Below are 57,180 nucleotides of genomic sequence, written 5' to 3' on the forward strand. Positions count from 1 at the left end.
GCGGGCGAATGCGTGTTTCATCGATATGCTCCAGTGGTTGGCTGTTGTTCTGCTTCGAAGGGCGCGCCGGCTCTGCTATACCTTCCTGACCTCACTGGAACCAAGGAGTGAAAGACATGAAAGTCAGCGCGCGCAATGTGTTCCGCGGCAAGGTCAAGCAACTGCGCAACGGCGCGGTGAATGCCGAGGTGGTGGTGCAACTGCCCGGCGGCAACGACCTGGTGGCCATCGTCACCGAGGAAAGCGTGAAGAGCCTCGGCCTGGCCCAGGGCAAGGACGTGGTGGCGCTGGTCAAGGCGCCCTGGGTGATGCTGATGACCGACGCCGAGGGCATCCGCCTGTCGGCGCGCAACTGCCTGGCCGGCACGGTGAAGTCGGTGGCCGATGGCGCGGTGAACGCCGAGGTGGTGCTGGACCTGGGCGGCGGCAGCGAAGTGGTGGCGGTGGTCACCCGCGACGCCGTCGCCGAGCTGGGGCTGGCGGCCGGCGTCAAGGCCACGGCGGTGATCAAGGCTTCCCATGTGATTCTCGGTGTTCCTTCCTGATGGATGCCACGGCACGTCGCTGGCGGGCCCCGGTCGAGGCCGGGGCCCGCTGCTGGAGATTCGTTATATCAAAAATTACATAACGGCACCCGCGGCACTGCAATACCCATTAAGGGCAACGCCATCAGCGTGGCCGGGGGCGTCCGTGCCGGGGAGCACGCCAGCATTCTGCACTTATTGACTTCAAGGTCAACTTTTACGTGGTGCTACAACGCCAGGTACAGCGTCAGCAGCAGGCCCAGGCCGGCCACCGCCAGGTTGAGCCAGGGCCCGGCGTTGACCCGGTAGCCCTCGGGAATCTCCACCGGCTTGAGCCCGCGCACCACCTGGCGGTACTGCAGCGCCGAGCTGCAGGCGGCCACGCAGCCGAGCGCGATGAACCCCAGCCCCACCCAGAACGACATGCGCTGCGCCGCCGCGGTCTCGAGGCCGGCGTGCATCAGGCGTAGCAGCAGGCCGGTGCGCTCCACCACGAAGCCGAAGGCGATCAGCGCCAGGGCGGTACGGTTCCAGGCCAGCAGGGTGCGCTCGGCGGCGAAGAAGACGCGGGGGTCGTTCAGGTCGGACATGGAGCCTCGGTTTGCCGGGGAATTCCCGGGTAGCGTAGGCGGCGGGCCGCCGCGCGTCCAAGAAGCCGCGGCCTCATGCCCCGCCACCCTCGCGCCGCTGGCGCCATTCGAACAGCCCCATGCCGGCCAGCATCCCCACCACGAACAGCGCCGCCTGCCAGTGGCCGGCGCCCAGGCCGACCAGCGCCGGCCCCGGGCAGATGCCGGCGATCCCCCAGCCGACGCCGAACAGCAGGCTGCCCAACACCAGGCGGCGGTCCAGGTCGCGCCGCGCCGGCAGCTGCATGGCGCCGCCGAGCAGGCCGTGGGCCTTGCCCCGGGCCAGGCCGAAGAACGGCAGGGCGGTGGCGATGGCGCCGACCATCACCAGGGCCAGGGACGGGTCCCAGGCCCCGGCCAGGTCGAGGAAGGCCAGCACCTTGGCCGGGTCGGCCATGCCCGCCAGCAGCAGGCCCAGGCCGAACAGCAGGCCGCAGAGGAAGGCGCTCAGTCGGGCCATGTTCAGGCTCCCAGCAGGTGGCGGATGCAGAAGACGCTGGCGAAACCGCTGGCCATGAAGCACAGCGTGGCCACCAGCGACCGCGGCGACAACCGCGCCAGGCCGCACACGCCATGGCCACTGGTGCAGCCGGCGCCGTAGCGGCTGCCCAGCCCCACCAGCAGCCCGGCCAGCAGCAGCGCCGGCCAGGCGCTGTCGAAGTGCAGCGTCGGCAGCGGCCCGAAGGCCAGCCACAGCAGCGGCGCCAGCAACAGCCCGAGGAGGAAGGCCAGGCGCTCGCCGCCGGCGCCGCCCCTGGCCAGCAGGCCGCCAAGCAGCCCGCTGATGCCGGCCACGCGGCCGTTGAGCAGGGCGAACAGGCCGGCGGCCAGGCCGATCACCGCGCCGCCGGCCAGGGCGCTCCAGGGGGTGAAGGCATTCCAGTCGATGCTCATGGGCAGGGCTTCCAGGAAAACAATATACAAAAATATATAATGTATTTTCGCAAAGTATCAACCGGAGCCACGCGCCGGGCCGCCGGCCGGCCTATTCCCTGGGCGCCTGGCGCCGCGGCCAGGTCAGGGTGAAGCAGGCGCCGCCCAGGCCCTGGCTGTGGGCGATGGACACCCGGCCGCCGTGCCAGCGGATGATCCGCCGCACGATGGACAGCCCCAGGCCATGCCCGCCGGTGACCCGCGTGCGGCTGTCGTCGACGCGGAAGAACGGCGTGAACAGGCGCTCCCAGCGGTCCTCGGGCACGCCCGGGCCGTCGTCCTCGACGTCCACCTGGCAGCGGTCCAGGCTGACGCGGTAGCTCACCCGCACCCGCGTCTCGGCGTAGCGGATGGCGTTGCTCAGCAGGTTCTGCAGGGCGCGGTGCAGGTAGCGCGGCTCGGCCTCGATCCAACTGCCCTGGTCGAAGGGCACCAGCGCGCCCGCCTCGCAGCTCACCTGCACCTCGCGGCGCAGCGGGGCGATCTCCGCCACCACCTGGCGCACCAGCGCGCCCAACTCCACCGCCTGGTAGCTCAGCGCCGGCGAGCCCTGCTCCAGGCGCGCGTAGGTGAGCATCTCGTCCACCATCTGGTCGAGGTCCTGGATGTCGCCGTCCATGCCCTCGATGTACTTGCGCCGGGCCTTGTCGTCCTCGGCGGACTCGATCATCTCCAGGCCGAAGCGCAGCCGCGCCACCGGCGTGCGCAGCTCGTGGGACACCGCGCGGACCAGTTCGCGCTGCACGCTGACCAGGCGCTGGATCTGCTCGGCCATGTGGTTGAAGGTGCCGGCCAGGCGCCCCACCGAGTCGCTGCCACGCTCCTCCACGCGGGTCTCCAGGCTGCCGCGGGCGATGCGCGAGGCGGCCGACTCCAGGCCGCGCAGGCGCTGCTCCAGGCGGCTGACCAGCAGGTACAGGGTGAGGCCGATCAGCGACAGGCCGACGGCAGCGATCAGCAGCAGCAGCTCCGGCGGGTAGGGGTTCATCTGGTAGATCGGCCCCAGCTCCAGCACCCAGGGCGTGTCGACGATGCCGGCCACCACGCGGATGGAGTCGCCGTTCTTGCCCAGCGCCAGCACCGTGTCGCCCTCCTCCACCCGGCGGCTCTGGTCGTCGTCCAGGTCGATCTCCTTCAGGCGCAGCAGGTGCACGTCGAAGCCGAAGCGCTTGTCGCGCACGATGCGCGCCAGGTGGTAAGGCTGCTCGCTGGCAGGGAAGCGGCGCAGCTCGTCCATCAGCATATAGATGGTGGCCCGCGCCAGCTGCTCGCTGACCTGCTCCACCTCGCCGGTGAGCACCAGCCCTTCCTGCAGGCTGACCTGGGTGTAGATATTCACCTGGTGCGGGCCGAAGGCCTCCACCAGCACCTGGTCGTTCATCAGCCGCGCGCGGTCGCGGCCGTCCATGCCCAGCGCGTCGAGCTTCTGCAGGCTCAGCGGGATGCCCATCAGGCGGCTCCACTGCAGCAGCGCGCGCTTGCGGTCCACCTCCTCCATGGGCGCCATCTCGTCGGCCATCAGGCGGAAGGTGCCGCGGGCCAGTTCCTCGCGGTAGCGGTCGCCGCGCACCTCGTTGACCAGGTGCAGGGTCAGCACGCCGAGGGCGGCGACCAGCACCAGGGTCAGCAGCATGCCGCCGTAGATGCGCAGGAAGATGGATTTCATCGGCGAAGCCCTGTGCCGGGTTCAGCGGCCGGCGTGGAGGCGCGGGGATGGCGCCGGGAAGTATGGATGCAACACGCAGGATGGGATGAGCGAAGCGATTCCCATCGATGGGTATCGCTGCGCTCCACGCCATCCTACGTGAACACGGAGGCTGGCGAGAACGTTGCCCCTACTGCTCGCCAACGAACAGGTAGCCCTTGCTGCGCACCGTCTTGATCAGCCGCGGGTGCATGGGGTCGTCGCCGATCTTCGGGCGGATGCGCGAGATGCGCACGTCGATGGAACGGTCCTGGCCGTCGTACTCGATGCCGCGCAGGGAATTGAAGATCTCCTCGCGGGAGAGGATGCGCCCGGTGTTGGCGGCCAGCAGCCAGAGCAGGTCGAACTCGGCGCTGGTCAGCTCGATGGTCTGGTCGTCCAGCCAGGCCTCGCGCATGGCGTTGTCGATCACCAGCTTGCCGAAGGTCAGGCGCTTGCTGCCCACCGCCGGCGCCTCCTCCGGCCCCTCGCTGCGCCGCAGCAGGGCGCGGATGCGCGCCAGCAGCAGGCGCGGGCGCACCGGCTTGCACACGTAGTCGTCGGCGCCCATCTCCAGGCCCTGGATCTGGTCCATGTCGTCGGTGCGCGCGGTGAGCATCAGGATCGGGCCGTCGTAGTCCGGGCGCAGGCGCCGGCAGATCGACAGGCCGTCCTCGCCGGGCAGCATCAGGTCCAGCACCACCAGGTCCGGCCGTTCCGCCAGCACGCGGTCCACCGCGCGGGCGCCGTCGGCCTCGACGCTCACCTTCAGGCCGTTGCTTTCCAGATAATCCTGGGTCAGCTCGGCCAACCGCTGGTCGTCCTCGACAATGAGGATTCGCGCCTCTTGCTCCACACCGCCTCCCAATGCACCTGAACGGGTCCGCCGCGCACCGCCGCGAGGCAGGCGCCAGGGCGCCGCGCGGCGCGTACGGACGTGCCGCATTGTAGCCAGGAAGCCGCGCCATGGCACGGGCGGAACGCGACGGGGCAGGACCACAAGATATTGTGGTAGGGTTCACACCCTGACAGCCTCAGGCCAACTCCTGAATCTGTCAGTCGCTCATGACGAACGGTGAAAATCAGCAGCGGTGCGGCCTGGCGCGATCCATACGCGATCACGCACACGCCACCCACAATTTATCCACAGGTTTCCCCCAGCCTCCCGCCTTGCAAAGCCTCCCATAGCGCATTATCTTGTATCCCCGTTGCGGATAACCCCTACATGTTGGGTCCGCAACCTGGAACCGGACACAAGAAGAAGCACGAGGTCGCGAGCCTTTTCCACGGCTCCTCCGGTTCCCCCAGCAGCTGCATCCAGGCGTACGGAAGTCCGACGCGGCGTAGGCCGCAAAGGAGTGATCGATGTCGATGGCCATGCGGTACGGGTGTTGCAACCGATCGGTCAACACCACTAGGTATTGTGGTTCCGGCCCGTAAAGCCGGACACCCGACTTGGGCCAGGGAGGCGCTTGAGTCCCCTTCCCCTGTTACGCAAGTTTTCATGCGGCCGGCCCCGCCGGACGCACACGCTCTTTATTGCTGTTTTTCCGGAGCGGCGCCCCTGGCGCCAGTGACAGAACCCACTAAGAGAATGTGGAGACACCCACCCATGCAAATCGACACCACTCGCGAGAACCCGCAGGCCGCAGCGCCGCAGGCTGCCGAATCCGCCCAGGATCTGGCCGCCACCGCGCCCGGCCAGCTGCGCGTGATCAAGCGCAACGGCACCGTAGTCCCCTACACCGATGACAAGATCACCGTAGCCATCACCAAGGCGTTCCTCGCCGTGGAAGGCGGCACCGCTGCCGCCTCGTCGCGCATCCATGAAACCGTCGCGCGCCTGACCGAGCAGGTCACCGCGACCTTCAAGCGCCGCATGCCGTCCGGTGGCACCATCCACATCGAAGAGATCCAGGACCAGGTCGAACTGGCCCTGATGCGCGCCGGCGAACAGAAAGTCGCCCGCGACTACGTGATCTACCGCGAAGCCCGCGCCAACGAGCGCAAGAACGCCAGCAGCGCCGGCGAGGTCGCCCAGCCGCACCCGAGCATCCGCATCACCAAGGCCGACGGCAGCACCCAGCCGCTGGACATGGGCCGCCTGCAGACCATCATCCGCGAGGCCTGCGAAGGCCTGGCCGAAGTCGACGGCGGCCTGATCGAGCGCGAGACCCTGAAGAACCTGTACGACGGCGTGGCCGAGAAGGACGTCAACACCGCCCTGGTGATGACCGCCCGTACCCTGGTGGAACGCGAGCCGAACTACTCCTACGTCACCGCCCGCCTGCTGATGGACACCCTGCGCGCCGAAGCGCTGGGCTTCCTCGGCGTGGCCGACAGCGCCACCCACCACGAAATGGCCGACCTCTACGCCAGCGCCCTGCCGGCCTACGTGGAGAAAGGCGTCGAGTTCGAACTGCTCGACCCGCAGCTGAAGACCTTCGACCTGGAGAAACTGGGCAAGGCCATCAACCACGAGCGCGACCAGCAGTTCACCTACCTCGGCCTGCAGACCCTGTACGACCGCTACTTCATCCACAAGGACGGCATCCGCTTCGAACTGCCGCAAGTCTTCTTCATGCGCGTGGCCATGGGCCTGGCGGTGGAAGAGAAGCACAAAGAAGACCGCGCCATCGAGTTCTACAACCTGCTGTCGTCCTTCGACTACATGAGCTCGACCCCGACCCTGTTCAACGCCGGCACCCTGCGTCCGCAGCTGTCGTCCTGCTACCTGACCACCGTGCCGGACGACCTGTCGGGCATCTACAGCGCCATCCACGACAACGCCATGCTGTCGAAATTCGCCGGTGGCCTGGGCAACGACTGGACTCCGGTGCGCGCGCTGGGCTCCTACATCAAGGGCACCAACGGCAAGTCCCAGGGCGTCGTGCCCTTCCTGAAGGTGGTGAACGACACCGCCGTGGCCGTGAACCAGGGTGGCAAGCGCAAGGGCGCCGTCTGCGCGTACCTCGAAACCTGGCACATGGACATCGAAGAGTTCATCGAGCTGCGCAAGAACACCGGTGACGACCGCCGCCGCACCCACGACATGAACACCGCGAACTGGATTCCCGACCTGTTCATGAAGCGCGTGTTCGACGACGGCCAGTGGACCCTGTTCTCGCCCTCGGAAGTGCCGGACCTGCACGACCTCACCGGCAAGGCCTTCGAAGAGCGCTACGAGTACTACGAAGCCCTGACCCAGTACGGCAAGATCAAGCTGTTCAAGACCATCCAGGCCAAAGACCTGTGGCGCAAGATGCTCTCGATGCTGTTCGAGACCGGCCACCCGTGGCTGACCTTCAAGGACCCGTGCAACCTGCGCAGCCCGCAGCAGCACGTGGGCGTGGTCCACAGCTCGAACCTGTGCACCGAGATCACCCTGAACACCAACAAGGACGAGATCGCGGTGTGCAACCTGGGTTCGGTGAACCTGGTCAACCACATCGTCGATGGCAAGCTGGACACCGCCAAGCTGGAGAAAACCGTCAAGACCGCGGTACGCATGCTCGATAACGTCATCGACATCAACTACTACTCGGTTCCGCAGGCGAAGAACTCCAACCTCAAGCACCGTCCGGTGGGCCTGGGCATCATGGGCTTCCAGGACGCCCTGTACCTGCAGCACATCGCCTACGGCTCCGACGCGGCCATCGAGTTCGCCGACAAGTCCATGGAAGCGGTGAGCTACTTCGCCATCCAGGCTTCCTGCGACCTGGCGGATGAGCGCGGCGCCTACGAGACCTTCGACGGCTCGCTGTGGTCCAAGGGCATCCTGCCGCTGGACTCCCAGCAGATCCTCATCGAGGCCCGTGGCCAGAAGTACATCGACGTCGACCTGACCGAGTCCCTGGACTGGGCCCCGGTGCGCGCTCGCGTACAGAAAGGCATCCGCAACTCGAACATCATGGCCATCGCGCCGACCGCGACCATCGCCAACATCACCGGCGTGTCGCAGTCCATCGAGCCGACCTACCAGAACCTCTACGTGAAGTCGAACCTCTCCGGCGAGTTCACCGTGATCAACCCCTACCTGGTACGCGACCTGAAAGCCCGCGGCCTGTGGGACCCGGTCATGGTCAACGACCTGAAGTACTACGACGGCTCCGTGCAGCAGATCGAGCGCATCCCGCAGGACCTGAAAGACCTGTACGCCACCGCCTTCGAAGTCGAGACCAAGTGGATCGTCGACGCCGCCAGCCGCCGCCAGAAGTGGATCGACCAGGCCCAGTCGCTGAACCTGTACATCGCCGGCGCCTCGGGCAAGAAGCTCGACGTGACCTACCGCATGGCCTGGTACCGCGGCCTGAAGACTACCTACTACCTCCGTGCCCTGGCCGCCACCAGCACCGAGAAGTCCACCATCAACACCGGCAAGCTGAACGCCGTGAGCTCGGTGATCGACGAAGGCCTGCAAGCCGCCCCGGCCGCTGCCCCGCAGCCGGCCCCGGTGCCCAAGGCCTGCAGCATCGACAACCCGGACTGCGAAGCCTGCCAATAAGAGCAGCGGCAAGCTGCAGGCGACAGGCCGCAGGCCGTCCGCAGTTGCCTTGACGTGCTCGACGACGGTGAAGCCAGGTGTGCCCTGGCTTCACCGGCAACACCAAACCTCTTTGCAGCTTCAGGCTTGCCGCTTGTAGCTGCGACTGAAAGGAGCCCCCAATGCTCAGCTGGGACGAATTCGACAAGGAAGACCCCACCGAAGCCAAGGCCGCCCCGGCCGTGGCCAAGGCCGCCGCCCAGGCCGCCGACAAGCTCGATGACGAAGCCGCCGGCTCCGTGGAAGAAGCCCGCGCCGTCTCCGCCAGCGACTCCGACGCGGTCGCCCGCGCCAAGCAGGCCCTGGACGCCCTGGACATCCAGGAAGGCCTGGACGACCTGGAAGGCTCCGCCGCCCGCGTACAGGTCGGCGACAAGCAGATGATCAACGCCCGCGCCGACCTCAACCAGCTCGTCCCCTTCAAGTACGACTGGGCCTGGCAGAAGTATCTGGATGGTTGCGCCAACCACTGGATGCCGCAGGAAGTGAACATGAACGCCGACATTGCCCTGTGGAAGAGCAAGGACGGCCTGAGCGAAGACGAGCGCCGCATCGTCATGCGCAACCTCGGCTTCTTCTCCACCGCCGACTCCCTGGTGGCGAACAACCTGGTGCTGGCGGTGTACCGCCTGATCACCAACCCCGAATGCCGCCAGTACATCCTGCGCCAGGCCTTCGAAGAGGCGATCCACACCCACGCCTACCAGTACTGCATCGAGTCGCTGGGCATGGACGAGGGCGAGATCTTCAACATGTACCACGAGATCCCGAGCGTCGCGAAGAAAGCGTCCTGGGGCCTGAAGTACACCCGCTCGATCTCCGACCCGCAGTTCCAGACCGGCACCCCGGAAACCGACCGCCAGTTCCTGCGCAACCTGATCGCCTACTACTGCGTGCTGGAAGGCATCTTCTTCTACTGCGGCTTCACCCAGATCCTCTCCATGGGCCGCCGCAACAAGATGACCGGCACCGCCGAGCAGTTCCAGTACATCCTGCGCGACGAATCCATGCACCTGAACTTCGGCATCGACGTGATCAACCAGATCAAGATCGAGAACCCGCACCTGTGGGATGCCCAGATGAAGGACGAAGCCACGCAGATGATCCTGCAGGGCACCCAGCTGGAAATCGAATACGCACGCGACACCATGCCGCGCGGCGTCCTGGGCATGAACGCGGCGATGATGGAGGACTACCTCAAATTCATCGCCAACCGCCGCCTGACCCAGATCGGCCTGAAGGAAGAATACCCGGGCACCAGCAACCCCTTCCCGTGGATGAGCGAAATCATGGACCTGAAGAAAGAGAAAAACTTCTTCGAGACCCGCGTGATCGAGTACCAGACCGGCGGCGCGCTGAGCTGGGACTGACGGAAGTAGTCGTCATTTTTCACTAAGAATTGGAATTTATTCACTTCAAAGTGGAATAAACGCACCAAATGAGTGCGGAGTGTAACAAGCAAGAACCTTGGAGCCGTTAAGGATGGCGGTGAAGAGGAGCAGTCGAAAGGGCCGGAGTGCTGCTATGCACACCGGCCTTTTTTTGATGATGCCCGCCAAACGCAAGCGTCCGCCACACACCGAAAAATCTAAGCGGGCGTGGCCTATGTGTATAAAGCCACTCCCGGCACATCGCAGACAGGCTGCGTACGAGACTGAACGCTAGACTCAGACTGCCGCAGGAAAGGAGTCACCAGATGGATGCCAAGAACCTCGAAGTTCGCCGGCATGGCGCGCGGGGCCGTGTTTCGCCGCCTGGATCGCTGGGGGCACCTGAACAACAAGGCGCTGCACCCCGGCAGCCTGATCAGCCTGCTACGCCAGATATTGTTGCGCGCCGGTGTCCCGGCTGAGCTGTACACCAGTCATTCGCTGAGCCGCGGCTTCGCCACCTGGGCCACGGCCAATGGCTGGGATCTCAAAGCGCTGATGACCTACGTGGGCTGGAAGGACATTAAATCAGCGATGCGCTACACCGACCCGGCGATCTCCTTCGGTAGCCTCGCGGCGAGGCCAGCATTGGAGTCCTCTGTGGGCACTTCGACGCATTTGCTCGCTCACATCGACAGGTGACAGGAGTGAAGGCACAGGGATATCGCTCAATGACTCACTTCGATGAGCCGACACTACGAACCATTTACCCGACGTCGTTTGCAAGCGACGGCTTCCGGTGGCACGTCCGAGCATTCTGTTTCAGGTCGCTCATTTTCAAGGACTTTGTACTGGGGCGAATTACAGAGGTCATCAACTCCTCCCCCCCCCCCTCACCTATCCCACGAGATGCAGAGTGGGAAACATTGATCGACGTAGTCATCGGACCCAATCCGACTTACCCCCCTAATAAGCGCCGAGCGATTGAGCACGACTACCAAATGGTAAATGGAGAAACCAAGCTTCGTGCCCGCAAAGCCCAGCTCTACTACCTCAATCGCCGCCTGAACTTGAATCTCAAGGCGGGCGACCCCGTGAATGACTCCCAGCAAATCGTCATGCTTCGCATCGAGGAACATATTCCTATAGGGGAGGCACAGCAAAATGAGTGATAACGGCGTAACAGGGGACGCTCCAGCCAAGCACATATGGATGATCCTAGGGATCCTGTTCTATCTATTGGGCTGGCTCATCTTCGCAACCTACTCGATAGGTGCCATGGCATTAGGTTGGTTACCAGTCCCCTACGCGCCATTGCGCGTGCCGCTCATGTGTGGCGCTATCGCTTATGTGGGCGGGGCGCTGTATTGCTTCCGGGCGATATACCTAAACAAATGCGTTCATAAGCGTTGGGACCCAGACTGGCACATCTGGTATTTCATTCGCCCCATCACCAGCACTATTGCCGGGGCAGTCAGTTTTCTATTCCTCAAAGCTGGCCTCCTTGTGCTGGAGTCGAGCTCAAAGGCCGACGCAAGCGAGATTGGTTTCTTCGCCCTTGCATTCATCGCCGGTTTCAACGTCGACAAGTTCGTTGCAAAAATTGAAGAGGTAGCGAAGGCCGTTTGGGGGATTGACAAATCAAGAAGCGCCAAAACCCTTGCCGGAGAACCAACGCCGCCGCCCAGCGGAACATCCACGCCTTCCAAGACACCCTGATCGTTAGTATGTGCAAAATCACAGATACTTTGGTGATCTAGAGTGAAAAATATGTATATCTGACTACTTCGAGATCGACTTTCTTTATGTCGAAACCGCGAAAGTGAAGATGTAACCACGTTGCTCTATTTGCGTCATTTGTCACTATGAGCTGGAATTTTTCACTTCAAGGGGGCATGTTAGGGACAGCACCGGAATCGCTCTGACAAAGCCCATCGACACCGCTTCCCGTCGTTGCCCATGGGACTTCATTAGAAAACTTTCCCCTCCTCTGCCAGAGCCTCATCGAGGATCGAAAGGATCTGGTCGGCCTGTTCGCGGTCGATGGTCAGCGCCGGGCTCAGGCACATGGTGTTGTTGAAGTCGGCGAAGGAACGGTTGGTACGGCTGTACCTACGACTACTTAGCCTTGGTCCCGGCAAATTCGCATCCTGCACAGCCCCTCGCAACCAGAGGCTTGCCGGGACAATACGGAGGTGGAGCGTTTCTTCCGCTCGCCGAAAGCAGAACGGCTGTACCTGACGCACTACACCAGCAACCAGAATGCGAAAAGTGACTTGCTCGACTGCATCTACCTTTACAATCACCTCCGTCGCCACTCGATATTGGGCAATCTCCGTCCGATGGAGTTTGAGCGGCGAAATGCAAGTAATAGCCTTAACTAACTGCACATCAGTTGCGGATCAGGCCACAAAGCAGATCAAAGCGGAGACTCACGTGACCAACAGTCATTCCTCATCAAGATCAGACGGCGCTGCCACTCGCGAGCACATTATTGAGGAGGCCGGTCGACTTATTGCTAAGTACGGTCTGGCAGGAGTGAAAAGCGCATTAATTGCAGAGAAATCTGGCACCAGCTCTGCCTCAATAAATTACCATTTTGGCAGTCGCGCAAAGCTTTACGAGGAGGTTATTTCCGAAGCTAAAAGGCGAATAGATCGCCTTCCAGAACTGAGCCCTACCTCTGACCTAGAGCTCCCGGCATCGATACAATTGCGTCGCACCTTAGAGCGTCTGATCGACATAAGTACAACAAAAGACATATGGTATGTCCAGATACTTATAAGAGAACTATTCCAGCCATCTTCGAGACTTCAGAAGCTCTTTGAAAAAGAGGGTGATGCTCAAATATCGAGACTACTGGAGATTTCTAGCCAGATTAGCGGCATTCCTAGAACCGCTCCCGACCTGCCGTACTTCGTACTCTGCATTGTCGGACCTTGTATTGCTCTACTCATGGAAAACACTTACAAAAATCCCACCATCGACATGAAGAAAACTACAGCCGCCGCGCTCTTAGACTTCTTCCATAGTTTCTTCCTGGCAGGTCTATTGGCGGCAGGCCAGAATTACTCTAGCGACACTCAAAAACTTGACATAGCCACAATCACCCCAAGTACTCGCACCTAGAGGCAAAACCAAGTGTCATGACCATTCTTTTCAACCGCTGAAAACAGGCCATTCCAAAGTCACAGCAAAAGCTCGTGGAAAAAACCGGCCCGTCAGCCTATGCCTGAACCATTACCAGTTTGTCGAACCGCTGCATTAAATAAAGTCGCAGCACCTTCAACAGCGACTCCATTGAACCTGACAACCTAGCACTTCGGGCTTACCAGTGCCCCCCCCGCTCCAGAACTTCGGTGACGCCATCGACACAGAGCAGCCGCCCCAACACCAGGCTATTTGCCGGACTAGCCAGGCAGAAGCGCTCAACCGGGCATCCGCCAGAATTTGCGACACCTCGACTGACGTCGGCACATGGATGCACTCTACGTCTGCCCGACTCATTCGAGGTTCAGACAAGTGGCAACGATCTTGTGGCCATCCAGATCACGTACATACGCGGAATATACGTGAGGGCCGTAGTTCCGCGGACCGGGGGCCCCCGCATCGACGCCTCCAGCCTGCAGAGCCACCTTGTGAAATTCATCCACCGCAGCCCGGGTGGGGGCGGTGAAACCTATCGTTACGCCGTTACCTACTGTTGCGACATTGCCATCAGTTGGCTTCAGGACCACGAAGCGAGAATCTGCTCCTCCCCAGACTGCGGAATTTTCCATGGATGCCAAACAGACGTAGCCCAGTGTGGGAAGAACAAGATTGTAGAAGGCGTGCGCCTTTACCAGGTCATTGGTGCCCACAGTCAAATGCGTAAACATCATTACAGTCCTCCGGTAGGGTAATTTCTGGTTTCTAAGAGACCAAGCAACTACACGCGCGAATTATCTGGACCTAGTCCCCAAGCGCCGTACTTCATCATCAAGGGCGGTCATCGCTTTCATCAGGTACAGCGCTACCGCATTCGGCGCCCAGTGCCTTGACGGCTCCAGAAGGCGCGGACGCACGAAATGGTAGTCACGCTGTGGAGCGTTCAGAGTCGTGGACAGATCGTGGCCGCGCGCGGATAGCTCAGCAAAGTGCCGTTCGATACTGCTATCCAGCGAGGCGAGTGCTTGATCGTCGAGAATCCAGAGGTCGCCGCCGAAGTTCGGAAAGGACGCCAGTTGGTACGAGATCAACATCTGCCCGATATTCTGACTTAGCTCGTGCAGTTCGTCTTGCATCTTCCCCGGATCAGGAGCAGCGTCGTAGTGCTCGGTCAGTAACCTTTCTAGGTTGGAATACCCCTCAACGACAGCGGGCAACCAACGTGTATAAGCTGCCTGAACCTGGCGAGCGTCAGCGATGCTTTGTGGCAGGTGCTTGAGTTCGACAACCGCATTGTCGAACCGGCGGACCTGCTCAATCAGAGACGCATCCCCCACTTGCGTGGCCATTTCGTGCAAGCGCTCCAGTTCACGGGTGGAGACTTCGATGTTCTCTGCCTCATAGGGGGTGCCGTTGAGGTTGTAGTAGAGCAGCGCATTGACGGCCGCCCGGGTCGCCAGAGTGCGCATCCCGTGCAACGCCTGTCGGTCCTGTGCCCCCAAAGCCTCTCCCCTGGAACAAGCCAGCAGCATCAATATCAGCAGGTAACTCCGAAACCGATTGTCTTTCTTGTTATCGCGATTCAAGTAGAAGTTCCTTCACAAATCCTGTGATGCCTTCGACCCAATGGCAATGTCCGGCTCCAGGCAGAGCCGAACCCACCCTCAACGATCTCCCTGGCCTCAGCTGAAATTCCCGTCGGTGAGTGCCGACCAATCGCGCCACTGCTCCACTTCGCGAGTCAACGCCACCAGTTTTCCTGTCATTACTTGCAGGGCATCGGAACCGGCCAGGTAGCGCAGCGGCGGATGCTCTTCACCGGCCAGCCTCACAAGCATCACACCCAGCTTGGCGGGATCGCCCTTCTGTTGGTGATTGTTAGCCGCCGACGACGCCTTGATACGACGACTGAGCTCGGCATAGTCCTCCAGGCTGTTGCTACCCAAAGCGGCCGAACTGCCATCGAGAAAGTCGGTACGAAAGGCGCCAGGCTCGATCAGAGTTACGCGTATGCCGAATTGCGCGACCTCTTGGGCAAGGGATTCGGAAAACCCCTCCACAGCGAACTTCGCCGAACAATACAGCGCCGCACCAGCCATACCGGTCAGACCAGCAATGGAGGAAACATTGAAGATGTGTCCACTGCGCTGTCGGCGCAACGTTGGCAGCACTGCACGGCAGACATGGAACAGGCCGAAGACATTGGTTGCAAACTGCCGCTCTGCTGCTCCGGCGTCGTTCTCCTCGAAGGGACCCAGTTGGCCATATCCCGCATTATTCACGACAACGTCAATACGCCCGAAACGTTGTACTGCTGCCTCAACCACGGCGGCCGCCTGGCCAGCCTCGGTGACATCCAATTGCAGAGCCAGTACACGCTCAGCAAAGGGCTCGAACACCCGTTCGAGACGAGTCAGATGGCGACCTGTCGCAACAACATTGTCACCTGCTTCCAGCGCTGCTCTGGCAATGGCCTCGCCGAGACCACGGGTGGCCCCCGTGACGAACCAAGTCTTATTCATTGTTGATCTCCGGGCTCGGTGGATTCCTGGGCCAGCCAATGTCGAAGGCCGGCTTGATGATTGCCTGGAAAGCATATGAACAAATTTTTAATTTATGTTCAAATAAGATTTTATAAATCCGTGCCACTGCCTTGCAACCCACCCTGAGGACTACACCGTGCTGATCGATATCCATGCCCACCTCGTGACAAAGGGAATGCTGAACCGCCATGAGTTCTGGGGCCCCTTCATGAAGACCACAGGCTTTACAGTCGGTCACTTTTCCTTGGGCACCAAGCAGCCGTCCAAGGCGCGAAGCGACGAGGAAGCCGAAGCCAACCTACTGGGTCGCATGACCCATGAAAGCCGCCGACGCCTGATGGCCGAGCGCGGCGTAGACAAACTGGTAGTTTCAGTACCCTCTCATGCATTCATGTACTGGGCAGGTGAGTTCGGGACCGAATACGCACGCATATGCAATGACGAAATGGCCGCCTATTGCCGTCAGGATCCGCAGCATTTCGACTTCTGGTGCCATGCAAACCTGGCCGAGCCGGAAGCAGCAACAAGGGAGATCGAGCGCGCTGTCCAGCAGTTGGGCGCCAAGGGAGTCTGTGTCGGCGGTACCAATTTCAATGGTATCGAAACCCATGACGAACGCCTGTTTCCGGTCTGGGAGAAAATCGAGCAGTTGGATGTGCCTATCATGGTGCACGGCTTCAACCAGTCCATCTACTGGGGCGAGAAGCACACCGACGACAAGTTCGAGACCACCTCGATCGTTGGTGACTGCGTCGATGAAACGCTGTTCTTCTGGTACCTGATCTGCGGTGGTGCGCTGGATGCGTATCCTAAACTCAAGGCCTACATCACCCATGCTGGCGGTATGGCGGTGTTTCAGCTCGGCCGCCTCAGCGAACTGAACCAGGCCATGGCACCGGATGCCCGCAACCGCAGGCCGTTGATGGACTACCTGGACAACTTCTACTTCGACCTCGACGTACATGCGCTAGGCCTGCGCCGTGGCGTGGTGGAGGTCGTCGGCGTGGATCGGCTGGTCTACGGCACTAACTTCGGGGGAGCCTATGCCCATGGCGACCTCACCGAGAACCTGGGCCTGAGCGGAGATGACCGGGAGAAGATTCGCAGTGGCAACGCGATCCGCCTGCTCAAACTGGAGCCCCAGGTCAGCCGCTGATCATCCCCAAGCGGGCTCAGGTGTCGGAGCACCTGGGTCCCGTCCCTCCCGTACCGGTCCTGGTCCCCCTGCGCGGCATCGGTACGAGTCCCTGTACCACAGCGATGCCAAACAGAATCAGGCCACCACCAATAGCGTGATAGCCATGCAGTTCCTCACCCAGTAGCACCACTGCCAGCAAGCCGGTGAACAATGGCGTAAGGTTCATAAACACCGCAATCCTCTCCGCTCCGATCTCCCCAAGCGCATGGTTCCAGAGCCCGGGCGCCAGCGCCGACGCGAACAGACCGGCATAGACCACCAGCGGCAAGTTGTGCGCTGTCAGTTGCACCGAAGGGGCCAGCAGGAACGCTGGTAGCAACACGATCAAGCCACAGAACACCTGCACATAGAGTGACTCCCAGGTCGCTATCGGTAATTGCCAGCGCTTGAGCAGCAGGCAGTAGACCGCATAGGACAGCGACGCCATGAGCATGAGGAACTCGCCCAAGCCCATTCCTTCCCGCCACAGCCGACTCGGCTGTCCGGCACTGATAAGCAGGGCGAGCCCGCAGAATAAGACCAGACAACCGAGCCAGACAGAAGGCGTCGGCCGCACCCCCATCAACGGTAATGCCAGCAGCGTGGTCAGCAGCGGCATGGTACCGAGAATCAGGCCCATCGAGGTGGCAGAAACCGTATGCGCGGCGAAGTAGGCTAGCGACTGATACAGGGCCATGCCCAACACTCCGAGGGCAAACAGCTGCCAGAAGTGCCGGCGGATCAACCGCCGTTGCTTCCAGGCCCTGGGCAGCAACCAGGGGCTGAGCAAGATGAACGCCAGGAGCCAGCGATAGAAGGAAATGGCCGCCGGCTCGATAGCACCGACGGCCAGTCGATTGACTACCGTGCTACCGGCCCAGATCAGCGAAGCTAGAATGGGGAACAGATAGATCATGAGTCATCCGTCCTAACGAACCCAGGAGTCACTGGAAACCAGCGCACATCCAGACAAGCTCCACAGGCTCCCCGCTTCGCGTACCACAACGCCCTTCAGGTCCCAGGGCGTATGTAGTAACCGACCGCCACAGCGTATCGCCCTACTTGGCGAAGCAGGGTGCTCTTCTGCTCAAGGCGATTGCTCGCAGGGTTGCGCCACAGATAGCTCACCTCTGCATATCCACCACCCTTCTTCAGCGCATCGAGCATCTGTATACCGATCCGCTTTTGGTCGGCGGACTGCAAAGCACGGAATTCAGTACCAACCAAGCGCAGGTTGTAACCGTGGGCGCTGAACTTCAGAGTATCCAGGTCGACGATGAAGACATACAGATCATCACGGATAAACTCCATGTCCAGGCTGTTGACCTGCTCGATCACCTTCGCGGGGTTGACTGCTATCGCGGCACTCGCGCGCTCCAACAGTTGGATAGCCTCCTGCTTGCTGGAGCGAGGCATGTAATAGCCGACCGCGAAGATCCGCTCACCAACACGCCTGAAAAACACTCGCTTGCGCTCGGTCTTGCCATCAACCCAGTTCACCCAGTGGTAATCGGCGCTATGGGTTTCACCATCCTCTGGCAACGCCAACGCCGCCTTGAAGGACTTGTTCAATTCAGCGTCAAGCACGCCACCGATATTGCGCCCCACCAGGTTCGCCGACGGCCCTCCGCTGGCCAACATCACGCCGCTAGTGTCGACGACATAAACATAGAATTCGCCATCGACGAACTCTCCCTGACGACTGAAGGCAGCAAAAGCAGCCTCCCCCTTTTCCCGGTAGTAGGCAACAGCTCGGTCCAACAGACGATTAGCCTGCATAGCCTCCGCCGCATAATTTCCTTCGTCTTGGGCCTGGGCGCTGGACAGGCAAAGCACACCGAGCAGCAGTAGCAATACATGGCGAAAAATAGACAACTTGGAGGCCTCGGTGTCAGCAATAGTCATTGGCTCGAAGCCTTCCGATTACAGGGTACGTCCAATGATTTCTTTCATGATTTCAGAGGTGCCGCCATAGATGCGTGCAACTCGTGCATCCACCCAGGCGCGACTGACCTTGTATTCGCTCATGAAGCCGTAGCCACCGTGCAGTTGAAGGAATTCGTCGAGCAACTTGCCCTGCATCTCCGAACCGAGCAACTTGGCCATGGCGGCGACATCCGCCGGTAGTTCACCACGCATAACCTTGGCTAGGCAGTCGTCGACGAAAACCCGCAACATGGTCGCCTGCGCCTTGGCCTCGGCTAGCTTGAAACGGGTGTTCTGGAAATCCAGTACCGGCTTACCAAATACCTTACGATCGCGGGTGTATTCGATGGTTTCTTCCAGTAGGGTATGGATTGACTGCGCCGCACGGATGGCGATGATCAGACGCTCCCAGGCCAACTGGTGGGTCAGATACTTGAAGCCCTGCCCCTCCTCACCCAGGCGGTTGCTAGCCGGTACCCGCACCTCGTCGAAGAACAGCTCGGCGGTATCCTGGCCCTTGAGGCCTATCTTCTCCAGCAAGCGCCCCTTGGAGAAGCCCTTGCGCTCTTCCTCGATACAGATCAGCGTCAGTTCCTTGGCCGCCGGGTCGAGCTTGGTGGCGGTGACTACCAGTCCGGCATTACCGCCATTGGTGATGAAGGTCTTCTGTCCGGAAACGATGTAGTCGCCACCGTCGCGGCGTGCCAGAGTGCGCATCGAGCGCAGGTCGCTGCCGATGCCAGGTTCGCTCATGGCTATCACGCCAATCAGCTCGCCACTGACCATCCGTGGCAGCCACTTCTGCTTCTGCTCTTCGCTGCCATAGGCGACGATGTAGGGTGCGACTATCTCCGAGTGAGTGGTGAAGCCCACGGCAGTCGCATTGGCCCTGGCCAACTCTTCGATCATCACAGCGGAGTGGCCGAAATCGCCACCGGAGCCGCCATATTCTTCCGGCACGGTGGAGCACAGCAGCCCGGTCTCGCCCGCCTTCAGCCAGATCTCCTTGGGCACGATGCCGTTCTTTTCCCACTCATGCAGGTGAGGCACGATCTCGCGATCGACGAAACGTCGCGCCTGCTCGCGGAACAAGTTGTGGTCTTCACGGAAAACACCACGCATAACTATCACTCCAGTTCAGTCGGTCTTCTCAACGGTCCAGATAATCCGGCTTGCGCTTGTCCAAGAAGGCGGAGACCGCTTCCTGATGGTCTTCCGTGTGGTGGGCCAGCGACTGGTAAGCGGCGGACAACTCCAGCAGCGAATCGAGGCGCATGTGCTGGCCCTCTCGCAGCAATCGCTTGCACAGGCGCAGGGCATGCCCCGGATTCACAGAGATGCGCTGTGCCAGCGACCGGGCCTCGGCCTGGAGCGTCTCGTGGGTGCAGACTTGCTCCACCAACCCCCACTCCAGAGCCTTGGCGGCATTGACGGTGTCACCGGTGAAAGCCATCAGACTTGCCTTGGGGATGCCGATGATGCGTGGCAGCAACCAAGCCCCCCCATCGCCCGGTACAATCCCCAGTCGGACAAAACTTTCCGCGAACAGTGCCGAAGTCGACGCCAGGCGAATATCACACATGCAAGCCAGGTCCAGTCCGGCGCCAATCGCCGGGCCGTTGATAGCGGCAATCACCGGAATATCCAGCTCGTACAACGCCAGCGGGATGCGCTGGATACCATCACGATAGGTATTACGCAGTTCGTAAGGGGACCCGGCGAATATCCCCTCGCGACTGCGCATGTCCTTGACGTTGCCGCCGGCGCAGAAGGCGCTGCCGTTGCCGGTCAGTACCATAACCCGCGCCGAGTGATCCCGACGCAGTTCGGCGCAAAGGTCGACGAACTCCTGGATTTGCTCCGGCGAGGTCAGCGCGTTGCGGGTTTCCGGGTGGTTCATGCGCACGGTGACGATGGCGCCGTCCCGCTCGATCTGCAGAAAGGGATTCATGCTGTATGTCCCCCGAGTCCAGGTAGAGATTGGGTTGCGTGCCCTGTAAGCAACGGCCAGTAGCCTTGGCCACCAGCGGCGCAGGCCAGTTGGCCGATACGCTGGCTCCACAGGCTGGCCGAACCAAACTCGCTACGCCAGGCCCACAGGCGACGCGACAGCAGGTGCAGCGAATACTCCTGGGTAAAGCCGATGGCGCCGTGCACAGAATGGGCGATACTGGCGCCGACGCTGGCTGCCTCGGCGGTACTGACCTTTGCAACAGCAATACTGAGGGCGGCCAGGTCAGTGTCCGATTCGACGAAGGCAGCCTCCGCAGCGACACCAGCGGCCGCCGCCTGCTCGGCGAATACCGCGAGCTGTTGCTGGATAGCCTGGAAGGCGCCGATCGGGCGGCCAAACTGGTTGCGCTCGCAGGCGTAGTCAGAGGTCATGTCCAGCAGCGCTCGCAAGGCCCCGGCGATCTGTGCGGAACGCAGCAACGCCCCCCCCAACAAAAGAACATCACCCGGCATCCCCGCCGGCAGGGGTGCACTGGCGAGCACCGGAGCCGAGCTGAAGCGCAGGCCATCGCGTGGCTCTCCAGCCACGTTCAGGGCCAGGATCTGTTCAGCCGCCGCGGCACGGTCCAACAGGACTACACGTGGACCATCAGCGGTATCGGCAACGGCCACCACCGCATCGACATACCGCCCCCAAGGCACGTCATGCACGGAGCCATCCACCTTGTCGCGCCGCAGGCTGAGTTGAACGCTGGCGCCAAAGCTGAGGACGCCACTATGTCCTTCGAGCCCGGCCTTGCCAAGCAACCAGTTGGCCAGCAGCGCTTCACCCAGGGGCACTGGCGCAGCAAAACGGCCGGCGGCGCGAGCCAGCACATAGAGATCAGCCCACCCCGCCTCGCCCCCACCCAGGGCTTCAGGTACGGCAGCCAGTGTGAAACCAGAGTCCTCCAGGACGCTCCAGAGTTCTGCTGGCCACGCACCACCTTCGCAGCCGAGCACGTATTCCGACGTGGCCAGATTGCCGAGCAGGCGCTCAATGGTCGATTCAAATAGTTCTCGCATGATTATCGCAACCCCAGGCCACGCGCGATGATGCCGCGCAGGATTTCGCGAGTACCACCGCGCAGAGAGAAGGAAGGTGCCATCTGCATCAGATAGGCCAGGACCCGGGCGTGTTCGCTGCCACCAACTAGGCGAGGCTCGGCCTCGACCAGCAGTTGGGCGACCTCGGGCAGTTCCTGCTCGAACAGATTGCCCAGATCCTTGACGCAGGAAGCAGCCCAGGTCGGATGCTCGCCGGCAGCCAGTTGCGCGGTGACTGCCAATGACATATTGCGCAAGGTCAGCAGCTTCGCCGTGAGGCGGCCAACCTCGCGGCACTGTAGGGCATCCGGACTGTGGCCGAGTGCATCGATCAGTGTCCTGAACAAGGCCATGCAGCTGAGGAAGCGTTCCGGACCGCTACGCTCGAAAGCCAGCTCGGCGGTGACCTGCTCCCAGCCCTTGCCTTCGGTACCGATCAGCGCATCCGCATCGAGCTGAACGTTGTCGAAGAACACCTCGTTGAAATGCTCGCCACCGGCCAGGTCTCGGATGGGACGGATGATGATCCCCGGCAGGCTGAGGTCGACGATGAACTGCGACATACCCTCATGGCGCGCCGCCTGCTTCTCGCCGGTACGCACCAGGGCGATCATGAAATGCGAGTGCTGGGCGTTTGTGGTCCACACCTTCTGTCCGTTGAGCAACCAACCACCGTCATTGCGACGAGCGGAGGTCTTGATCGAAGCTAGGTCGGAACCTGAGTTCGGCTCGCTCATACCAATGCAGAAATAGCTTTCGCCGCGGCAGATCGACGGAAGGTAACGGTCTTTCTGCGCCTCGCTGCCGAAACGGTTTATCAGCGGGCCGCTCTGCCGGTCAGCAATCCAGTGCGCCGACACCGGTGCACCGGAGGCCAGCAACTCCTCAATGATTACGTAGCGAGAGAAAGGACCGGCTTCAATGCCGCCATAGCGCTTCGGCAACGCCATGCCGACCCAGCCCCGGGCGCCGAGCTGGCGACTGAACCCCGCATCGAACCCCATCCAGGATTGCGCCCGGGCGGTCGCCGGATACTCGGCAAGATAGTCCTGGAGAAATGTCCGCACCTCGTGGCGGAGCAACTCCGCTTCGTGGGGAATCCTGCTGTAAGTGAATTGAGCGATAGACATGCGAACTCTCGAAATGGGGCACAAGGCCAATCACTGACAGGTGAGCCGAAACCCGCCAGCCCTCCCCGACATTAAGGGAGAGGGCTGGTAGGCGCCTTATCAGAGAGCAGTGCCGGCGTCTGCCTTCGCAAACATCGCATTGATGTCGCCAGAAGTGACCGGCTTGCCATCGGCACGCCCGTGGTCGGCGCCACCAAGGCCCAGCGCCGGCTCGGTTTTCACGTGCGCAGCTTGGGCGCGCAAGGCGCCGACCGTGCAGTTCTCGCGACCGAGAATCGCGAACGGGTCGTAGGAGAACTCGCGCATGGCGTTGAGGTGGGTGACCTTGTCGATGGTCTCCTTGGGCAAGTGCCTCAGGCCTTCCCAGGCCGTTTCCGGCGAGTTCGGCCAGGTGCAGTCGGAGTGCGGGTAGTCGCTTTCCCAGGTCACCATCTCTTCGTTCATGAACTTCAGGTTCTGCAGCCCGAAGTTATCCTCGATGAAGCAGGTGATGAAATGCTTCTTGAAGATGTCGCTAGGCATCTGTCCACCGAAGTTGGAATTGGTCCAAGCGTTGTGATGGCGATGGGTGAAGTCGGCGCGTTCCAGCAAGTAGGGAATCCAGCCGATGCTGCCTTCGGACAGGGCCATACGTAGGCTCGGGAATTTCTTCCACATCGGCGCCCAAATCCAGTCGGCCGCCGAGTTGGCGATGGAGATCGGCATAGAGGTGATCCAGGCGTCGATCGGAGACAGGTCGGAGGCGTGCTCGGCCTTGACGCCGGTACCGATGTGGCAGCAGATCACCACGTTGTGGTCGGCGCAGGCTTTCCATAGCGGGTCCCAGTAGTCACTGTGGATCGACGGGAAGCCGTGAATCGCCGGGTTGTCGGATAGCGAGAGGGCATGCACGCCTTGCTTGGCCAAGCGCGCAACCTCCGCGGCTGCGGCCTGCATGTCCCACCAGGGCACCAGCATCAGCGGGATGAAACGTCCCGGCGCGGCATTGCACCAATCGTGCAGGTGCCAGTCGTTGTAGGCCTGGATGGCCGCCAGGGACACGGCGCGGTCCGAGTGGTTCTGGAAGCGCTGGCCGGCGAAGCCAGGAAAGGTCGGGAAGCAGAGTGAGCCGAGTACGCCATTGGCGTTCATGTCGTCCACACGATCACTGATGTTCCAGGTGCCGCGGCGCATCTGCTCATAGCCCAGCGGCTCCATGCCGTACTCCTCCTTGGGCCGCCCGACCACCGAGTTGAGGCCCATATAACCGGTGGCCTGCTCCTCGAAGACCCACACATCGCGCTCTCCGCGCTTGACAACGTGGGGCTCGCGCCCCTTGAAGCGGGCCGGCATGTGACGTGCAAAGGCATTCGGCGGCTCGATCGCGTGGTCATCAACGCTGACGAGAATCAGATCTTCAATCTTCATTGTTGTTTTCCCCTTGGCTTACGGGTTCCTGATGTGTTTCCGATCATAGAGCACGACCGAGATAAATTAAACACTTTTTTTAAATATGTTCAACTACAGGTTCTATCAGGAACACATCGAGCACGCCCCGCAAAGGCCAGGGCCACGTGGCTCAATCCCAGATCACATGTAGGTGATGGGGGCCACGCAGTTGCGCTCCGATAATTTGTGGGGCCGGTTTGCCGACATCGAGGCGAATATTGGGCATCAGGTCGAGGACGGCATTAAGCGCGCAGTTGATTTCTGTTTTGGCGACGAACTGACCAATGCACATATGCGGACCGAAACCGAAACCGAACGACGGCCTGGACTTGCGGTCGATGTTGAAGCTGTCGGCCTGCTCGAACGCGTCCTCGTCACGGTTGGCCGAGCTGACAATGCACGAGACCATGGCCCCCTTGGGAATGGCCACGCCACGAATCTCGACGTCCTTGGCCGCCTGGCGCACCTTGAAAGTGGCCACCGGCTCGTAGCGCACCGTTTCGTCGATGACTCTGGGCACTAGGCTGCGGTCCTCACGGATACGCGCCAGTAGCTCCGGCCGCTCCAGCAGCAGTGCCATCAAGGTGCCAAAGGTACGAGTGGTAGTCTCGCTCGCCGCCGGGAGCAGCGAACGGACAAAGGTGGTGATCTCATGATCATCAAGTGAGCGCCCCTCGTACTCGGCCCGAATCAGACGGCTGATCAGGTCATCGCCCGCAGCGCCTTCGGCACGACGTTGCGCTACTACCACCTTGACCACGTCATAGAGAGCCTGGGCGGCCTCCATCGCCGCGCCACGTGCGGCGGCAGCCCTCTCGGGATCAACCTGCGGACCAGCCAGGATAGCCAGCGCCCAGGCGGCATACTGCTCTATCTCCTCGGGACGGTCCTCGGGGAAGCCGATCAGCGAGTAGATCACGCGAATGGGGAAGTACAGGGCGAATTCCATGAGATCCGCACGCTTGCTAGCAACCATGGGCTTCAGATACTCATCGCGGATAACCCGATCGATCTTGGATTCCTTCCAGCGATTGACTGTCTCGGGCATGAACACCGGCTGCAGCAGGCTGCGGATGTTCTTGTGCGCGAGTCCATCCATGGCGGTGAGGATCAGGCCATCGAAGAACGACCCCAGCCCCTCGGCGATGAAGCCACTGGTGAAATTCGTGGCATCGCGCATCACCGCCATGACATCGTCGTACTTGAACAGCGTGAAAACCGGACGGTCAGGATCAAGTCCGGCAATCGACGGCACACCCAGGCGCGCCATGAAGTTCTCCGGGAGAACCGGGGATTTCTCGCGCATCTCACGATATACCGCGTGCAGATCGATATCGGCACCTCGGTAGTTGCTCGCGACATTGGCGAAGACTTGCTCCAAGTTGCTTTGGGCCGGGGCGGACATGGACATCTCCTTTCTTGTTGTACGTAGCCGGTATGCGTGGCCCCGTGAGGGACACGCCCTATCGGGCATATTAGGCACGCTATGCATAAATCTGAACGATTTTTTACATTTTGCCCAAAATCAAGAAAAGAAATGCCCAGCCAAGGCGTATGAACAATGCGTTCAATAAGCTTGCTGGACGTAAGTCATACGACCACCGGCTAGCATCAGGGCACAATAGAGGTTGATTTCCGTCACCTGAGCCGGACTGAAGAATTCGGCCATTCGTGCGTAGTGCTCGTCGTCGATGGCCATGTAGTCACCCGCGAACAGTTCGGCAAAACGCAGAGCAGCCCGCTCGGCAGGAGTGAAGCGCTCACTGTCGGTCGCCAAGCAGGCAATATCGTCCTCGCTGACCTCATCGGACTTGCGCGCCAACTGGCATGCCTGGCAGGTGGTGATACTGGCGATCTTCAGCCGCAACAGCTCGCGCAAGCGCTCGTCCAGCAAGCTGTCCCGATAGAAGCCGGCCATCAGCTCCAGCCAGGCCAGGGCCAGGCCAGGGCGATGCGCCCAGACCTGGATCGGCCTTGTCGAACTGAGCATGCGGGTTTCCTGCCCCCACACGATGGCCTCGCGCAGCTCGGCCGGCATATCCTCCAGCGGTACCATGGAAATTCGCGCTATGCCTGCAGCCCTCTCCATCTGTTCAACCAAGGCGCTCGATGATGGTTGCGGTCCCCATGCCTCCGGCACAGCAAATCGCCTGCAGCCCATAACGGGCACCGCGCCGCTCCAACTCGTTCAGCAGCGTGGTCATCAGCCGTGCGCCACTAGCGCCAAGCGGGTGGCCCAGGGCGATGGCACCACCGTTGACATTGAGTCGCTCGTGCGAGACACCGGTTTCATGCATCCAGGCTAGCGGTACCGAAGCGAAGGCCTCGTTGACCTCGAACAAATCGATATCACTGATGCCCAGGCCAGCTTTCTGCAGCACCTTGTAGGTGGCAGCGATCGGGCCAGTAAGCATCAGCGTCGGGTCAGCCCCCACCGTGGTGAACGCACGAATCCGAGCCCGAGGCTTCAATCCCAGACGCTGAGCAGTTTCCACCGACATCAACAGCAGTGCTGCCGCACCATCGGAAATCTGTGAAGAGTTTCCGGCGGTGATGCGGCCGCCCTCAGGGCGGAAACTGGTCTTCAAGGTCGACAACTTACCCCGGGACGTGTCACGACGAATGGTCTCGTCCGCCCGCAGCGGTGCTACAGGTTCGCTAAACCCATGCTCGCGCAAACCCTCGACCGGTACTTCGACGATTTCATTAGCGAAATACCCGGAATCAGCCGCAGCGGCCGCCCGGCTATGGCTGACGAAGGCGTAGTCGTCCAGTTCGTCACGGCTGAGCGACCACTTGTCGGCAATACGCTCGGCGGCCTCACCCTGACTGGTCAGCTCATAACGCTCGGCAGCCATCCAACCAAAAGCTTCGCCGTGGATCTCGCGGTTGCTCCCCATCGGTACACGGCTCATGTTCTCCGCCCCGCCGGCAACCACGATGTCAACGCCCCCGGCGGCAATGGCGCCAGCGGCGACATGCACCGCCACCTCTCCCGACCCGCACTTGCGGTCGATGGTCAGCCCAGGGATATCCACCGGCCAGCCGGCACCAAGTAACGCGGTTCGGGCAATGTTGGCCGACTGTTCGCCGATCTGGGTGACGCAGCCGAGTATCACGTCATCAACCTGCGCTGGCGACAGGCCTACGCGCTCCAGCAGCTTGCCAATCACCAGTGCTCCCAGGTGATCGGCACGCACACCGGCCAAACCACCGCGGAAACGGCCAATCGGCGTACGTACTGCATCGACGATCACTATGTCTTTCATAGTGCACTCGCCTTGAGGCCGGAGCCCGGCACCCGCGTGCCCTCTTCATAGCGATAGACGCCATGCCCGGTCTTGCGGCCGAAGCGCCCGGCGGCGACCATCTTGATAATCAGAGGGCACGGCCGGAACTTCTCGCCCAAGGTCTGATGCAGGTAGCGCAAGACAGACAATCGGGTATCCCAGCCGGTCAGGTCACCCAGCTCCAAAGGCCCCATGGGGTGATTGAAACCCAGACGCAGAGCCGTGTCGATATCCTCAGCACTGGCCGTACCCTCCTGGAGCATGTACATCGCCTCGTTGCCGAGCAATGCGGACATCCGGCTGGTGGTCAGGCCAGGCGACTCGTTGACAACGATCGAGGTCTTACCCATTGCACCGCACAGCTCACGAGTACGCACCAGCGCCTCGTCACTGGTCGCCAGACCGCGAACCAGCTCCACCAGCTTCATCTTGTGCACCGGATTGAAGAAATGCATGCCGATGACCCGCTCGGGGCTGGCTAGGGCGGCGGCGATCTCGGTCACACTCAGCGCCGAGGTATTGGTGGCGATGATTGCGCCGGGGGCGAGCAGCGGCTCGGCCTGGGCAACCACCGCCCTCTTCACATCCAGTCGCTCGGAAACCGTTTCCACCAGCCAATCGGCCCCCTGCGCGGCCTCGGCCAGGTCGCCGCTGGTGGACAGGCGCGCCAAGGATGCCTGCGCCGACTCAGCGGAGACTTTGCCAAGCGATACACCATCCTCGAGGATCTTGCCGATATTGCCCCTGGCGCGGGACAACGACTCAGGGTTGGTATCCACCAGCACGGTGGGATAGCCGGAACTGGCGAACCCGTGCGCAATACCGGTCCCCATCAGACCAGCCCCCACTACCACGATCTTTTCTTGTTTATCAGTGCTCATGCTTCGCTCTCGATTCAGTCGCGGGACTTCTTGCCCACTACGTTGCACAATGTGCCTATGCCCTCGATGGTTGCCTCGACGACATCCCCGGGATTGAGGAATCGGCCAGTTCCCATGCCGACACCGGCCGGCGAACCGGTGAACAGCACGTCACCACAGGCAAAGCTGGATCGCTGCTGGACGAAACGAATCAGCTGGCCGACATCCCAGGTCATCTCCGCGGTCGAGCCGTCTTGTCGAATCTCGCCGTTGACCTTAAGGATTAGGCGCAGCTCAGGTGAGCCGACTGGAAACTCGTCCTTGGTGACGATCCAGGGCCCAAGCCCGGTGGTACAGTCCTGACTCTTGGCCGCAAACAGGTCCATGCCGATACCCGCCGGACCACTGCGCTGCAGGTCCCGTGCGCTGACGTCGTTGCCAACGGTGTAGCCCAGAACGCTGGCCAGCGGGTCATCCAGGTCTATCTCGGAATTACCGATCACCGCCACCAATTCGACCTCGTGGTCTAGCTCCTCGGTCAGGGGTGGATAGCGAATCGGGTCTTTCGCGCCGATCAGCGCACCGTAGGCTTTGAGGAAGGCCACCGGCTGTGGAGGGCTGGCGAGGCCGAAGTCATCAGCCAGGTGCTTGGCATAGTTTGCACCCGCCACCACCACCCGGTTGACCGGTTCGATCGGAGGTAGGAGGCACATCTTAGACAGCGGTAGCGACGGTCCAGAAAGGCGCAGGGCACTGATACCTGCCCCCCTGGCCAATGCGGGGGCCCACTGGGAAAATTCCCCATCGATGGCATGGACCTCGTCGCGCTCAGGGTCAACGACAGCCCAGAAGGGCCCCGTTTGGAAATAGGAACAGCGCGCCAGCTTCATCAGGCACCCACCTTGCCCAATTTGGTCGGATCCAGGTGCAGGAGATCACAGGCGTTTTTCCAGCGGATCTTCTGCAGATCCTCGTCGGATAGGCGCAGCCCTTCCGTCAGGTCATGGCGCACCGCATCACTGCCGCCGAAGTTGGAGCCGTACACCACTCGATCAGCACCAATGACGTCCAGCATGGCCTGACGCATGGGGAGCTCGTGCAACTCCACGTCGAAATAGAAGTTGGACAGATAATCCAGGAATGGCTTCTTGTTGTGATAGACGTCGAGATTGGGGTTGGTCTGCGCCATGCGCCCCAACTGATAGGGCACGAAGCCACCACCATGAGTGATGTAGACCTTCAGGTTCGGGAAGCGATCCAGCACACCGCCATTGATCAGGTACCAGAAGCACTTGGTTTCGTCATAGTTCATACCCAAGATCGCGGTCGTCTCATAGCGATCGGTATTGGCGTCCTTACCCCAGGTTACGGACTGGTTGTAGCCATGCACGAAAATCGGCAGGTCGAGGTCGCACAGTGTCTCCCACACGGGATCCAGCTCGGGTGAGTCGTATTCCAGCCCGCCAAAGTTGGAACCACCGGCAACCAGGCCCTTGGCGCCCAGTACGGTGCAGGCACGACGGATTTCCTTGGCCGCCTCGTGCGGTACATTCAGTGGCGCGTGTGCCCAGAACATCAAGCGATTGGGCGCTGCAGAGCAGTAGCTCGCCAGCGCATCATTGACCCGGCGAGCAAAGGGCACGGCGAACTCGGCTTCCGTCCAGTACATGTAGCAATGGCTCGGCACCGAGAGCACCTGGGCAGCCTGACCCGCCGCATCCATCGCAGCGAGGCGATGGCTCGGGTCACGCCATTTCGCCATGTATTCCGCCACGTTCAGCGTTTCGCCACGAGCATGCGCCTCGCGCAGCGCCTTCTTACGCTCCGGAGCACCCAGGGTCAGTATCCAGTCTCCCACTCGCAGCTTGATGTCGCCATCGGGTTGCAGCTCGAAGGCCGGTCCCCAGTAGGGATGCTGGTCGTAGTAGTCGGGATGGGGCGCGTGGGCGTGAAGATCGATGAGCATAGTCTGGATACCTCAGAGTGGCATTTTTTGTGTTTATGTAGCGCAACGCTCGTGGCGTACCCGGCCTAGCCGGGTACACATCACTCAACATGCGCGTCAGGCCCGCTTTCATGGTGAAGCATAATTTTAAATTGATCATAAATCAAAAAACTGTTCAATTTATTTTTAAGATCACAAGACACAACCCCGACTCCAACCTCTCGAGACGAGCGGTAGCAGAACAGCCCCAGGAGGAATGGGTAAGGAAAAAAAAGGGGGGAGACGAGATCGGATGGGAAGGGTGCGACTGAGTGAGGGCGGGGCTAAAGCAGAGAGGACGGGAGAGAGGAAGGAGCCAGCCACCCCCTAGCAGAGGGTGGCGGCAAGGTCGATCAGCGGCGAGAGCGCGAGGTGGAGCCGACAGTCAAGGCAACGACGAGTTTCCGTACACGTACCGGCAAGAGACGACGACTAACCCCCTCGGGCACGAGCACTTCGCTCAGGACATAGCGAATGATCATTTCGCAGACCAGCTCCCGGTCGATCTTGATGCCTAGCCGGGCATCCCACTCATCGAACACGATCCCCAGCAGATCCTGAAAGCGCACGATGGAATCATGGAATATCCGTCGGAAGAAACCCAGGGCATAGTCAGGCGCCACCACGAGCAAGCGTCGGGCGCGGCTCTGCTCAAGGTAATTATCGAGGTAGGTAATCAGCGCATTCAAACGCGCGTCGGGGTCGGCAATATCCCCCAGCGCCAAGGCCAGCGACTCATGGAAGCTGTCCCGTTTGTGGCGGGAGAAGGTATCCAGCAAGTCCTCCTGGGAGGAGAAGTAGCGATAGAACGTCCCCCGGGACACCCCAGCCACCTGGCAAACATCCAGGATCGATATCCGATCTGCGCCGGAGCGCAGCACCACCTCCTCGGTGGCAGACAGGATATTCGTAACGGTCTCCTCGGAGCGCTTATTGGGCCTTACCTTGCCATTCACCGACGAGGCAACACCATTTTTCTGAACAGGCCTTTTCGTGACGGTAGCAGGCTTCTCCGCAGGACTGGCATTCTTTCTGGCGAGCTTGTCACTCGCGCCCTTGCTCGATCTGGTGGCTTTCGAAGTCATTGACAAGGATTCTCAGCGGCTAAATAAGAGCAACACTACCACAAGATATGGGCAGTATCAGCAAAACCTGTTCAAATTTTAACTGAAGACATCTGTAAAATTTGAATCTAGAATGGCATTCTCTCTTCAAAATAAAATCGCTTGCCCGCACCAGGGCAGGCCCTAAGGAGATCGAGACATGAGCGGCACTGGCCATCCGGACACCTGGTCCATGGGGGAACGAGACACTGTTATCGCAGCGCTTGAACGAGCGGTAGCAAAGCATCCAGACCGAGTCCTATTGGATTTCAGCGGAAAGTTATACACATATTCTGAAGTCGACTCGATTTCCACCCGCATGGCCCATGCGCTCTCGAACCTCGGCGTGCTACCAGGCGAGACCGTGCTGACAATGCTGGACAACAACATCGACGCTGTCGTGTGCTGGCTGGCGATCAACAAGCTGCGTGCAGTTAGCGTTCCGATCAACACCGCGCTCAAAGGCGAGTTCCTCCGTCACCAGATCGCTGACACCGGAACCCATCTGGTCATCTGCGAAGCGGACTACCTGACACGCATCACTCCGCTGGCCGAGCAGCTCACTAACGTCACCCGGATTCTCTGTCGCGGTGACTTCATTGCTCCCAAGAACTGCCGCATTCCTATCGCCGCCTTGGACGAACACCGTGGCAACGACGACACCCCTCTGAGCGTCAAACCGGAAGCTTCCGACCTGGCTTGTCTGATCTATACCTCTGGCACCACCGGCCCCTCAAAGGGCTGCATGATCAGTTACAACTTCATGTGCAATCTGGCGCGCCTACAGCTGCGAGCCGGTCCGGCCAACGAAAACGACGTAACCATCACGCCCCTGCCGCTGTTCCACATGAACGCCCTGTGTGTCAGCATCATCGCCAGCATCCTCGTTGGTGCACGGGCAGCGATCCTACCGCGCTTCTCGGTCTCCAACTTTTGGCAGGAAGTCGAGCGTTCCGGCGCTACTATTGCCTCCATCCTCGGCGGAATGGGTGGCCTGCTAGCTCAGGCCCCTGACAACGAGGCGATGAAACGCTGCTATGGTCAGATCCATACTGCTCGCGGCAACCCCTATACCGAGGAAACCAAGAAAATCTGGCGCGAACGCTTCGGCACCAAACTGGTCGGCGGAAATGGCTATGGCCTCACCGAGGCTTGCGTAGTCACTTCTCTGGCCGCCGGCGAATACGCAGCGCCCGGCTCGTCCGGCAAACGCATCCCAGACTTCGACGTGCGGATCGTCGATGACAACGACCAAGAACTGCCCGCCAACACTCCCGGCGAAATCGTCGTCCGCCCATTACGTCCGGACATCATGTTCCAGGGCTACTGGAATCGCCCCGCAGATACCCTGAAGCTGATGCGCAACATGTGGTTCCACACCGGCGACGTCGGCAAGTTCGACGACGAAGGCTTCTTCTATTTCGTCGATCGCAAGAAGGATTACCTGCGCCGCCGTGGCGAAAATATCTCCAGCTTCGAGATGGAAGCCGCCTTCGCTGTGCACCCGGCCCTGGCCGAGGTTGCCGTGCATGCCGTGCCGTCCGACAAGGGCGAGGACGACGTCAAGGTGACCGCAGTGCTACATGAAGGGGCCTGCCTGACTCCGGAAGAGCTGTTCCACTGGGCTGTCGAGTCAGTCCCTTATTACGCCCTGCCCCGCTACATCGAGTTCCGCACCAACCTGCCGAAGAACCCCCAGGGCCGCGTGCTGAAGTATGAGCTGCGCGACGAAGGCAAGACAGCCGACACCTGGGACCTGGAAGACACTGATATCAAGATCGCCAAGCGCTGACCCGCCATGCAGCCCCGGCCTCACTTTCTGACTGGCCGGGGCTCGCTATCCTTCCTCGCGATGGAACTAGTGTGCACCTCACCCTGATCTTGCGACCTCGCCCCGTGTTACAGAAGAAAGCGCGGTGGCAATAGCCGCGCTCGATGCCTCCCGTCAGTATTCGCGCACAGGTACGGTGGCCGGTCGGGAATTGTAGCCAGGGAGGTGCAGCCCGCCATCGACATGGAGAGTCTCGCCGGTGACGAAGCGCGACATCTCAGAAGCCAGAAATACCACTACTGGCCCAATATCTTCCTCCGGCTCCCCGCAACGCCCCAACGGGCGTAGAGCGGCGGAACGCTCGGCAAACCCCGGGCTCTCCGCCGCCAGCTTATGGAAGGTTGCCCCCATGGCGGTAGGCGCAATGGCGTTCACGCGGATGTTGAAACGCCCCCACTCCGAGGCCGCACTGCGGGTCAAACCGACGACACCAGCCTTCGCTGCGTTGTAGTCGCCATGCAGCCAAGCACCGACCTCGGTGTCGATGGAGTAGAAGTTGATGATCTTGCCGCCGCCGCGCACGCGCATGTGCGGCAGTGCAGCCTTCATCGACCACCAAGCGGCCCACAAGGTGGAGTCGAGGGTCCGAGCCAGCATCTCGTCGGTCTTCTCCTCCAGTAGCACATTGGGCGTGGGGGCGAACGCATTGTTGACCAGAATATCCAGCCCTCCGAAACGCTCCACTGCCACCTGGATAGCCGCCTCAATATCCACCTTGCTGGTCACGTCGGTTCTGATGAAAACCGCGCGCGCGCCAAGCGCCAGCAACTCGCCCTCCACAGCCTTGCCAGAGGCCTCGTCCAGCTCGGCTATCACTACCGCGGCGCCGGCCTTGGCAAAGCTCAACGCCACGCCGCGACCAATACCGCCACCAGCGCCAGTTACCAGCGCTATCTGCTCTTGCAATAGCTTCATAACGAATTCCTTCTTGTTTTTAGATGAACACTTTTGCGTATACTGTTCAAATATACTTCAATCCGCAAGATCAGGCACCTGCGGAAACCAGCGCAAGGAAAAAACGATGACCAGCATGTTCCGCCGCCGAGTGGAAATCGTCTCTACGCCACAGGATGCCATGCGAGAGATACGGGCTACTCTTGAGGACGATTTCCATCACTTCCGCGTCTGGCTACACCATAGTGACGGCATCGTACGGGAGATTGGCGGGGAGGCCTTGCGCTACCCCTACTCCGCCTGCCCACAAGCAACCGATCAGTTGGAGCAACTGATCGGCATGCCACTCAGCCATATCGCCCATACAGTGACCCGGCAGACCGATGCCCAGCATCAATGCACACACCTGCTAGACCTTGCCGGCCTGGCCATCGCCAATGCGGCCCGCGGAACGCTCCGCCGATGCTACGATGTCCAAGTACCGGACCGCGTCAACGAACGCACGACACCGGTACTGCTTCGTGATGGGAGGCTCCTGCTGAGCTGGGAGGTACGAGGCTCGATCATCGAAGGGCCAGCGCCCTACTGCGGGGTAAATCTGCGCGAAGGAATGGCTCGCTGGGCCCTTAGCCATCTTCCCGAAGAAGATGCGGAAGCTGCGCTATTGCTACGCAGGTGCACCCAGATTTCACTGGGCCGCCAGCATCCACTGGACTCCCAGGTCCATGCATCCAGCACCAGTCTCTGCTATAGCCAGCAACCGGCACGGGCTGCGCAAGCCCTACGGATCAAGGGTTCAACTTGGGATTTCAGCGACACGGCAGCACATCTATGCTCGGGCGACCAAGACTGGCTGGCCGGAGAATAACCAGCCAGCCACTGATGCCAACTCACCAGCCCCCTTCCCCTTAGGGGAAGGGGGTGAGCCAAACCGGATGAAACAAAACTCCGACACAACATGACGCTGGCTTCGGCAGATAACGTGCGCTCCGAAAACGTCAGCACGCCCACCAAGAGAGGGCCAACATGAAAAAAACCTGTACCGGTATAACTCGCCCCGGCACCGAGGCCCACAACGGAATTAGGCCTCCCTTCAAAGAAGGGAGCGCCATGGTAGGGTCGTCAGAGGAACACGGCGAGGTTCGGCGTGCCCAACACGGCCTGATCAAGAATGACCTCGCGGCACGCCAGCTTGAAGCCCTCATCAGTCAAACGCAACACATCCCGGCGCTCACCACTTATGATGTCGACATGGTGGTCCTTGAAGCGATTGCGGGTCAACAGCAAGTAACTGGTCACCACGAACTCGTTGGACTTTTCGGTCTCCTCGACGAAGACGTTGGTCACCAGGCGCCGGGTGCGCGAGGGCGGATCCTCCGCCCACGCGCTCTTGCCGGACAGCCGCAGAATTCGCCCCATGATCGAACGGTAGTCGTCATGGTAATGCTGCACGGTACGCACGATGGTGGTGGACAATTCCGACTGCAGGCGGGTGTGGCGAAGCGGTACGGTATAGACGAGGTCTGGAGCCAAGCGTGCACCCCATTCCTGCAGACGGATCTGATCCAACAGGGTCGCCTCCTCATAGAGGAAGGTCACCACCTGGTTGTAGATATCCGAACCTACCGGGACGCGCTTGATACCGACGGGCGACCCCGGCTGGATCTGATCGACGCCGCGCTCTTGTACTTGGGCCATGTGTAACTCCTGAAATGTGTGGTTTTGCCTGGAACGACGCGACGATCAGCTCTCCGCCGTCATCAGTTCATGCCAGTACAACCACCAATGCCACTGGGTGTCGTCCTTGGTGAAGCCCTCGTTGACGATGCCCGGCCCTGGCCAGCCCGCAGGCGCGCCGGTCTCATAGCAGGCTTGGTACTTGAGGGTCATCTGGCGGCCCATCGCCCCCTTGGCAGCCAGGGTCATGTGCGGCCAGGTATCGGAGTCATCCTGCTCGACCATCCCGGAGGTACCGAATAGCTGGATAGTCTGCCTGAGCATCTTCTCGCGCAGTTCTGCTGGTGCGTCCTTCTCGGCGAAGATCCAGTTGACGAACTCGAGCTTGTCGGGCCCCTGAGGCACGTATGCGTGCATGGTCATGGAGCCAACCACCGATCCATCCGGCTGCGGGATATAGACGAACCCGAACAGTATGTTCGGGAACATCCCACCAACCTGCGGTGGCATGCTAGTCAGTACCTCAAGCTGCTCCTCACTGAGATTGCGCGCCAACTGCTCAACCATTTCACGCGTCATCCCGGCCGGCGGCAAGGCGTTCAGCTTCTCCTGCACCGACAGTTCCGCAGGGTCGAGACCGGTAAGGCGTTTGATTTTGCGGGCTAGGTCAATGCAGCGAAGAGCATGGCCGTGCGGCGAACTGACCTCCACACCGATCATCTCCGGACTGAGGTCGGCGCCTTCACCTTCACCGTCGCCTTTCTTCGCATAGTTACCGACCTCGCCCAGCCAGCGGTGCAGTGTCAAGGTATGGAAGCCATCGGCGGCGGACTGCTCACCAGCAGTCTTCCAGTTGGCATTGACAATGAAACGCTGCGGCGGACCGAGCACTTCCATGCCCTTGTCAGAACGGCAGAACAGCATGTCATAGTACCACTTGGCATCGCCGAGGAACTCATCGAAGGAGGGACCATCGACGTTCCAGGTGGCGAAGATCAACCCGCCATAGAGCGTGACCCGAGCCTTCTTCAGGCCAAGCGCCTCCTTGGGTAACATCTTGCCATGCATACATTCGCGCTCCACCGGCGAGCCGATGAAGTCACCGTTGGGACGGAACGCCCAGCCGTGGTAGATGCACTTGTGGATTTGCGTATTGCCGCAGTCGGCGGTGCTGATGCGCATGCCGCGGTGGGGGCAGACGTTGAGGTTTACATAAACCTCGCCATCCTTTCCACGGGCGACGATCACTGAGTCGGAGCCCATGTCGCGCACAACGAAGTCGCCGGAGTTGGGAATCTCGGACTCATGGCCGAGGAACACCCAGATCTTGCCGAAGATCTTCTCCATCTCCAGCTCGTAGATCTCGCGGTCCGACAGCACGCGCATCTGTACTTCGCGGGTATCGGGGAAGATAAGGTCGGAAACCTTGGTTCCGTCGGACAATACAGGGCTTGTTCTTGTTAGCATGATTGCCTCCTGATCAGGGCACTACGGCGAATGAAAGCCTCGGCAGAATATAAGACACTTTTAACCAAAATGTACACATAAAGCGCAAAGCAACGCTCTGGGATATCACGTGCCAACAGAGCTGCGGCTTGAGACATATCAGCCCCCCCCTTGCTCCGCGCGCCCCACCCGGGTGCGCAGCACACCAATACCCTCCACCGCCAGTTCGACCAAATCGCCAGACTTCAGATAGCGCAACTGCTCCAGGCCACAGCCGTTGCCGACCGTGCCGGAGCCGAGGAACTCCCCGGGATAGAGCGTTTCCGAACGCGACACATGGGCGATGACGTCCTCGAAGGACCAGCGCATCTCACGAGTGTTGCCACGCCCCCACTCCTCGCCGTTCACCTTCGCGACCATCTCCAGATCGTAGGGGTCGCCCAACTCATCAGCCGTCACCAGGCATGGCCCCATGATGTTCGCCGTGTCGAAGTCCTTGCTCTTGGCAGGGCCGAGCATGCCGGGCATCTCCGCAGCCTGGGCGTCGCGGGCGCTCATGTCGTTGAAGATGGTGTAACCGACGATGTGCGAGCGGGCCGCATCGCGACTGATGTCCTTACCACGCTTGCCGATGTAGCAACCGAACTCCAGCTCGAAGTCCAGCGCCTTGCTGAAGCTCGGCCACTGGAATTCGTCGTCAATACCGATGACCGCGAAGCGGTTGCATTTGTAGTAGATGGGTTGGCGGTTGAAGGTTTCGATGACGCGCTCGTCGGCACGCGTATTCATCGCCTTGAGCGTAGCCTCCGGGTCTGGCGTTCGCAGTGCACGGGCCCGGCGTGCTGCGGCAAAGCTCTGCCGCAGGTGTAGCTCGAAACAGGAGCAATCGCGCATCTGCGGCGGTGGCTGAATCGGTGCGTGCAGCTTCACCGCCGCCCGGGCACGCACGGCTCTTGCAGGAACCTGCTCCACCATCGAACGGGCAAGAGCCAAGCCCTCCTCCCCGGCCTCGACCAGCGCCAGCACGCTGACCAACTCGGGACGCTCGCTTCCGTATCGGGCCTGGCAGGCGGCCTGTAGGTCCAGGACGATCTGGTCGTTCTCCAGCAAGGCCCCGGCACGCGCAAACCCGTTGCCGTCGGTAAAGGTTACCAATCTCATGACTTTTGTACTCCAGTCGAAGAGCAGCAGAAGGCCACGGGCGTCATACCCGACCAGCCACGGGCAGGCAGGCTCCCGTAATGGGTGTGGCATCGTCCGAGAGCAGGAATGCAATTACTCTGGCCAAAGCCTCCGGCGTTACCCAGCGACTGGCATCGGAGTCCGGCATGTCTGCGCGATTCGCTGGAGTGTCGATGATGCTTGGCAGTACCGCATTGACGGTGACCCCACGATCTTTGAGCTCTTCAGCCAGTGTTTCAGTGAGGCGTGCCACCCCGGATTTGGAGGCGGCATACGCGCCCATGCCCAGGCCCGCCTTCAGGGACGCCAGAGCGCCAATGTTCACGATGCGTCCGGACTCGGCAGCAAGCAAATAGGGCAGCGCAGCCTGGCTGCTCACCAGAGCCGTACGAAGGTTGATCTGATACAGGCGATCCCACGTATCCAGAGCGCCATCCTCGAAGGATTCCCAGGCGAACCCACCAGCGACGTTGATTAGGCCGTCGAGGTGTCCGAAGCGCTCCACCACCCGGGCCACGGCAAGCCGCGCCGACTCGGTAGAGGTCAGGTCGACGCCGCCCAAGGGCAGAACCCCAGAAACATCGCCCAGACTAGCTGGAATTTCGGCGCGATCGAGCAGAGCAACCTGCGCACCGCGCTCCAGCAGCAGGCGACCAACGGCCCCGCCGAGAGCACCGAACCCGCCGGTGACGATGATTGTCTTGTCTTGCAAAGGCCGGGACATGGCAAAAGGATCCTCTTGTTGTTAGATAGCGAGCTATGTGGTTAGCGTATAACCCGGCATAAATATATGACACTTCTAGAAAATATGTGCAATTATTAGAGCACATACATCCAAGCCAGTGCTCGCAGGTTCCGCGAATGACCAGAAAACTGCCCGCCCTCAACGCCGACAACCGCGCCTTCTGGCAGGGTGGCGAGCACGACCAGCTGTTGATCCACCATTGTCAGGGCTGCGCACACTATTTCCACCCGCCCGGGCCAATCTGCCCCCGCTGCGCGAGCCGGGAGGTCGCACCTCGCGCGGTGTCAGGAAGAGGCAAGGTGCTGAGCTACACCCTCAACTACCAGCCTTGGGTCGCCGACCTGGAAGTACCCTACGTCGTCGCCATTATCGAGCTGGTCGAGCAGCAGGGCCTGCGTTTCGTCAGCAATGTAATTGGGATGGACCCGCTCCAAGTGCGGATCGACATGCTGGTACGGGTCAGCTTCCTCCACATCGAGGATGTCTGGCTCCCTCTGTTTGAGAAGGATCAATGATGCCCCCTCATCGCTACGAAAAAGAGGTCGCCATCACCGGCATCGGCCAGTCCGAGGTGGCCCGGCCGTCTAGCAAGTCAGCTATGCACCTGACCCTCGATGCCTGCCTGGAAGCAATTGCCGATGCAGGCCTTGAGCGCCATGACATCGATGGCGTCGCCTGCTGGCCGGGCGACAACAACAATGGCGATCCCTTCTCGCCAGTCGGCCCCAGCGCCCTGAAAAGCGCCCTAGGGTTGAACGTCAACTGGTTTGGCGCCGGCTACGAGGGGCCTGGCCCTCTGGCCGGGGTGATCAACGGGGCAATGGCCATCGCCGCCGGTCTTTGCCGCCACGTCCTGGTATTCCGAACCATCACCGAGGCCACGGCGCGCCTGCACAACAGGCAGGCAGGAGCGCTGACCAACAAGACCCAAGGGCGCGATAGTAGCTACGCTTGGCAATGGCTGACGCCCTTCAATGTCATGTCCGGCATCAACCTGATGGCACTTTATGCGCAGCGCCATTTCCACGAATACGGCACCCGCCCCGAACAACTCGCGCAGATCGCATTGACCTGCCGACGCAATGCTGCACGTAATCCCAAGGCCATCTACCGCACGCCGATGACGATGGACGATTACCTGCACTCGCGGATGATTTCCACCCCCCTGCGCATGTACGACTGTGATGTGCACTGCGATGCATCCACCGCCATCGTCCTATCGCGCCGCGATGCTGCGCGGGACACGCGCAATGCTCCTATTCGTATAGAGGCCATCGGGGCCGCGCTGAACCAACCGTGGTCCTGGGATCAGATCTCGCTGACTGAGATGGCAGCCTTCGACGTTGCCCGGATGATGTGGGCGCGCACCGACTACACGCCAGCTGATGTCGGCTCGGCTCAACTCTACGACGGCTTTTCGATCCTCACCATGATCTGGCTGGAAGCCCTGGGTCTGTGCCCGGTGGGACAAAGCGGCGCCTTTGTTGAAGGCGGTGCGAGGATCGCCCTGGACGGCGGGCTGCCACTCAATACCAACGGTGGCCAACTGTCCGGTGGACGCACCCACGGCCTGGGCTATGTCCACGAAGCCTGTCTGCAGTTATGGGGACGCGCGGAAGGACGCCAGACTGCACCACATTCCCTCTCTGTGGTGGCCGCCGGCGGCGGCCCATTGGGCGGCAGCCTGCTGCTGGCCTGCGACTGACGCGGTCACCAGCCAAGAGATCAGAACAGAATACCCGCCAGTGAGGTACAGAACTCGATGAGCTCGGCGGCCAGTTCACCAACCCCCTCGTCGTCTCGCTGGCCGCGGAACATCACGGCGGAGACAGTGAAATCGATTGCGCCCTCAGGGGAATACACCGGCGCAGCGACCGCCTGGATGCCAACCGAGAAATACCCATCGTCCACCGCCCAACCCCGTTCCGCGGCTAGGTGAACTTCCTCGCGATAGGTCTCGATTGGCAAGTGGCGCGCCCAGCGTATCCGATGGTAGATATCCTCGAATGCCGGCGTGTCCAGGTCCAGCTGGGTCGAGAACAGCCGACCGCTGGCCCCCATCAGCATCGGAAAGCGCTGCCCCTCGGCCATGTCAATGCGCACATCGGCAGGACTGGCCGCCGAGCTAACGATGACGATGCGATCCTCCCCCATGCGCCGCCAAAGGGTGATAGTTACCTGCATGCGCGCGGCGAACTCCTGCAGCAGCGGCTTAACCAATTGCACACGCTGCCCTTGGGTAACCAGTTGCCCAACTAGGCGGGCCAATCCCAGGCCGGCCGAATAGCGCTTGGACATCGGGTTGAAATCGATCACATCCTCCATGGCCAAGGTACGCAGGATGTTGAAGCAGGTGCTGGGGTTGATCGACAGGCGCCGAGCGATGTCCACCGAACGCTCCGGCGCCCCGCTCTGGCTCAAATGACGGAGTATGCGAATCGCGTTGGCGACCGGTTTCACCGTGACGCTGGAGCCCTTGCGACTATTGCCAACCTCCGTGAGCTCTGGGCTTTCCATAGGCGTGCTCTCTATTATTTTCTATCGATCAATTCTATAACGAGAACACTATTGACTAGCAAATTTAATATAGAGATTTCTAGAAGCCCTCTACCGGTGCTTGATTGACATAGCGTCGGGTCGATCGGCCCTCGCGAAAAGGCGAAAGTGGTACTGCCTGCGCTTCGTCCCCCTGGGTCATGCGTCCGCACTGGCGCAGGTAATCCAGCCACGACTCGACGATGAAGCGCTCGACGTAGCGGTTGGACTCCTCCAGATCACGGTACAGGCACCAATTCCGCGCACCATTACGCCGTCGCGTCTGGCCGACGGCATAGACCACACGCAGAAACGCCTCACGCCCGGCAGCATCCACCCGGTAGCCGACTTCGATGCACACCGGCCCGTCGCCGTGGGCGACGCCCTCAGTGACCAGCATCGGCTTGTCCGTTTGCTGGGCATCGGCGAAGTCAGCTTCGCGGCCCATCTCGATCGCCCCACCACGAGTCAGGAACAAGCCCAGGAAGATGCTCGATGCCGATAGCAGCAGACTTTGCTGCAACCCCAGATATTGCGCGAGAGCCCCCCACAGGGCGCCACCAAGGGCCATTGAGCCCATCAGCACCAGGAGGTAAACCGAGGCGACACGGGCTCGCACCCAGTTCGCAGCATAAGTCTGTACCACGGTGGAAATGGTCGCGTTCACCGCCATCCAGCCCATGCCGGCCAGCAGGAGCGTGGCACAGATCACCACCTGGCTGCGCGACAGCGCCGCCGCCAGGGTCGCCACAGCAAAGGCGAGCGCCCCGGCGTCGATCAACCGCCGCAGGGCAAAACGGCGATAGATGCTGGTCAGGCCGAGCGCAGCGAGGACCGCCCCAGCCCCCATAAACGCCATCAGCAGCCCATAGCCACCGGCGTCCATGCGCAGCTCCTCCTTGGCTACCAGCGGCATCAGTGCCCATAACGCGCTGGCGCAACTGGTGAACACGAATACCCGCTTGAGCGCGCTAGACAGAACCGTCGAGTGGCGGATGTAGCGCAGGCCGCTGCGCATGCCGCCGACTAAGGTTTCAGGTGGCAAGCCGTCGGCATGGACGCGAGCCGGCAGACGGAAGATGAATACGAGCACTGCAGCCATGCATAGTGCGATGACCAGGAATACTGCGGCGCTGGTCCACCAGACGATCAGTGCGCCGGCCAGAGCCGGCCCCAGGGCCCGAGTGGCATTAACGGAAATACCATTGAGAGAGACCGCCGCCGGCACCTGCTCACGTGGAATGACTCCGACCACCGTCACCATCCAGGCCGCCATACCCAAGGCGCTACCGACCCCCAGCAGGAACGTGAACAGCAGCAGCGACCAGGCCTCCAGCAGTTCCCCCCAATCCAGCAGGCAGAGCGCTGCGGCCGCCACCAAGATGACCGCCTGGGTGAGAAGCAACAAACGGCGTGGATCCATGCGGTCAGCGAGCACCCCGCCCGGCAAAGCGAACAGGAAGACAGGCAGGGTAATGGCCGTCTGTACCAGGGAAACCATCAGGGGTGATGCTGATAGCTGGGTCATGATCCAGGCTGCCCCCACGGTCTGCATCCAGATCGCCAGGTTGACGACCGCACAGGCCAGCCAAAGGCCGACGAACAGGCCATGACGCAACGGCGCCCAAAACGAGGAGTGTTCCGCCACTGCCAAAGCAGAGTTGGCCTGCCTGTCCATACTCATTCGCCGTCAGGCCTGCCCAGCCGCCCGGCACTTCGCGCAGCAGACAGTATACGCCGGGGACCAACACGGTTGCGCAGCTCGCCGATCCCGTCGATGCGCGCCTCGACCAAATCACCCGGCGCAAGGAAGCGACCATCCTCCATGCCCACACCGTGAGTCGAGCCGGTGAACACCAGGTCGCCCGGCCGCAAGCTAATACGCGCATCAAGATAATCGAGCAATTCGTCCACCGGGAAGATCATCTGCCGAGTATTGTCCCGCTGACGCGGTTCACCGTTGACCTCTAGGCCCATCTCCAACTCAGGCTGTCCGGTGCCGCCCAATTCGTCGAGAGTGACGATCCAGGGACCGATCGGTGTAGTGCGATCCATGGCTTTCTGAGTTAGCAGGTCGAGGCGACCGATACGCCTCCCCGCGTCCCGCGCACTGACGTCATTGCCGACCGTGTAGCCGAGTAGACAAGCACTGGCCAGCGCTTCCTCGCCTAGCGGCCGGGCAACCACAGCGACCAACTCGACCTCATAGTCGAGCTGTCCGGTCAGGGCCGGATAGGCTATTTCGTCGTACGCGCCAACCAGCGCGGAATCCGGCTTCAAGTAGGCCAGCGGATGAGCCGGAGGCGAACTGCCAAGACGCTCAAGATGGCTGCGATAGTTCAAGCCCACGCCAAAAACACGCGCCCCCGGCTCCAAGGGCGGCAGCAAGCGGCACGCCGACAGCGCAAGGCAGTCATCATCGAGTCCCAGGTTGATCATCCCCCCCTGCCCGATCACCTGCGCCCAGGCAGCGAATGGCTCGCGAATGCGGCGAAGGCGCTGCAGATCCGAATCGAGCAATGCCCAGAATACCTCACCGGCTACCTCAACCCTCGCCAGGCGCATGCTCAGCGCTTCTTGCCGGCTAGGTACTCGGCGTCCAGCACTTCCTCGGGGGTACGCACGCTCGGTCCAAGGATCGGACCAACCATCTCATGGCCCCATAAACTCAGGGTCTCGGGGTTGAGCTCATAGGGATCGCCCTGCCACGGCTCAATCTCAGCTATGGTCTCGAAGGCAAAGCCGGACGGTGTGAAGTGGTAGAAGGACAGATGCGGATCCTGGCTGTGCTGGCCAAGGGTCATCATCATCGGCAGTTCGCGCTTGCGCACGATATCGTAGGTTTCACCCACATCACGCACATTGCGCACGAACAGGCCGACATGCTGCACCCCCATGCGCCCTGGACCGTGGCCGTAGGCGATGTCGTGGCTGGTATGGTTGTTCAGCTTGGCGCGGAAGAAGCCGGTTCGGCCCTTGCCGGCGCCGGCTCCGTACCAGTGGAAACCCATCACATCGAGCAGGAAATGCTCCAACTCCGGAGTGTATTCCGGAGTGATCACCACTACGTGCCCAGCACCACGTTCATCGGCCAGGAAGCCGGTATGCGGACGACCGGGAATGAAAGAGCGTGGCGTCCACTTCTGTCCGTAGAACAGTTCGTACTGGTAGCCCACCGGGTCGCGGAAACGTACTACTTCACGCACCCCACGTAGCTCGCAGAACGCCGTATCGCCTCTCACGAACTCCACTCCCGCAGCCTCGAGCTTCCTCAGACCAGCCTCGAAAGCCATACGTCCGACCGCCTCCCAACCGATATAGGCAAGGCGATCCACCTTGCCAGGGTGAAAGGCAAAGCGGTGCCGCCGGTCGTCGATCCTGAAATACAACGACGCCAGATCGCTGTCCGGCGACTTGCCAATGCCGAAACCCATGACCTGCGGGCCATATTCGCGCCAGGCGTCAAGGCTCGCGGTCTCGAACCCCATGTAGCCGATGCCGATGATATCCATGCCTTCACCTTCTTGTTCGAATGTCTTGGGAGGAACGGCTATGCCTAGCTAGATAGCCAGCAGACCGCCATCGATGACGAAATCAGATCCGGTCACGAAGGAGGCCTCGCCGGATGCCAGGAATAGGGCCAGGGCGACCACTTCCTCGGGTTCGCCAGGGCGGTCCATCAGGACACCATCGAGAAGCGCCGCTCGCGCCACCGGATTTTCCAGAAACTCCAAGGTCCCTGGGGTAGCGACGAAGCCAGGGCTGAGACTAACGGCGCGAATCCCCAGGGGAGCCCCTTCGACAGCCAGTTGCCGAGTAAAGGACACAACCGCCCCCTTCGCTGCGGCATGTGCGGAAATTCCCGCGACCTTGGAGCCACCCCAGGCTGCCGTGGAAGAAACATTGATAATGACTCCACGCCGCGCAGCCAGATGGCCCCAGGCGTACTTAGTGGTATAAAACAGCAGGTCGATCTCGTTGCGAATGGTGTAATGCCAATCCTCGACAGACAGTTCATTGACCTTGCCGAAGCGTGCCGCCGATGCGTTGTTGTACAGGATATCAATGCCACCATGCTCAACCACAGCCGCCTCGACCCAGGCCCTGGCCTGCTCATAGTCACCGAGGTCGACGGGCGCTCGACCATGCAGACGAAGTCCCTGGGCGCTCAGCAGAGCGGCGGTTTCCTCGTGTGCTGCACCATTGAGGTCGCAGCCCACGACGATAGCGCCCTCACGGGCGAAGCGCAGCGCCGCCGCCCTACCCTGGCCACCGCCAGTTCCGGTGATCAGCGCGACCTTACCTTCAAGACGCCCAGTCATTGCATTCTCCATTTCTTGTTCTGATTTTCTCAGATCGGATACCGCTATTGCCCCTCAGGCTTGATCTCTTCGAGCCAGATGGCTTCGGCCGGGCAAGCTTCGGCGCCCTCTCGTGCCTCGTCTTCCAGTTCGACGGGAACAGCCTTGTTATCGACGTAAACCAAACCATCGGCATCCAGCTTGTAGATGCTGGGACAGATCGCAGCACAAAGACCGTAGCCACAGCAGCGGCTGCGCTCGACCACAACCTCGAATCGGGCCTTGTCGGAACTCATCTTATTCTCCTTATCCAAGCAGGCGCAAAAATAATGAACACTTTTCTTAAATTTGTAAACAAAAGCCCAGTACGCTTCCAAAAACCAAAGTCATCTCGCCTCGAATAGCTGCGACCTATCCCCCCAGACCGCTCAAAACCGGCTAACTACCGCCGATCCGCCGGTAACAGAAAGGCAAACGCAATCGATGCTCCCGCACAGGATCAGACCAAGGTGCAGTCGGCCGCCTCCGACTCTCCCTGAAAGCGGAAGCGACCTACCGCCAGGGTCAACTCCTCGGAGAGCCCTCGCAACGAAATAACGGCACTGGAGACACTATGAGCAATCGCATCCCCCTCTCCAGCCATGCGCGCAATGCGCTCGACATTCAGAGCCACGTCCCGTCCACCGACATTCTGCACGCGGACCGCATCGGCAATCTGTTCCACGCCACGAGTGGAATCCCCCACCAATTCCGCCGCCTGCTGTAACGTGGACTCCAGGTCAGCCAGCAGCCTGCTGCTGTCCTCCAGCGCCACAGTGCCAGCACGCAAGGCTTCGTCCACCACCTCAGACTGCCCTTCCAACTTCGAGGTCAGCTCGTTGATCGAGTTGGCCGCTAGGGCGGAACGCTGCGCCAGACTGCGCACCTCGTCCGCCACCACGCTGAATCCACGCCCACTTTCGCCGGCGCGCGCGGCTTCGATAGCCGCATTGAGGGCCAGCAGGTTTGTTTGGGCCGACAGGTCCTTGACCTGAGTAATGCTCGCAGTGATGGCCGTGGTGCTTTCCACGAAGTCGCTTACCGATCCCCGTATTTCTGAGAACGCGTGACGCACGCTGTCGATATTCTCGAGCAAGCGTGACAGCGCCAGATGACCATTCTCCGCCCCGTGCAGGCTCGCCTCCGCCGAACTGCGCAAGCTTTCCGCATGACTGGAAATAGTCGCTATACCGTCGCTCATCTGCCCGATAATGAGCGATACCGAGGCCACAGCATCGACCTGCGCAGTGGAGCTCTCAGCCACCTGTGCGGAGGCCTCCACCAACTGTTCCGCTGAAGTGCCAACCGAAATTGCCACATTGGTGACCTGCCACATTGCCTGCTGGAAACTGTCAATCAGCTCGTTGAAAGCCTGCGCAGTATGGGCTATCTCGTCACGCCCCATTACCCGCACACGGAGGGTCAGGTCGCCATCGCGCAACCTAACGGAAGCTTGCTCAATTTCCCGAATGGCTCGAACAATCTGTCGACGCAGCAGCAGACTGACAAACAGAGCTAGAGCGCTAGCCGCAACGAGGACAACAATCAGCATCCTGGACAACTGCCGCTGCAGATCGCCAGCCTCGATGAAGGCATTGGAGGTCAACTCCGCCTGCAACCCCAGCAACCGGTTGAACTGCCCCTGCAAACCGTTGTATTCGGCACGCATTCGCCCCAGCAACGCCGCCGCCTGCAACTGATCGTCAACGGCCGTGCGTTTGAAGTCAGACAAGCCTTCACCGACCACCCCAGCCTGCTCTTCCACGGCTCGATAGAGGGTTTTCTCCTCGCCGCCCAGGCGGGTCTCCTGAGCCAGCTTGCCCATCCCTGTATGCATGTCATCGATACTGTCCTGCATATCCTCGAGATAGGACTCGAGCTCCTCCCTGGAGGCCGAGCCATTCGACTCGAGGATTCGCACTACCACAGCATAGGCGCCCACCATCGCCGCTTGCGAAGCCGAGGAGGTTTCGAGCACCTGGCGATACTGATGGAAACGCAGGTGGTCGATTTCCTCAATCACTGCCTGCTGCTTGAGCAGCCCCCTATAGGCCATCCCCGACACGATCAGTAGTGACAGCACGAACAACCCTGGCAGCACGAGAAGCTTGGCGCCGATCGAAAGCCCTCTCAGAAACATCATGGCACTCACCGTTCTTGTTGTTATGGAAGATAGCTGGACAGGCACGCTGCCCCGCCATACTATTTGCACAGTATTCACGTTTATGTACATAACATCAAATAAGACGCCTTGCCTGCTCGAGACCCCGGCCCTACAAAACCAATAAAGGACGCCAAACCATGCCTACCGCCCGAAACGAAGCGGCTATTGACTTCACCGAGTTCAAACGGGGATGGCGCATCCTGCTACTGTCCGTGGTTGGGGTTGCTGTCAGCATCAATGCTGCCCTGCTCTACGGGTTCGGTACCCTGGTAGTGCCGCTGGAAGCGGCATTCGGGTGGAACAAGAGCGAACTTCAGGCGGCGATCACTTTCCTCTTCGGTGGCGCAGTAATCTCGCTGCAGCTGGTTGGCTGGTTCAACTTGCGCTACGGCATGAAGCAGGTGACAGTCATCTCGCTGATCCTGCTGTCTCTGGGCTACCTAGGCACCACTCAGCTGAACGGGTCGATCTGGTCGCTATACCTAGCTTTCGCTGTCCTGCCTTTGATCGGCATGGGAGCGCTGGCGGTAACCTGGACCCAGTTACTCAGCCTCTGGTACGACCGCAATCGCGGGCTGGCCCTGGCTATCGGCCTGTCCGGTACCGGCTTGACCGCGGCGGTCGTCCCGCGCCTGATGTCCTGGAGCATCGAGCAATGGGACTGGCGCGCAGCCTTCGTTCTTCTCGCCCTGCTCAACTTGCTGCTGCTATTACCGCTGACCCTGCTTTGGTTCAAGCTTTCCGACAGAGCCGGCCAACGCGCGCAGGGCGACACCAGTACCCTGCTAGAACTGCCCGGCCTGAGCTTCCGTGAAGGCATGTACTCGACCAAGTTCTGGACCTGCAACCTGGCCCTGGCGCTTGTGATTTCCTCTATCGTCGGCATGGTCACCAGCACCGTCCCCATGTTGCAGACCAAAGGCCTGCCAGCCGCAGAGGCAAACCTGATCTTCAGTGGCTTCGGCATTGCCCTGATCTTTGGCCGCATGCTCATCGGCTACCTGCTCGACCGCCTCTGGCCACCAATGGTGGCCGCCATCAGCCTGGCGTTGCCGGCCATCGGCTGCCTGGTCTACCTCGGCGGCACCACAGAGTTCGCTCCGCTACTGCTGGCCGCCGTGCTGGTGGGTTTCGGCGCCGGTGCCGAGTTCGACATCGCCGCCTTCCTGGTCGCACGCTACTTCGGCCTGCGCGAGTACGGCCGCCTGTTCGGTGTACACCAGGGTCTGAATACCGTGGCATCAGCCCTCGCGCCACTGTTGTTCGCCTTCCTTCTCAGCCGCACCGGAGGCTATTCGGCAATGCTGGTCTATTCCCTTGCCTGCAGCTTGATCGGCCCCCTGTTGCTACTGACTCTGGGCAGCGCTCCCCGCTTCGTCTCGACGCCGATCGCGTCCCACCCCTGACCCGACACCCAAGGAGAAGACCATGCCCACACTGACCTTCATTGAGCACAACGGCACCGAGCACAAGGTGATCGGGGATATCGGCCAATCGGTAATGCAGGCCGCCACCTTCGCTTCGATACCCGGCATCCCGGCAGATTGCGGTGGTGCCTGTGCCTGCGCCACCTGCCATGCCTATGTCGACGAAGCCTGGCTGGCACGTTTGCCTGCGCCGGAGAGCACCGAAAACGACATGCTCGACTGCGCCTTCGAGCGCCGCGACAACAGCCGCCTGACCTGCCAGGTATTCATCAGCGAAGAACTCGACGGCCTAGTGCTGCACCTGCCTGCATCGCAATTCTGAAGAAGAGGTCCTTATGTCACTTGCCTCAGTAGTCATCGTCGGCGCCGGACAGGCCGGTTTTCAGATCGCGGCCTCGCTGCGCCAAGAAGGATATGACGGCACTATCACTCTGATCGGTGACGAGCCGGGCCTCCCGTACCAGCGGCCACCGCTGTCTAAGGCCTACCTGCTTGGCAAGATCAACGAGAACGCTCTTCTATTCCGTCCAGCCGAGTTTTTCACCACCCAGCGCATCGACCTTCGCCACGACCAAGCTACCGCCATCGACAGGCAGAACCGTCGGGTTCTGCTAGCCTCCGGCGAGGCGGTCTCCTACGATCATCTGGTCCTCGCCACCGGAGCCCATAACCGCCCACTGCCGGTCCCCGGTGCCGAACTGCAGGGCGTATTCGGCGTCAAGACCAAACAGGATGCCGACGCCCTAGCCCCGCTGGTGAAGGAAATCCGCAACGTTGTGGTAGTCGGTGCCGGCTTCATCGGCCTGGAGTTCGCCGCAGTGGCCGCCGAACAGGGTGCCAGCGTGCACGTCTTGGAGCTCGGCGACCGCCCGATGGCACGCGCCGTCTCAGCGGAGATGTCCCAGTTGTTCCGCCAAGCACATGAGGCCTGGGGGGTAAAGTTCGATTTCCGCCAGGGCCTGACCCGGATCGAAGGCAATGCCGGCCGAGTCAGTGGTGTGCAGACTTCGGATGGACGCCTGCTGCCGGCCGACCTGGTGGTCTTCGGTATTGGCGTGATCCCCAACACCCAACTGGCCAGCGAGGCTGGCCTAACCATCGAAAACGGCATCCGCGTTGACGCCAACCTGCTGACCTCCGATCCGCACATCTCCGCCATCGGTGACGTCGCCTGCTTCCCTTGCCTGCAGAACGGCGAACAACCGACCCGCCTGGAATCCGTACAGAACGCCGTCGACCAGGCGCGCAACGTGGCAACGCGACTGCTTGGCAAATCGGCACCCTACGCCGCACTGCCCTGGTTCTGGACCGATCAGGGCAACCTCAAGCTGCAGATCGCCGGGCTTTCCACCGGCTACGACAGCACAGTGACCCTCGGCTCGACGGAAACCCAGCAGCTCTCTGTGCTGTGTTTCCGCGACGACCAATTGATCGCGGTGGAATCCTGCAACCGACCGGGCGACCACATGGCCGCGCGCAAGATTCTCTCCCGCCCGCCGCAGCTGAGCGCCGCCGAGGCCGCCGCCGAAGGCTTCGAGCTCAAGGCCTGGGAAGCCGCCAACCGCGACTGAACGACCGCCGCCGCGCCCACCGCAGGGCGCGGCTTCGGCCAGCGCCACGGCCAATCCCGCTCCCTGCCGAACGAGCCTGCACCGACTGCCGTCCGCTCAAGGCGACACCTGATGAACGCCCGTAGCCAATCGCTTTCCACCGGCCTGTCGATCGTCTCGATCGTCTGCTTCAACTTCGCCTCCTACATCGCCAACGGACTCCCCCTTGCCGTGTTGCCCGGCCATGTCCTGAATACCCTCGGATTCAGCAGCGCCATGGTTGGCCTGGTGATCGGCATGCAGTACCTGACGACCCTGCTGTCGCGCCCACTGGCCGGCCTGCTTGCCGACACCCATGGCGCCAAACGCACGGTGATGACCGGACTAGCCGTGCTGACCGGCAGCGGCCTGCTGACGGCTCTGGCGATCATCCTGCCGCTGCCCCCGGGGGCCGGCCTGGCGCTGCTGCTCACCGGGCGCATCCTCCAGGGCATCTCTTCGGCTCTGATCTCGACACCCTGCTGCACCTGGGCCATTGGCCTGCATGGCACGACACGTACCGCACAGGTGATGTCCTGGAATGGCATCGCCGCCTATGGCGGAACCGCCCTCGGCGCGCCGCTCGGCGTTCTAGTACGGGACCAGCTGGGGCTTGCCGGCATCGGTATCGGCATCACCCTGCTCGGCTTGCTGCCCCTGCTGTTCGCCCGGAGCCGACCGCCGGCCCCGTTGCTGCCGGGCATACGCCTGCCATTCCACTGCGTGTTCCTCGCCGTGCTGCCCAACGGCCTGGCCATCGCCTGCAGCTCGGTGGGCTTCGGCAGCCTGACCGCCTTCGTCGCCCTGTACTTCGACAGCCGGGGCTGGAACAACGCGGCCTATTGCCTGAGCGCCTTCGGCATCGCCTTCATCTGCGCCCGGCTGGCATCGCCCAACGCGCTGCCACGCTTCGGCGGCTACCGGGTGGTCGCGCTCTGCCTGACGGTACAAACCCTTGGGCTGCTGCTCGTTTGGCTGGCACCTACGCCCCTGGTGGCGATCCTCGGCTCGGCGCTGACCGGCCTGGGGGTGTCCTGGGTCTATCCGGGGCTGGGGGTGGAAACCCTGGCGCGCACGCCGGAGAGCAACCGTAATTCGGCCCTGAGCACACTGTCGCTGTTCTTCGACCTGGCCGTAGGGCTGGCCGGCCCACTGATGGGCCTGGTGGCCGCGCATTTCGGTCTGCCATGGATTTTCTTCTGCTCAGCCCTGCTCTCGACCCTCGGCCTTACCCTGGTGCTGTACCTGCGCCAGCGCCCCGGCCAGTGAAGAGTGGGGCGCTGGCGGTCGAAGCATAACTGAACAATTTCAATAATATTGCCCATACAAATCGATACCTGCATTCTGCAACCAGCGCCCCGGCCGCCGGCAAACCCGCCACACCCTACTCCACAAGCCCCATTCCATAGATCTGAAAGGCTGCCCAACGGGAGCAGCAACGTGCCTGACCGGTGGTTTCCGGCCCTGAGCAGCCGTTGACTCAGATCAATTAAAAAGCCCTCCACGGGGCAGATAATCGGCTCGCAAATGAACAAAAAACTATTTTTTGTTCATATTAAACAACAAGAGCGAAGACCGACTATGACCAGCACTACCAACCCGGCGCTGAGCGACGGCACGAGGATTTCGGACCTGATCGACCTGGAAAAACATGAAGTGAAGATGCGGACGCTGTCCGACCCCGAGCTTTATACCCTTGAAATGAAGAAAATCTTCGCCAGGACCTGGGTCTTCCTTGGCCACGAAACCGAGATTCCGAACAAGGGCGACTTCGTCGTCCGCGACATGGGCTCTGACTCGGTGATCGTCGCCCGCTCCAGCGACGAGCAGATCCATGTCTCGCTGAACGTCTGCCCGCACCGAGGCATGAAGATCTCCACCGTCGATGGCGGCAACGCCGCCGCCCATGTGTGCATCTACCATGGCTGGACCTTCCGCCCCAACGGCGACTTCATCGCCGCGCCGGTGGAAAAGGAGTGCATGCACGGCAAGATGCGCACGAAGGCCGAACTCGGCCTGCACAAGGCCCGCGTGTCCGTCTATGGCGGCCTAATCTTCGCCACCTGGAACATCGACGGCCAGTCCTTCGAGGACTTCCTCGGCGATGCCAAATGGTATTTCGACACGCTCTGGTGCCGCACCACCGCCGGCATGGAAGTGCTCGGCCCACCACAGCGCTTCATCATCCGCGCCAACTGGAAGACCGCCTGCGAGCAATCCGCCTCGGACGGTTTCCACACCCTGACCCTGCACCGCTGGCTGGGCGAGGTCGGCCCCTATGCGAAGAAGCCGGATGCCGAAGGCAAGGGCGGCGACCTCAGCCCGGAAATGTACGGCGTCGAAGTCTGGACCGAACACGGCCATACCATGCGCTGCATCGAACTGGACCGCAAGATCCAGCGCCTCACCGGACGCGACCCGTCCACCATGAGCGCCGAGGAAAAACTCACCCTACTGCCACCACCGGGCATCACCCGGGAAATGGTCCCGGAGCTGCTCAAGCGCTTCAGCCCCGAGCAGTTGCACGTCATGAGCTGGCGCCCGCCGCAGGTGGGCAACTTCTTCCCCAATGGCCTGTTCGAGTTCATCTACCTGCCTCAGCCGGACGGCACCGTGCTCGGCGCCATGGCCCTGCACGCCTATATCCCCAAGGGGCCGGACAAGCTGGAATTCGTCAACTGGATCCTCGCCGAGAAGGACACCCCGCCGGAAATCAAGGCGCGCATGCTGCGCCAGTCGATCCAACTGCTCGGCACCTCCGGCATGGTCGAACAGGACGACTCCGACACCTGGCCACACATGACCCTGGCGGCCAAGGGAGCGATGAGCGAGGACATCACCCTCAAGTATCAGGCCTTGTACGAAGACGACACCAAGCCTGCCGACTGGCCCGGCCCCGGTTATGTCGGCGAGGGCTTCACCAAGGACGATACCCAGTGGCAGTGGTGGAAATACTGGCACGCGCTGATGACGGCCTGACCCCCAATCCTCGTACACCCTGCCCGGCTGCGCAGCGCAGCCGATGGCACGCACAGCCTCACGGAGATCGCCATGAACGACCTACAGACCCTGCTCGCCCCCACGCCCCTGCCGCCGACCGATCGCAGCAAGCGCATCTCCAGCGGCAGCCCGCTGCATAGCGAAATCGTCGACTTCCTCTACGACGAAGCGGAGTTGCTGGACACCCTGCAACTCAAACAGTGGAGCGAAACCCTGACCCTGGATATCGAGTACAACGCCCCGGCGCGCCTCACCCGTCCCAACCGCCAGCAACAGCAGACCGTGGTGCGCAACGTCCAGCACCTGCATGAGAGCCATGGCTCGCTGATGGTGCGCATCATGCGCATCACCGACACCCGCAGCGCCTGGGGCGAGGACCCGCCCTCGCGCACCCGGCGCCTGGTCAGCAACGTCCGCGTGTTCGGCACCGACAAGGCCGACGAATACAAGGTACTGAGCTACCTGCTGGTGACCCGCAGCCGCTTCGACTTCGACGACTTCGACCTGATCCCCTGCGAACGCCACGACATCCTGCGCCGCGAGAACGGCCAACTGAAACTGGCGCGGCGCGAAATCCTGCTGGACCAGGCGGTGATCGGCACCCCGAACCTCGGCATTTTCCTTTGATCGACCCGACAGAAGTATAGGCCGCAGCCGCTGCGGCCAACCACGGAGAACGACAATGCAACTCGAAGACATGATCCTCGTCAGCGTGGACGACCACGCCATCGAACCGGCCGGCGCCTTCGACCGCCACATGCCGGCACGCTTCAAGGGCCGCCAGCCGCGCGTCGAGCAGCACGGCGGCCGTGATGTCTGGGTATTCGAAGGCCAGGCCACGGGCTACATGGGCCTCAACTCGGTGGTCGGCCGGCCCAAGGAGGAATACGGTATGGAGCCGCTGGGCTACGAGCACATGCGCCGCGGCACCTGGGACATCAAGGCCCGCGTCGATGACATGAGCGCCAACGGCATCCTCGGCTCGATCTGCTTCCCCACCTTCCCCGGCTTCGCCGGCCAGCGCTTCCAGAACCACCCGGACCGCGCCGTGTCCCTGGCGGCCATCCAGGCCTACAACGACTGGCACCTGCACGACTGGTGCAACGTCGCGCCGGGACGTTTCATCCCGCTGATGCTGGTGCCCTGGTGGGACATGCAGGCCGCCGCCGCCGAAGTCGAGCGTCTGGCCAAACTCGGCGTGCATGCCCTGTCGCTGTCCGACAACCCAGCGCTGCACGGCTTCCCGTCGATCCACAGCGACTACTGGGACCCACTGTGGAAAGCCTGCTCCGACAACAACGTGGTGATCTGCTGCCACATCGGCACCGGCATCAAGGCCGAGCACGCATCCGAGCTGTCGCCGATCGATGCCTGGATCACCTCCATGCCGATCTCCATCGCCAACTCGGCCGCCGACTGGATCTGGGCGCCGATGTGGAAGAAGTTCCCCAACCTGCGCATGGCCCTGTCCGAAGGCGGCATCGGCTGGATCCCCTACCTGCTGGAACGCGCCGACTTCACCCATCGCCACCACCACGCCTGGACCAACGCCGACTTCGGCGGCAAGAAGCCCAGCGACATCTTCCGCAAGCACATAATCACCTGCTTCATCGAGGACGATTTCGGCCTGCGCAACCTGCCGGACGTGGGTGAGAACATGGTCACCTGGGAATGCGACTACCCGCACTCCGACTGCACCTGGCCGAATTCGCCGGAAGTGGCCTGGGAAAGCCTGCGCAAGCTGCCCGAGGCGACCATCCACAAGGTCACCCACCTCAACGCCATGCGTGAGTTCTCCTACGACCCGTTCCCCCTGCTCGGTCGGGAGAATTGCACCGTCGGCGCGCTGCGCGCCCAGGCCACGCACGTCAATATCGAGCCGGCACTGGGCATGGGCGGAGCCGCGCCCAAGCGCGAGAAAGGCCAGCCGGTGACCTCCGGCGACATCAACGCGATGTTCGCCCAGGCGGACGCCCAGACCGCGTTGTAGGAAAGGCCATGGCGCCCCTCCCGGGCAAAGGCCGGGAGGGGACGGTTCAAGACCACGACACGAGGCCAGCATGGACATCATCGGCATTGGCTACCTGGGCTTCGAAAGCCCGAACCTGGACGCCTGGCGCGAGTACGCACCGCAGGTGCTCGGCCTGGGGCTGGGCAACGCCCCGGCGGGCGACCCCGACTCACTGTACCTGCGCAGCGACGACCGCCGTCACCGCATCGCCTTTCACCCCGGCCCCATCGACCACATCGCCTATATCGGCTGGGAAGCCCGCGGACGGCAGGCCTTCGACGCCGCAGTGGCGCGCTTTCGCGCAACCGGGGTGGCCCTGGAAATCGGCGATGACGCCTTGCGCGAGATACGCGGAGTGCGCGAACTGGTGCGCTTCCGCTGCCCGGCGGGCTACCAGCACGAACTCTTCTACGGACAGAAGTGGACGCCGCGCTCGTTCGTTCCCGGTCGCCCCCACGGCGGTTTCGTCGCCGACGAGCGCGGCGTCGGCCATATCGTCCTGATGACGCCGGACTACGGTCCCGAACTGGAAGCCTTCTTCATCGAGCTGATGGGCTTCCACTGGTACGGCGCGGGCGCCGGCAAGGGCCGTACCGGCTTCTTCCGGGCCAAGCTGAACGACAAGACCAGCCACGACATCGCCTTCGGCCATGCCCCCGGCATGAAGGGGGTGCAGCACATCGGCCTGTTCGTCAAGAGCCTGAGCGATCTCGGCAAGACCTACGACATCGTGCGCCAGCGCGAGCTGCCGATGCAGATGACCCTCGGCCAGCACTGTCAGGACCCGCACGTTTCCTTCTACCACTTCAGCCCGTCCGGGTTCGCGGTTGAGTGCATCCATGAATTGGAGCCCTGGCACCACGACGGCTTCGAGCTGAACCCCGAGCATCTGAGCGTTTGGGGCCATGAGCGGGCCGGACCGATCCTTGGCCCCAGCGTCATGCCCGTGGAGCGCTACCCCGACGACTGAGCGCGTGAATCCAACACCAACATCGACAGAAAAAGGACAAGAAGATGAGCAAGACCTAC

The 57,180-nt window shown here is 61.5% G+C and carries 55 protein-coding genes and 2 pseudogenes (1 of these 57 only partly in view); 22 read left to right on the forward strand and 35 right to left on the reverse strand.

Going from position 1 to position 57,180, the window contains the following annotated elements:
- Positions 1–116: 116 nt before the first annotated feature.
- A complete protein-coding gene (locus DK254_RS00970) occupies positions 117–545 on the forward strand; it encodes a molybdopterin-binding protein (RefSeq protein WP_043317216.1) in 429 nt (142 codons plus the stop codon).
- 206 nt (positions 546–751) lie between these two features.
- On the opposite strand, the gene DK254_RS00975 is transcribed toward DK254_RS00970, so the two are convergent.
- From DK254_RS00975 to DK254_RS00995, 5 genes are all read right to left on the reverse strand, one after another.
- Positions 752–1,114: a YidH family protein gene (locus DK254_RS00975; RefSeq protein WP_089394618.1), complete on the reverse strand. Its 363-nt coding sequence runs from the start codon at positions 1,112–1,114 to the stop codon at positions 752–754.
- A 73-nt stretch (positions 1,115–1,187) separates the two neighbouring features.
- Entirely contained in the window at positions 1,188–1,613 is a 426-nt protein-coding gene (locus tag DK254_RS00980; RefSeq protein ID WP_109931678.1) for a DUF6691 family protein, read from the reverse strand.
- 2 nt (positions 1,614–1,615) lie between these two features.
- Complete coding sequence (locus DK254_RS00985) at positions 1,616–2,047, reverse strand: YeeE/YedE family protein (RefSeq protein WP_109931680.1); 432 nt, start codon at positions 2,045–2,047, stop codon at positions 1,616–1,618.
- A 91-nt stretch (positions 2,048–2,138) separates the two neighbouring features.
- Complete coding sequence (locus tag DK254_RS00990) at positions 2,139–3,752, reverse strand: ATP-binding protein (protein ID WP_109931682.1); 1,614 nt, start codon at positions 3,750–3,752, stop codon at positions 2,139–2,141.
- A 169-nt stretch (positions 3,753–3,921) separates the two neighbouring features.
- Complete coding sequence (locus DK254_RS00995; protein WP_109931684.1) at positions 3,922–4,626, reverse strand: response regulator; 705 nt, start codon at positions 4,624–4,626, stop codon at positions 3,922–3,924.
- Between the two features lie 756 nt (positions 4,627–5,382).
- On the opposite strand from DK254_RS00995, the gene DK254_RS01000 reads away from it, so the two are divergent.
- The 7 genes from DK254_RS01000 (at position 5,383) to DK254_RS01030 (ending at position 12,812) form a co-directional block, all read left to right on the forward strand.
- Positions 5,383–8,274 (forward strand): ribonucleoside-diphosphate reductase subunit alpha, encoded by a 2,892-nt coding sequence (locus tag DK254_RS01000; RefSeq protein WP_109931686.1) that lies wholly within the window; start codon positions 5,383–5,385, stop codon positions 8,272–8,274.
- Positions 8,275–8,435: 161 nt separating this feature from the next.
- On the forward strand, positions 8,436–9,683 hold the full coding sequence (locus DK254_RS01005) for a ribonucleotide-diphosphate reductase subunit beta (protein WP_089394612.1): 1,248 nt from the start codon (positions 8,436–8,438) through the stop codon (positions 9,681–9,683).
- Between the two features lie 330 nt (positions 9,684–10,013).
- Complete coding sequence (locus DK254_RS01010; RefSeq protein WP_042929798.1) at positions 10,014–10,385, forward strand: tyrosine-type recombinase/integrase; 372 nt, start codon at positions 10,014–10,016, stop codon at positions 10,383–10,385.
- 29 nt (positions 10,386–10,414) lie between these two features.
- Positions 10,415–10,855: a hypothetical protein gene (locus tag DK254_RS01015; RefSeq protein ID WP_256595773.1), complete on the forward strand. Its 441-nt coding sequence runs from the start codon at positions 10,415–10,417 to the stop codon at positions 10,853–10,855.
- Positions 10,848–11,402, forward strand: coding sequence for a hypothetical protein (locus DK254_RS01020; RefSeq protein WP_225617171.1), 555 nt, complete (start codon positions 10,848–10,850; stop codon positions 11,400–11,402). Before DK254_RS01015 ends, DK254_RS01020 begins: the two co-directional genes overlap by 8 nt.
- 431 nt (positions 11,403–11,833) lie before the next feature.
- Positions 11,834–12,067: an integrase core domain-containing protein gene (locus tag DK254_RS35115; protein WP_225617206.1), complete on the forward strand. Its 234-nt coding sequence runs from the start codon at positions 11,834–11,836 to the stop codon at positions 12,065–12,067.
- 52 nt (positions 12,068–12,119) lie between these two features.
- Positions 12,120–12,812 carry a TetR/AcrR family transcriptional regulator gene (locus DK254_RS01030; protein ID WP_158546391.1) on the forward strand — a complete coding sequence of 231 codons (693 nt, stop codon included), beginning with the start codon at positions 12,120–12,122 and terminating at the stop codon, positions 12,810–12,812.
- 374 nt (positions 12,813–13,186) lie between these two features.
- Here the strand turns inward: DK254_RS01030 and DK254_RS01035 are convergent, their stop codons facing one another.
- From DK254_RS01035 to DK254_RS01045, 3 genes are all read right to left on the reverse strand, one after another.
- Positions 13,187–13,564 carry a VOC family protein gene (locus tag DK254_RS01035; RefSeq protein WP_082816375.1) on the reverse strand — a complete coding sequence of 126 codons (378 nt, stop codon included), beginning with the start codon at positions 13,562–13,564 and terminating at the stop codon, positions 13,187–13,189.
- 60 nt (positions 13,565–13,624) lie between these two features.
- Positions 13,625–14,416, reverse strand: coding sequence for a hypothetical protein (locus DK254_RS01040; RefSeq protein WP_058490371.1), 792 nt, complete (start codon positions 14,414–14,416; stop codon positions 13,625–13,627).
- 96 nt (positions 14,417–14,512) lie between these two features.
- Positions 14,513–15,352, reverse strand: coding sequence for an oxidoreductase (locus DK254_RS01045; RefSeq protein WP_058490372.1), 840 nt, complete (start codon positions 15,350–15,352; stop codon positions 14,513–14,515).
- Between the two features lie 157 nt (positions 15,353–15,509).
- Between DK254_RS01045 and DK254_RS01050 the strand changes: the two genes are divergently transcribed.
- Complete coding sequence (locus tag DK254_RS01050) at positions 15,510–16,529, forward strand: amidohydrolase family protein (RefSeq protein WP_058490373.1); 1,020 nt, start codon at positions 15,510–15,512, stop codon at positions 16,527–16,529.
- Positions 16,530–16,545: 16 nt separating this feature from the next.
- Here DK254_RS01050 and DK254_RS01055 read toward each other — a convergent pair whose 3' ends face one another.
- From DK254_RS01055 to DK254_RS01120, 14 genes are all read right to left on the reverse strand, one after another.
- The gene (locus DK254_RS01055; protein WP_058490374.1) at positions 16,546–17,466 is read right to left on the reverse strand and encodes a DMT family transporter; all 921 of its coding nucleotides are present in this window, start codon (positions 17,464–17,466) and stop codon (positions 16,546–16,548) included.
- Between the two features lie 95 nt (positions 17,467–17,561).
- Entirely contained in the window at positions 17,562–18,455 is an 894-nt protein-coding gene (locus DK254_RS01060; protein ID WP_058490375.1) for a cache domain-containing protein, read from the reverse strand.
- 18 nt (positions 18,456–18,473) lie between these two features.
- On the reverse strand, positions 18,474–19,598 hold the full coding sequence (locus DK254_RS01065) for an acyl-CoA dehydrogenase family protein (protein ID WP_058490376.1): 1,125 nt from the start codon (positions 19,596–19,598) through the stop codon (positions 18,474–18,476).
- 28 nt (positions 19,599–19,626) lie between these two features.
- Positions 19,627–20,427, reverse strand: coding sequence for a crotonase/enoyl-CoA hydratase family protein (locus DK254_RS01070; protein ID WP_058490377.1), 801 nt, complete (start codon positions 20,425–20,427; stop codon positions 19,627–19,629).
- Complete coding sequence (locus DK254_RS01075) at positions 20,424–21,494, reverse strand: acyl-CoA dehydrogenase family protein (protein WP_058490378.1); 1,071 nt, start codon at positions 21,492–21,494, stop codon at positions 20,424–20,426. The genes DK254_RS01070 and DK254_RS01075 overlap by 4 nt, the downstream gene beginning before the upstream one ends.
- A 2-nt stretch (positions 21,495–21,496) precedes the next feature.
- A complete protein-coding gene (locus DK254_RS01080) occupies positions 21,497–22,645 on the reverse strand; it encodes an acyl-CoA dehydrogenase family protein (RefSeq protein ID WP_058490379.1) in 1,149 nt (382 codons plus the stop codon).
- Positions 22,646–22,744: 99 nt separating this feature from the next.
- Positions 22,745–24,052 carry an amidohydrolase family protein gene (locus DK254_RS01085; RefSeq protein WP_058490380.1) on the reverse strand — a complete coding sequence of 436 codons (1,308 nt, stop codon included), beginning with the start codon at positions 24,050–24,052 and terminating at the stop codon, positions 22,745–22,747.
- A gap of 151 nt (positions 24,053–24,203) precedes the next feature.
- Complete coding sequence (locus DK254_RS01090) at positions 24,204–25,478, reverse strand: cytochrome P450 (RefSeq protein WP_058490381.1); 1,275 nt, start codon at positions 25,476–25,478, stop codon at positions 24,204–24,206.
- Positions 25,479–25,640: 162 nt separating this feature from the next.
- Positions 25,641–26,129, reverse strand: a complete 489-nt coding sequence (locus tag DK254_RS01095) for a carboxymuconolactone decarboxylase family protein (protein WP_058490382.1) — start codon at positions 26,127–26,129, stop codon at positions 25,641–25,643.
- Between the two features lie 37 nt (positions 26,130–26,166).
- A complete protein-coding gene (locus tag DK254_RS01100; RefSeq protein WP_058490383.1) occupies positions 26,167–27,342 on the reverse strand; it encodes a thiolase family protein in 1,176 nt (391 codons plus the stop codon).
- Positions 27,339–28,244 carry a 3-hydroxyacyl-CoA dehydrogenase gene (locus tag DK254_RS01105; RefSeq protein ID WP_058490384.1) on the reverse strand — a complete coding sequence of 302 codons (906 nt, stop codon included), beginning with the start codon at positions 28,242–28,244 and terminating at the stop codon, positions 27,339–27,341. Before DK254_RS01105 ends, DK254_RS01100 begins: the two co-directional genes overlap by 4 nt.
- A gap of 14 nt (positions 28,245–28,258) precedes the next feature.
- Positions 28,259–29,113, reverse strand: coding sequence for a fumarylacetoacetate hydrolase family protein (locus DK254_RS01110; protein ID WP_058490385.1), 855 nt, complete (start codon positions 29,111–29,113; stop codon positions 28,259–28,261).
- Positions 29,113–30,189 (reverse strand): amidohydrolase family protein, encoded by a 1,077-nt coding sequence (locus tag DK254_RS01115; protein ID WP_109931688.1) that lies wholly within the window; start codon positions 30,187–30,189, stop codon positions 29,113–29,115. Before DK254_RS01115 ends, DK254_RS01110 begins: the two co-directional genes overlap by 1 nt.
- Positions 30,190–30,560: 371 nt before the next feature.
- Positions 30,561–31,292 carry a TetR/AcrR family transcriptional regulator gene (locus tag DK254_RS01120; RefSeq protein WP_058490387.1) on the reverse strand — a complete coding sequence of 244 codons (732 nt, stop codon included), beginning with the start codon at positions 31,290–31,292 and terminating at the stop codon, positions 30,561–30,563.
- Positions 31,293–31,470: 178 nt separating this feature from the next.
- On the opposite strand from DK254_RS01120, the gene DK254_RS01125 reads away from it, so the two are divergent.
- Positions 31,471–33,102 carry an ATP-dependent acyl-CoA ligase gene (locus DK254_RS01125; protein WP_109931690.1) on the forward strand — a complete coding sequence of 544 codons (1,632 nt, stop codon included), beginning with the start codon at positions 31,471–31,473 and terminating at the stop codon, positions 33,100–33,102.
- A gap of 153 nt (positions 33,103–33,255) precedes the next feature.
- Here DK254_RS01125 and DK254_RS01130 read toward each other — a convergent pair whose 3' ends face one another.
- Entirely contained in the window at positions 33,256–34,056 is an 801-nt protein-coding gene (locus tag DK254_RS01130) for an SDR family NAD(P)-dependent oxidoreductase (RefSeq protein WP_058490394.1), read from the reverse strand.
- A 106-nt stretch (positions 34,057–34,162) separates the two neighbouring features.
- Here DK254_RS01130 and DK254_RS01135 point away from each other — a divergent pair, with 106 nt between their 5' ends.
- The gene (locus tag DK254_RS01135) at positions 34,163–34,903 is read left to right on the forward strand and encodes a DUF2889 domain-containing protein (RefSeq protein WP_058490395.1); all 741 of its coding nucleotides are present in this window, start codon (positions 34,163–34,165) and stop codon (positions 34,901–34,903) included.
- A 254-nt stretch (positions 34,904–35,157) separates the two neighbouring features.
- Here DK254_RS01135 and DK254_RS01140 read toward each other — a convergent pair whose 3' ends face one another.
- The 4 genes from DK254_RS01140 to DK254_RS01155 all read right to left on the reverse strand — a co-directional run bounded on the left by DK254_RS01140 (position 35,158) and on the right by DK254_RS01155 (position 39,064).
- Positions 35,158–35,733, reverse strand: coding sequence for an aromatic-ring-hydroxylating dioxygenase subunit beta (locus DK254_RS01140; RefSeq protein WP_058490396.1), 576 nt, complete (start codon positions 35,731–35,733; stop codon positions 35,158–35,160).
- 45 nt (positions 35,734–35,778) lie between these two features.
- Positions 35,779–37,179: an aromatic ring-hydroxylating dioxygenase subunit alpha gene (locus DK254_RS01145; protein ID WP_058490397.1), complete on the reverse strand. Its 1,401-nt coding sequence runs from the start codon at positions 37,177–37,179 to the stop codon at positions 35,779–35,781.
- Between the two features lie 138 nt (positions 37,180–37,317).
- Positions 37,318–38,319 carry a fumarylacetoacetate hydrolase family protein gene (locus tag DK254_RS01150; RefSeq protein ID WP_058490401.1) on the reverse strand — a complete coding sequence of 334 codons (1,002 nt, stop codon included), beginning with the start codon at positions 38,317–38,319 and terminating at the stop codon, positions 37,318–37,320.
- A 43-nt stretch (positions 38,320–38,362) separates the two neighbouring features.
- Positions 38,363–39,064 (reverse strand): SDR family NAD(P)-dependent oxidoreductase, encoded by a 702-nt coding sequence (locus DK254_RS01155; RefSeq protein WP_058490403.1) that lies wholly within the window; start codon positions 39,062–39,064, stop codon positions 38,363–38,365.
- 137 nt (positions 39,065–39,201) lie between these two features.
- On the opposite strand from DK254_RS01155, the gene DK254_RS01160 reads away from it, so the two are divergent.
- Together DK254_RS01160 and DK254_RS01165 are read left to right on the forward strand one after the other, a co-directional pair.
- Positions 39,202–39,600 (forward strand): Zn-ribbon domain-containing OB-fold protein, encoded by a 399-nt coding sequence (locus DK254_RS01160; protein ID WP_058490405.1) that lies wholly within the window; start codon positions 39,202–39,204, stop codon positions 39,598–39,600.
- On the forward strand, positions 39,597–40,790 hold the full coding sequence (locus DK254_RS01165; protein WP_370686639.1) for a thiolase family protein: 1,194 nt from the start codon (positions 39,597–39,599) through the stop codon (positions 40,788–40,790). Before DK254_RS01160 ends, DK254_RS01165 begins: the two co-directional genes overlap by 4 nt.
- 20 nt (positions 40,791–40,810) lie before the next feature.
- Here the strand turns inward: DK254_RS01165 and DK254_RS01170 are convergent, their stop codons facing one another.
- The 8 genes and pseudogenes from DK254_RS01170 to DK254_RS35125 form a co-directional block, all read right to left on the reverse strand.
- Complete coding sequence (locus tag DK254_RS01170) at positions 40,811–41,602, reverse strand: IclR family transcriptional regulator (protein WP_058490410.1); 792 nt, start codon at positions 41,600–41,602, stop codon at positions 40,811–40,813.
- A gap of 79 nt (positions 41,603–41,681) precedes the next feature.
- The gene (locus DK254_RS01175) at positions 41,682–43,304 is read right to left on the reverse strand and encodes an MFS transporter (protein ID WP_058490412.1); all 1,623 of its coding nucleotides are present in this window, start codon (positions 43,302–43,304) and stop codon (positions 41,682–41,684) included.
- Entirely contained in the window at positions 43,301–44,185 is an 885-nt protein-coding gene (locus DK254_RS01180) for a fumarylacetoacetate hydrolase family protein (protein WP_058490414.1), read from the reverse strand. Before DK254_RS01180 ends, DK254_RS01175 begins: the two co-directional genes overlap by 4 nt.
- 2 nt (positions 44,186–44,187) lie before the next feature.
- On the reverse strand, positions 44,188–45,132 hold the full coding sequence (locus DK254_RS01185) for a VOC family protein (protein WP_058490415.1): 945 nt from the start codon (positions 45,130–45,132) through the stop codon (positions 44,188–44,190).
- A gap of 48 nt (positions 45,133–45,180) precedes the next feature.
- Positions 45,181–45,942: an SDR family NAD(P)-dependent oxidoreductase gene (locus tag DK254_RS01190; protein ID WP_058490417.1), complete on the reverse strand. Its 762-nt coding sequence runs from the start codon at positions 45,940–45,942 to the stop codon at positions 45,181–45,183.
- Positions 45,943–45,986: 44 nt separating this feature from the next.
- A complete protein-coding gene (locus DK254_RS01195) occupies positions 45,987–46,217 on the reverse strand; it encodes a ferredoxin (RefSeq protein WP_058490419.1) in 231 nt (76 codons plus the stop codon).
- 203 nt (positions 46,218–46,420) lie between these two features.
- Positions 46,421–46,936: pseudogene (locus DK254_RS35120) on the reverse strand (methyl-accepting chemotaxis protein); the annotation flags it as partial.
- Between the two features lie 426 nt (positions 46,937–47,362).
- Positions 47,363–48,193, reverse strand: a pseudogene (locus tag DK254_RS35125) (hypothetical protein); the annotation flags it as partial.
- A gap of 68 nt (positions 48,194–48,261) precedes the next feature.
- On the opposite strand from DK254_RS35125, the gene DK254_RS01205 reads away from it, so the two are divergent.
- From DK254_RS01205 to DK254_RS01245, 9 genes are all read left to right on the forward strand, one after another.
- Positions 48,262–49,530: an MFS transporter gene (locus DK254_RS01205; RefSeq protein ID WP_058490422.1), complete on the forward strand. Its 1,269-nt coding sequence runs from the start codon at positions 48,262–48,264 to the stop codon at positions 49,528–49,530.
- 22 nt (positions 49,531–49,552) lie between these two features.
- A complete protein-coding gene (locus DK254_RS01210; protein WP_058490423.1) occupies positions 49,553–49,873 on the forward strand; it encodes a 2Fe-2S iron-sulfur cluster-binding protein in 321 nt (106 codons plus the stop codon).
- Positions 49,874–49,886: 13 nt separating this feature from the next.
- Entirely contained in the window at positions 49,887–51,122 is a 1,236-nt protein-coding gene (locus tag DK254_RS01215; protein ID WP_058490424.1) for an NAD(P)/FAD-dependent oxidoreductase, read from the forward strand.
- Between the two features lie 111 nt (positions 51,123–51,233).
- Positions 51,234–52,409 (forward strand): MFS transporter, encoded by a 1,176-nt coding sequence (locus DK254_RS01220; protein WP_058490425.1) that lies wholly within the window; start codon positions 51,234–51,236, stop codon positions 52,407–52,409.
- Between the two features lie 312 nt (positions 52,410–52,721).
- Positions 52,722–54,119 carry an aromatic ring-hydroxylating dioxygenase subunit alpha gene (locus DK254_RS01225; protein WP_058490427.1) on the forward strand — a complete coding sequence of 466 codons (1,398 nt, stop codon included), beginning with the start codon at positions 52,722–52,724 and terminating at the stop codon, positions 54,117–54,119.
- Between the two features lie 72 nt (positions 54,120–54,191).
- Complete coding sequence (locus DK254_RS01230) at positions 54,192–54,767, forward strand: 3-phenylpropionate/cinnamic acid dioxygenase subunit beta (protein WP_058490429.1); 576 nt, start codon at positions 54,192–54,194, stop codon at positions 54,765–54,767.
- A 55-nt stretch (positions 54,768–54,822) separates the two neighbouring features.
- Positions 54,823–56,130 (forward strand): amidohydrolase family protein, encoded by a 1,308-nt coding sequence (locus tag DK254_RS01235; protein WP_058490431.1) that lies wholly within the window; start codon positions 54,823–54,825, stop codon positions 56,128–56,130.
- A gap of 70 nt (positions 56,131–56,200) precedes the next feature.
- Positions 56,201–57,121: a VOC family protein gene (locus DK254_RS01240; protein WP_058490433.1), complete on the forward strand. Its 921-nt coding sequence runs from the start codon at positions 56,201–56,203 to the stop codon at positions 57,119–57,121.
- 44 nt (positions 57,122–57,165) lie between these two features.
- On the forward strand, positions 57,166–57,180 hold the 5' end (the start) of the coding sequence (locus tag DK254_RS01245; RefSeq protein WP_058490435.1) for an NAD(P)/FAD-dependent oxidoreductase. 1,569 nt of this gene lie beyond the right edge of the window; 15 of the gene's 1,584 nt are visible here — the first part of the coding sequence; its start codon is at positions 57,166–57,168; its stop codon lies off the right edge, out of view.

This window comes from Pseudomonas sp. RW407 (assembly GCF_003176655.1).
GTDB classification, from domain to species: Bacteria; Pseudomonadota; Gammaproteobacteria; order Pseudomonadales; family Pseudomonadaceae; genus Pseudomonas; species Pseudomonas delhiensis.

Excerpts from the sequence above, each read along its gene's own strand:
- DK254_RS00970 (WP_043317216.1), top strand. The coding sequence starts at position 117 with ATGAAAGTCAGCGCGCGCAATGTGTTCCGCGGCAAGGTCAAGCAACTG.
- DK254_RS00975 (WP_089394618.1), bottom strand. The coding sequence starts at position 1,114 with ATGTCCGACCTGAACGACCCCCGCGTCTTCTTCGCCGCCGAGCGCACC.
- DK254_RS00980 (WP_109931678.1), bottom strand. The coding sequence starts at position 1,613 with ATGGCCCGACTGAGCGCCTTCCTCTGCGGCCTGCTGTTCGGCCTGGGC.
- DK254_RS00985 (WP_109931680.1), bottom strand. The coding sequence starts at position 2,047 with ATGAGCATCGACTGGAATGCCTTCACCCCCTGGAGCGCCCTGGCCGGC.
- DK254_RS00990 (WP_109931682.1), bottom strand. The coding sequence starts at position 3,752 with ATGAAATCCATCTTCCTGCGCATCTACGGCGGCATGCTGCTGACCCTG.
- DK254_RS01000 (WP_109931686.1), top strand. The coding sequence starts at position 5,383 with ATGCAAATCGACACCACTCGCGAGAACCCGCAGGCCGCAGCGCCGCAG.
- DK254_RS01005 (WP_089394612.1), top strand. The coding sequence starts at position 8,436 with ATGCTCAGCTGGGACGAATTCGACAAGGAAGACCCCACCGAAGCCAAG.
- DK254_RS01010 (WP_042929798.1), top strand. The coding sequence starts at position 10,014 with ATGCCAAGAACCTCGAAGTTCGCCGGCATGGCGCGCGGGGCCGTGTTT.
- DK254_RS01015 (WP_256595773.1), top strand. The coding sequence starts at position 10,415 with ATGACTCACTTCGATGAGCCGACACTACGAACCATTTACCCGACGTCG.
- DK254_RS01020 (WP_225617171.1), top strand. The coding sequence starts at position 10,848 with ATGAGTGATAACGGCGTAACAGGGGACGCTCCAGCCAAGCACATATGG.
- DK254_RS01035 (WP_082816375.1), bottom strand. The coding sequence starts at position 13,564 with ATGATGTTTACGCATTTGACTGTGGGCACCAATGACCTGGTAAAGGCG.
- DK254_RS01045 (WP_058490372.1), bottom strand. The coding sequence starts at position 15,352 with ATGAATAAGACTTGGTTCGTCACGGGGGCCACCCGTGGTCTCGGCGAG.
- DK254_RS01055 (WP_058490374.1), bottom strand. The coding sequence starts at position 17,466 with ATGATCTATCTGTTCCCCATTCTAGCTTCGCTGATCTGGGCCGGTAGC.
- DK254_RS01060 (WP_058490375.1), bottom strand. The coding sequence starts at position 18,455 with ATGACTATTGCTGACACCGAGGCCTCCAAGTTGTCTATTTTTCGCCAT.
- DK254_RS01065 (WP_058490376.1), bottom strand. The coding sequence starts at position 19,598 with ATGCGTGGTGTTTTCCGTGAAGACCACAACTTGTTCCGCGAGCAGGCG.
- DK254_RS01070 (WP_058490377.1), bottom strand. The coding sequence starts at position 20,427 with ATGAATCCCTTTCTGCAGATCGAGCGGGACGGCGCCATCGTCACCGTG.
- DK254_RS01075 (WP_058490378.1), bottom strand. The coding sequence starts at position 21,494 with ATGCGAGAACTATTTGAATCGACCATTGAGCGCCTGCTCGGCAATCTG.
- DK254_RS01080 (WP_058490379.1), bottom strand. The coding sequence starts at position 22,645 with ATGTCTATCGCTCAATTCACTTACAGCAGGATTCCCCACGAAGCGGAG.
- DK254_RS01085 (WP_058490380.1), bottom strand. The coding sequence starts at position 24,052 with ATGAAGATTGAAGATCTGATTCTCGTCAGCGTTGATGACCACGCGATC.
- DK254_RS01090 (WP_058490381.1), bottom strand. The coding sequence starts at position 25,478 with ATGTCCGCCCCGGCCCAAAGCAACTTGGAGCAAGTCTTCGCCAATGTC.
- DK254_RS01095 (WP_058490382.1), bottom strand. The coding sequence starts at position 26,129 with ATGGTACCGCTGGAGGATATGCCGGCCGAGCTGCGCGAGGCCATCGTG.
- DK254_RS01100 (WP_058490383.1), bottom strand. The coding sequence starts at position 27,342 with ATGAAAGACATAGTGATCGTCGATGCAGTACGTACGCCGATTGGCCGT.
- DK254_RS01105 (WP_058490384.1), bottom strand. The coding sequence starts at position 28,244 with ATGAGCACTGATAAACAAGAAAAGATCGTGGTAGTGGGGGCTGGTCTG.
- DK254_RS01110 (WP_058490385.1), bottom strand. The coding sequence starts at position 29,113 with ATGAAGCTGGCGCGCTGTTCCTATTTCCAAACGGGGCCCTTCTGGGCT.
- DK254_RS01115 (WP_109931688.1), bottom strand. The coding sequence starts at position 30,189 with ATGCTCATCGATCTTCACGCCCACGCGCCCCATCCCGACTACTACGAC.
- DK254_RS01120 (WP_058490387.1), bottom strand. The coding sequence starts at position 31,292 with ATGACTTCGAAAGCCACCAGATCGAGCAAGGGCGCGAGTGACAAGCTC.
- DK254_RS01125 (WP_109931690.1), top strand. The coding sequence starts at position 31,471 with ATGAGCGGCACTGGCCATCCGGACACCTGGTCCATGGGGGAACGAGAC.
- DK254_RS01130 (WP_058490394.1), bottom strand. The coding sequence starts at position 34,056 with ATGAAGCTATTGCAAGAGCAGATAGCGCTGGTAACTGGCGCTGGTGGC.
- DK254_RS01135 (WP_058490395.1), top strand. The coding sequence starts at position 34,163 with ATGACCAGCATGTTCCGCCGCCGAGTGGAAATCGTCTCTACGCCACAG.
- DK254_RS01140 (WP_058490396.1), bottom strand. The coding sequence starts at position 35,733 with ATGGCCCAAGTACAAGAGCGCGGCGTCGATCAGATCCAGCCGGGGTCG.
- DK254_RS01145 (WP_058490397.1), bottom strand. The coding sequence starts at position 37,179 with ATGCTAACAAGAACAAGCCCTGTATTGTCCGACGGAACCAAGGTTTCC.
- DK254_RS01150 (WP_058490401.1), bottom strand. The coding sequence starts at position 38,319 with ATGAGATTGGTAACCTTTACCGACGGCAACGGGTTTGCGCGTGCCGGG.
- DK254_RS01155 (WP_058490403.1), bottom strand. The coding sequence starts at position 39,064 with ATGTCCCGGCCTTTGCAAGACAAGACAATCATCGTCACCGGCGGGTTC.
- DK254_RS01160 (WP_058490405.1), top strand. The coding sequence starts at position 39,202 with ATGACCAGAAAACTGCCCGCCCTCAACGCCGACAACCGCGCCTTCTGG.
- DK254_RS01165 (WP_370686639.1), top strand. The coding sequence starts at position 39,597 with ATGATGCCCCCTCATCGCTACGAAAAAGAGGTCGCCATCACCGGCATC.
- DK254_RS01170 (WP_058490410.1), bottom strand. The coding sequence starts at position 41,602 with ATGGAAAGCCCAGAGCTCACGGAGGTTGGCAATAGTCGCAAGGGCTCC.
- DK254_RS01175 (WP_058490412.1), bottom strand. The coding sequence starts at position 43,304 with ATGAGTATGGACAGGCAGGCCAACTCTGCTTTGGCAGTGGCGGAACAC.
- DK254_RS01180 (WP_058490414.1), bottom strand. The coding sequence starts at position 44,185 with ATGCGCCTGGCGAGGGTTGAGGTAGCCGGTGAGGTATTCTGGGCATTG.
- DK254_RS01185 (WP_058490415.1), bottom strand. The coding sequence starts at position 45,132 with ATGGATATCATCGGCATCGGCTACATGGGGTTCGAGACCGCGAGCCTT.
- DK254_RS01190 (WP_058490417.1), bottom strand. The coding sequence starts at position 45,942 with ATGACTGGGCGTCTTGAAGGTAAGGTCGCGCTGATCACCGGAACTGGC.
- DK254_RS01195 (WP_058490419.1), bottom strand. The coding sequence starts at position 46,217 with ATGAGTTCCGACAAGGCCCGATTCGAGGTTGTGGTCGAGCGCAGCCGC.
- DK254_RS01205 (WP_058490422.1), top strand. The coding sequence starts at position 48,262 with ATGCCTACCGCCCGAAACGAAGCGGCTATTGACTTCACCGAGTTCAAA.
- DK254_RS01210 (WP_058490423.1), top strand. The coding sequence starts at position 49,553 with ATGCCCACACTGACCTTCATTGAGCACAACGGCACCGAGCACAAGGTG.
- DK254_RS01215 (WP_058490424.1), top strand. The coding sequence starts at position 49,887 with ATGTCACTTGCCTCAGTAGTCATCGTCGGCGCCGGACAGGCCGGTTTT.
- DK254_RS01220 (WP_058490425.1), top strand. The coding sequence starts at position 51,234 with ATGAACGCCCGTAGCCAATCGCTTTCCACCGGCCTGTCGATCGTCTCG.
- DK254_RS01225 (WP_058490427.1), top strand. The coding sequence starts at position 52,722 with ATGACCAGCACTACCAACCCGGCGCTGAGCGACGGCACGAGGATTTCG.
- DK254_RS01230 (WP_058490429.1), top strand. The coding sequence starts at position 54,192 with ATGAACGACCTACAGACCCTGCTCGCCCCCACGCCCCTGCCGCCGACC.
- DK254_RS01235 (WP_058490431.1), top strand. The coding sequence starts at position 54,823 with ATGCAACTCGAAGACATGATCCTCGTCAGCGTGGACGACCACGCCATC.
- DK254_RS01240 (WP_058490433.1), top strand. The coding sequence starts at position 56,201 with ATGGACATCATCGGCATTGGCTACCTGGGCTTCGAAAGCCCGAACCTG.